Annotated in this window: 20 protein-coding genes and 6 pseudogenes; 16 read left to right on the top strand and 10 right to left on the bottom strand. The window is 48.8% G+C overall.

Annotated elements, in window-relative coordinates; genetic code table 11:
- Positions 1 to 128 precede the first annotated feature (128 nt).
- Positions 129 to 763: pseudogene (locus tag AACQ83_RS18685) on the top strand (IS630 family transposase); the annotation flags it as partial.
- Between the two features lie 329 nt (positions 764 to 1,092).
- On the opposite strand, the gene AACQ83_RS18680 reads toward AACQ83_RS18685, so the two are convergent.
- Positions 1,093 to 1,368 (bottom strand): hypothetical protein, encoded by a 276-nt coding sequence (locus AACQ83_RS18680; protein WP_112879116.1) that lies wholly within the window; start codon positions 1,366 to 1,368, stop codon positions 1,093 to 1,095.
- A gap of 343 nt (positions 1,369 to 1,711) precedes the next feature.
- Between AACQ83_RS18680 and AACQ83_RS18675 the strand changes: the two genes are divergently transcribed.
- The 7 genes from AACQ83_RS18675 to AACQ83_RS18645 all read left to right on the top strand — a co-directional run bounded on the left by AACQ83_RS18675 (position 1,712) and on the right by AACQ83_RS18645 (position 15,902).
- Complete coding sequence (locus AACQ83_RS18675) at positions 1,712 to 3,853, top strand: peptidase domain-containing ABC transporter (protein WP_112879115.1); 2,142 nt, start codon at positions 1,712 to 1,714, stop codon at positions 3,851 to 3,853.
- Positions 3,832 to 5,220: an HlyD family type I secretion periplasmic adaptor subunit gene (locus tag AACQ83_RS18670; RefSeq protein WP_112879114.1), complete on the top strand. Its 1,389-nt coding sequence runs from the start codon at positions 3,832 to 3,834 to the stop codon at positions 5,218 to 5,220. Before AACQ83_RS18675 ends, AACQ83_RS18670 begins: the two co-directional genes overlap by 22 nt.
- Positions 5,220 to 7,379 (top strand): type I secretion system permease/ATPase, encoded by a 2,160-nt coding sequence (locus tag AACQ83_RS18665; protein ID WP_112879113.1) that lies wholly within the window; start codon positions 5,220 to 5,222, stop codon positions 7,377 to 7,379. The genes AACQ83_RS18670 and AACQ83_RS18665 overlap by 1 nt, the downstream gene beginning before the upstream one ends.
- Before the next feature lie 95 nt (positions 7,380 to 7,474).
- Entirely contained in the window at positions 7,475 to 14,626 is a 7,152-nt protein-coding gene (locus AACQ83_RS18660) for a TcdA/TcdB pore-forming domain-containing protein (protein WP_112879112.1), read from the top strand.
- Between the two features lie 258 nt (positions 14,627 to 14,884).
- Positions 14,885 to 15,205 (top strand): type II toxin-antitoxin system RelE/ParE family toxin, encoded by a 321-nt coding sequence (locus AACQ83_RS18655; RefSeq protein ID WP_112879111.1) that lies wholly within the window; start codon positions 14,885 to 14,887, stop codon positions 15,203 to 15,205.
- Positions 15,195 to 15,479, top strand: a complete 285-nt coding sequence (locus AACQ83_RS18650) for a helix-turn-helix domain-containing protein (protein WP_112879110.1) — start codon at positions 15,195 to 15,197, stop codon at positions 15,477 to 15,479. Before AACQ83_RS18655 ends, AACQ83_RS18650 begins: the two co-directional genes overlap by 11 nt.
- Before the next feature lie 252 nt (positions 15,480 to 15,731).
- Positions 15,732 to 15,902, top strand: coding sequence for a hypothetical protein (locus AACQ83_RS18645; RefSeq protein WP_158537798.1), 171 nt, complete (start codon positions 15,732 to 15,734; stop codon positions 15,900 to 15,902).
- A 279-nt stretch (positions 15,903 to 16,181) separates the two neighbouring features.
- Here AACQ83_RS18645 and AACQ83_RS18640 read toward each other — a convergent pair whose 3' ends face one another.
- From AACQ83_RS18640 to AACQ83_RS18625, 4 genes and pseudogenes are all read right to left on the bottom strand, one after another.
- The gene (locus tag AACQ83_RS18640) at positions 16,182 to 26,102 is read right to left on the bottom strand and encodes a non-ribosomal peptide synthetase (protein ID WP_112879109.1); all 9,921 of its coding nucleotides are present in this window, start codon (positions 26,100 to 26,102) and stop codon (positions 16,182 to 16,184) included.
- Positions 26,103 to 27,233: 1,131 nt separating this feature from the next.
- Entirely contained in the window at positions 27,234 to 28,562 is a 1,329-nt protein-coding gene (locus AACQ83_RS18635; RefSeq protein ID WP_112879108.1) for an MFS transporter, read from the bottom strand.
- A gap of 234 nt (positions 28,563 to 28,796) precedes the next feature.
- Positions 28,797 to 29,018: pseudogene (locus tag AACQ83_RS18630) on the bottom strand (aminotransferase class III-fold pyridoxal phosphate-dependent enzyme); the annotation flags it as partial.
- A pseudogene (locus tag AACQ83_RS18625) lies at positions 28,995 to 29,199 on the bottom strand (transposase); the annotation flags it as partial. The pseudogenes AACQ83_RS18625 and AACQ83_RS18630, both read right to left, overlap by 24 nt.
- 142 nt (positions 29,200 to 29,341) lie before the next feature.
- Between AACQ83_RS18625 and AACQ83_RS18620 the strand changes: the two are divergent.
- A pseudogene (locus tag AACQ83_RS18620) lies at positions 29,342 to 29,617 on the top strand (ABC transporter substrate-binding protein); the annotation flags it as partial.
- Positions 29,618 to 29,700: 83 nt separating this feature from the next.
- Positions 29,701 to 30,651, top strand: a pseudogene (locus AACQ83_RS18615) (Rpn family recombination-promoting nuclease/putative transposase).
- Between the two features lie 456 nt (positions 30,652 to 31,107).
- Here AACQ83_RS18615 and AACQ83_RS18610 read toward each other — a convergent pair.
- The 3 genes from AACQ83_RS18610 to lsrR form a co-directional block, all read right to left on the bottom strand.
- Complete coding sequence (locus AACQ83_RS18610; protein ID WP_112879106.1) at positions 31,108 to 32,574, bottom strand: nucleotidyltransferase domain-containing protein; 1,467 nt, start codon at positions 32,572 to 32,574, stop codon at positions 31,108 to 31,110.
- A 611-nt stretch (positions 32,575 to 33,185) separates the two neighbouring features.
- A complete protein-coding gene (gene lsrK, locus AACQ83_RS18605; protein WP_112879105.1) occupies positions 33,186 to 34,778 on the bottom strand; it encodes an autoinducer-2 kinase in 1,593 nt (530 codons plus the stop codon).
- Positions 34,779 to 34,868: 90 nt separating this feature from the next.
- Entirely contained in the window at positions 34,869 to 35,870 is a 1,002-nt protein-coding gene (gene lsrR, locus AACQ83_RS18600; RefSeq protein ID WP_112879104.1) for a transcriptional regulator LsrR, read from the bottom strand.
- A 231-nt stretch (positions 35,871 to 36,101) separates the two neighbouring features.
- Between lsrR and lsrA the strand changes: the two genes are divergently transcribed.
- The 6 genes from lsrA (at position 36,102) to lsrG (ending at position 41,971) form a co-directional block, all read left to right on the top strand.
- On the top strand, positions 36,102 to 37,637 hold the full coding sequence (gene lsrA, locus AACQ83_RS18595) for an autoinducer 2 ABC transporter ATP-binding protein LsrA (RefSeq protein ID WP_112879103.1): 1,536 nt from the start codon (positions 36,102 to 36,104) through the stop codon (positions 37,635 to 37,637).
- On the top strand, positions 37,631 to 38,632 hold the full coding sequence (gene lsrC / locus AACQ83_RS18590) for an autoinducer 2 ABC transporter permease LsrC (protein ID WP_112879102.1): 1,002 nt from the start codon (positions 37,631 to 37,633) through the stop codon (positions 38,630 to 38,632). Before lsrA ends, lsrC begins: the two co-directional genes overlap by 7 nt.
- Positions 38,632 to 39,633, top strand: coding sequence for an autoinducer 2 ABC transporter permease LsrD (lsrD, locus tag AACQ83_RS18585; protein WP_112879101.1), 1,002 nt, complete (start codon positions 38,632 to 38,634; stop codon positions 39,631 to 39,633). Before lsrC ends, lsrD begins: the two co-directional genes overlap by 1 nt.
- 62 nt (positions 39,634 to 39,695) lie before the next feature.
- On the top strand, positions 39,696 to 40,715 hold the full coding sequence (gene lsrB / locus AACQ83_RS18580; protein WP_112879117.1) for an autoinducer 2 ABC transporter substrate-binding protein LsrB: 1,020 nt from the start codon (positions 39,696 to 39,698) through the stop codon (positions 40,713 to 40,715).
- Positions 40,716 to 40,783: 68 nt separating this feature from the next.
- Positions 40,784 to 41,659 (top strand): 3-hydroxy-5-phosphonooxypentane-2,4-dione thiolase, encoded by an 876-nt coding sequence (gene lsrF, locus AACQ83_RS18575; protein ID WP_011147358.1) that lies wholly within the window; start codon positions 40,784 to 40,786, stop codon positions 41,657 to 41,659.
- Between the two features lie 12 nt (positions 41,660 to 41,671).
- Positions 41,672 to 41,971, top strand: coding sequence for a (4S)-4-hydroxy-5-phosphonooxypentane-2,3-dione isomerase (lsrG, locus tag AACQ83_RS18570; RefSeq protein ID WP_112879100.1), 300 nt, complete (start codon positions 41,672 to 41,674; stop codon positions 41,969 to 41,971).
- Between the two features lie 162 nt (positions 41,972 to 42,133).
- On the opposite strand, the gene AACQ83_RS18565 is transcribed toward lsrG, so the two are convergent.
- Positions 42,134 to 42,304 carry a hypothetical protein gene (locus AACQ83_RS18565; RefSeq protein WP_158537797.1) on the bottom strand — a complete coding sequence of 57 codons (171 nt, stop codon included), beginning with the start codon at positions 42,302 to 42,304 and terminating at the stop codon, positions 42,134 to 42,136.
- A pseudogene (locus AACQ83_RS24705) lies at positions 42,276 to 42,397 on the bottom strand (IS982 family transposase); the annotation flags it as partial. The pseudogene AACQ83_RS24705 and the gene AACQ83_RS18565, both read right to left, overlap by 29 nt.

The raw sequence follows: 42,397 nt of genomic DNA, 5'->3' as shown, positions 1-42,397 counted from the left end.
CTTCATCTCCTTTGTTACCGCCGGAAATGCAAGACTCGCTAAGTAGTGGTCTGGTTTATCTTCTACGACGGGACTTTCACCCGCAAGAAACAGGACAGCTTTGCCCAGCGCACTGTCCATTTCATTAACCGACCGGCGTGCCACACAAGTTCAACGCGGAGCAGCAACGGGCCTTTATGGAAACCTATGGGAAACTGAAACAGGAAGCCGGAGACCATGAGCCCATCCTGTTCATTGATGGCGTTCATCCCACGCAGGGGACAAAACTCGCTGATGGCTGGATACGCAAAGGCCAGAAAACCGCAGTGAAAACAACGGGAAGCCGTACCCGTCTGAACCTGATGGGGCCCTTAATCTGGCCGATATCAGTAAAACAGTGGTACGCGAATATGACCGTATCGACAGTTATCACATCGCCGAGTTCTTCATTGCCCTGCGTGAAACCTATCCGGTCAGTCAGAAGGTTCATATTATCCTTGACGGAGCCGGTTACCACCGGAGTAAACTGGTGAAAGACTGGGCTTATGTGATGAATATCGACCTTCATTACTTACCGCCCTACAGCCCGAATCTGAACCCGATAGAAAGGTTGTGGAAGGTGATGAATGAACAGGTCAGAAATAACCATTATTTCGCCTCGACAACCTTGTTCAGGCAGGCAATACATCGCTTTTTTACGGAAATATTACCGGAACTTTCCGGGAACCTGTCGTGCCGTATTAATGACAACTTCCAGGTTCTGAATCCTGCATCTTCAAGTTAAGCGGGTATATAGACATTATATTTGTCAATATTAACAATGGAAAATATATGGCTATTTATAAACTTTACATTGATTATTCTTAATAATTCATGAGAATAATAATGAAACATATTTATATATATAGCAAAGAAAATTCATAAAAAAATAAAACCAGATTAGATTAAATTTCATATGTGACCGGGGTGAGTGAGTGCAGCCAACAAAGAGGCAACTTGAAAGATGACGGGTATATATACCGGATTGTCATATCAACGTTAAATCATTAATATATTAGTACTATACCACCTCCCCTTCACAACTGATTGCCAGCGCCCTATTCAAAACCTGAGCTAAAGCCGTTTTATTCTCATTATCCTCCAATAAACTAACGGAATAGCGATTAACTTAAACAAAGTATCAGATATTACCTGTGCCCAACCTAGCGATGGATCGATATGTAAAAACGCTGGCTTTTCATCCGGCACAAAAGAAATAGCGGGAGAAGATTCTGATACAAAGTCACTGGAGGTAAATGTCTGGAGAATGCTCTTTACATTCTGAGTTGGTGGTAAAGGGCCATTCACGATCTCAATGAATTTGTTAAAAATTTGAAAAATATCATTCATGACAATTATATCCCATATTTTTCTCCTAACTTCTTGCTCTCCAAAAAAATAAAAACGGATATATCTGACATCAATTCAATATATTCATAAACTGAATGCCATGCCCCGATTAATAACAACAAATTAGCAACGTCCAATTAACATTTTTAGGATAATATTGATTAATTGACCACAATTTTTATTAGCTTTAGCTTGCGCCCACTTATCGAAATGACATATATTCAAATTAAAGCCTATGCTCTTAATACAGATTATTATTAATTGACTCTGCAATACATCATCTTGCGGAAAGGCTTTTCTATGTTAACAACGTGAGAACGGAATCACGTAAGGGAAAATCACAATGAATAGGGAAAATATATCCGCCGATGCAGATACATTGTCATCTGCTCTTAACTGTTGCCGATTATTGTTGCAATTAGCTAAAAGTGAGGCTCAGGAACCACAGCCTCTGCTCCCCCATAACAAACTGAAACCTGCGATAAAAGAGTACGGCAAGGCACATGATGTTGATCTGGCATTATGCCGTTTAAAATTCCCCAAACTGACTCCCAAGCTGCTACCCCTAGCCTTTCGCGACAAACAGGGGGGATTTATTGTATTAGCGCGCCTTTCCACTGATCAGGCCCTAATCCAATCTCCTTATGCCGTTTCACCCGAAATACTCTCCATCAACGAGCTAGAAGCCAGATGGAGCGGGGAGGTGATCCGGTTAGGGGAAGCTTCCCTCAGATTCGATGTCTCTTGGTTTATACCCGCGTTTATCCACCATCGCCACCTCCTCGGCGAGGTACTGCTTTTTTCCCTGATGCTTCAGCTACTTGCCCTAATCACCCCTCTGTTTTTCCAAGTGGTGATGGACAAAGTGTTGGTGCACAAGGCGTTGTCGACCCTAGACGTATTGGTGATAGTGCTGGCAGTGGTTGGGCTGTTCGAGGTGGTGCTCCGGGGGCTACGCGAATACCTCTTTGCCCACACCGCCAACCGCATCGATATCACCCTAGGGATCAAGCTGTTCCGGCACCTACTCGGCCTGCCCCTGCTTTACTTCAAACACCGTCAGGTAGGCGCTATCATCACCCGGGTGCAGGAGCTTGATAGCATTCGTGACTTCCTGACCGGCTCCATGCTAACCCTGTGCGTGGACCTAGCCTCCGCCTTTGTCTTTTTCGGGGTAATGGTCTGGCTGTCGCCGTCCCTAACCTGTATGGTACTGGCGGTATTGCCCCTCTATTTTCTGCTAGCTTGGCTAAGCGCCAAACCACTGCAACAGCGCATCGAACAACAGTTCCAAACGGCTGCCCTCAATACCTCATTCCTGAACGAATCCGTCAGCGGCGCTGAAACCATCAAGAGCCTGGCGGTAGAACCCAGGATGCAACGGCGCTGGGAATCCCAAACCGCGAGCATGGTCGAAGCCGGTTTCCGCACTCAGACCCTCAACAGCTTCATCAGCCACGGGGTTATGCTACTACAGAAGACGACCGGCGTCGGGATCATCTGGCTGGGTGCCAACATGGTGATCTCTCTGGAGCTCACCATAGGCCAACTGATCGCTTTCAACATGATGGTGTCCCACGTCAACCAACCCATCGCCAAACTAATCGACCTGTGGCAACAGTTTGTCCAAACCCGGGTCGCCGTCGACAAGCTCGGTGACATACTCAACCTGCCCGTCGAGCAGGAGCAGGGAAACATCCATCCTCAGCAACCACTCTCCGGCGATCTGCAAATACGCAACCTGGTGTTCCGCTACCAGCCCCATCAAGCCCCAGTGTTGCAGGGGGTTACCCTGCATATCAGGTCCGGCGAGAACCTGGGCATAGTCGGTCCCTCCGGTTCGGGTAAGAGTACGCTGGCCCGCTTATTACAGAAGCTCTACGTTCCGGACGAGGGGGAGATCTTGATCGACGGCACCCCCCTACACCAACTGGACCCCGGCTACCTGCGTAGCCAGATTGGGGTGGTACTACAGGAGAACTACCTGTTCAACCGTAGCGTGCGCCACAACATAGCATTTAAGGACCCCTCCGCCTCGCTGGAGAAAGTGATGGCCGTCGCCAAGCTGGCAGGCGCGCATGACTTTATCCTGCAATTACCGCTGGGCTATGACACGGTACTGGCCGAGGCCGGCAGTTCCCTATCGGGAGGACAGCGCCAGCGCATTGCCATCGCCCGCGCACTGATGGCTAACCCCAAGATTTTAATCTTCGACGAGGCGACCAGTGCCCTCGATGACGAATCCCAAGCGCTGATCCAGGCCAACATGGCCGAGATCGCGCTAGGGCGCACCGTCATCATCATTGCCCACCGCCTGTCCACGGTGCGTCACTGCGATCGCATTATCACTTTGGAGCAGGGTCTTATCACCGAATCAGGCAACCATCACCAACTACTGGTCAAGGGCGGCCGCTACGCCAAGCTGTGGCAGATGCAACAGGAATTACGAAAGGAGACGGAGCCATGTCATTCAAGAAACACCTAAAAACCGTCCTCCGGGCTTGGCAGCGGGAGCGTAACGCTCCCAAAGCGACGAAGCGCACCCGCGACGAGTACGAGTTTCAGCCCGGCTACCTGGAGATCGTTGAACGACCTCCCGCGCCTTGGGCAAGGTGCACGGCAATGGCGCTGACCCTGTTTCTGTTGGTGGTTCTACTCTGGTCCATCATCGGTCACCTAGACATCCATGCCAACGCAACAGGCAGGCTGCTGGTGTCCAGCCACTCTAAGGTGATCCAATCCCTTGAAGCCGGCGAGATTGTGGCGATTCACGTGCGTGACGGACAAAAAGTGAAGACTGGGGATGTGCTGATCAAACTCAACCCCATAGGAGTCGAGGCCGAGCTAAAGGAGCTACAGGAGAAACTTAACTTCAAGCGGCTGGAGATGGCTAGACTACAGGCCCTGCTAACCGATACCCCCATTGAGCATTTCGCCGTACAGGAAAGTATGCCACAGGCACAGGTCAAGCTAGCCAGAGAGCACCTGGTCAGTATCTGGAAAGAGGTTGTCGCCAATCTAGAAAGCCTGGACAGCGAGATGAACGTCAACCAAGCGAGCCAAAGTGCACGTAGCGCCGATATCACCGCGCTAGAAAAGCTGATGACCAATATCAAAGTGCGCCTTGAAGCCCGTCGTACCTTGGCCGCCAGCAAGCTATTGCCCAAAGTCGAGCTACTGGAGCAAGAGAAGGAGAAGCTGGAAATCGAACGCACCCTTTCTCAACAGCATGCCGAGCTGACCGTCCTCAAGGAGCAATATCAGGTACTGAAAGAGAGCCGGGACCGCTACCTGGCCAAGACCCGCCGGGAATATTACGACCAGATAAACGAAACTCAGACCGCTATCGCGGTCATGACACAACAGTTGATAAAGGCCGGCGAGAGGCGGCGGCTGCAAAGCCTGCGGGCACCTGTCGACGGCGTAGTGCAACAGCTAGCGATCCACACCTTGGGAGGTGTAGTGCAATCGGCCCAGCAACTAATGGTGATCGTGCCCGATGATACCTCTCTGGAAGCCGAAGTGATGGTGTTGAACAAAGATGTGGGGTTCGTGCACGCCGGTCAGCCGGTGGAAATTAAGGTCGACTCCTTTCCCTATACCCGCTATGGAACTATACGGGGTAAGGTCGCCCACGTCTCCAAGGATGCTGTCAAGGATGAGCAGCTAGGCCTGGTATTCCCCGCACAGATCCAGATGGAACGCTCCTCTATCGCAGTGGACCAGCATGAGGTACCGCTACAGGCAGGCATGAGTGTCACCGCGGAAATCCGCACCGGTGATCGGCGGGTGATCGACTACCTACTCAGCCCACTACAACAGTACCAGTCCGAAGCATTGAGGGAACGATAATGTCAACCATCGAATCTATTCTGTCGGAACCGATCATCGCCGACGCGTCCAAGGCGGTAGCGGATGGCGGCCTCCTGGCCCTGACCCATGCCGCCCGCCATTTCAACTTGGCGGTGGAACCGGAACAACTAAGCCACCGTCTCGGACGCCCCCAAGGGGTCTCAGATAGCCAGGACTTATGCCGCTGCGCCCAGTGGATCGGCTTGAAGGCACGCTACATCTCCACAGATATGAGCCGTCTTGATACCCTGCCCCTTCCTATCCTGCTGGATACGGAACAGGGCTGGCAGGTGCTAGAGAGAGTCGAAGGCGAATTCATTACCTTGTATCAGCCAAGCGCGGGTAAGATATGTCGCTATCCCCGAACCCTCTTCGCTAGCCATTGGCAAGGCAGCGCCGTGCTGCTGGCGGAGGCGACCGAACCGCCGAAACGGCAGCGGTTTGGCTTCGGCTGGTTCGTGCCTTCCATCCGCAAACATGTCAGCCAGTTTAGGAACGTAATCCTAGTGTCTCTGATGCTACAGGTGATCGCCCTGGTGACCCCCATACTGTTCGAGAACGTGATCGATCGGGTGCTGGTCAGCCGCAGCCTATCGAGCCTGCAGGTGCTAGGAATCGCCATGTTGGCTCTGGCTTTGTTCGAGCCCGTCTATGGTTTCCTTCGTTCCTGGCTATTCACCAACCTGGCCAGCAAGGTCAACTCCGAGCTCTCCGGCCGCCTCTATCAGCACCTAATGGCCTTGCCTATGAGCTATTTCCAACAGCGTCAGACCGGTGAGATCATCGCCCGGGTGCGCGAGATGAACCAGATCCGCCAATTTCTCACCGGTTCAGCGCTAACTATGGTGCTGGATTTGGCCTTCGTCGGCCTGTTTATCGCCGTGATGTTCTCCTACGCCACCGAGCTAACTTGGCTGGTGCTCGGTTCTCTCGTGCTCTACTTCCTGTTCTGGCTAAGTGTCGGGCCTGTACTGCGTGCCCGGGTATTGCGAGAGTACGAGCTAGGGGCCAACAACACCGCCTTCCTTACCGAGTCAATCACCGGCATTGAAACCATCAAAACCAACGCCACTGAATCCGGCTTCCTACACCGCTGGGAGCGGCAGCTATCTGCCTTCGTCCGCGCCTCATTCCACGCCAAAGTGGTGGGGATCTTGGCTGGTCAGGGAATCGACCTCATCCAGAAGCTAACCTCCGCCCTACTATTGCTGTGGGGCGTTACTCTAGTCATGGAGGGCAAACTCAGCCCAGGGGAGCTGGTCGCTTTCAACATGCTCTCGGAACACGTGACCCAGCCGATTCTGCGTCTGGCCCAAGTCTGTCAGGATTTCCAGCATACCCTGATCTCGATGCGCAGGATTGGCGACATTCTTGATGAGGAGGGGGAAAGTGGCAATGGCGGCCTAGCCTCCGTACCCAAGCTACAGGGAGGGGTGAGTTTCAGAGGCGTGCGTTTTCGTTACAACGAGGATGGTCGGGAGGTGTTACGCAACCTCAATATCGAGATTCATCCCGGCGAATTCATCGGTATCACAGGGCCGTCCGGCTCGGGCAAATCCACCTTGGCTCGGCTGTTGCAGCGCCTCTATGTACCTCAGCACGGCCAGGTGTTGGTGGATGGGATAGATTTGGCAATCGCGGATCCGGTGGCACTGCGCCGCAACATGAGCGTCGTGCTGCAAGAAAGCGTGCTGTTTGCTGGCAGCATCGCCGAGAACATTCGTTTATGTCGGCCCCAGGCCAGCGATGCGGAAATGTATGAAGCAGCGACTTTGGCCGGTGCCGATGGTTTTATCAAGGCGCTGGACCGAGGCTATGAGACCCAAGTCGGCGAGCGTGGCGGCCAACTCTCCGGGGGGCAACGCCAACGCATCGCCCTAGCCCGAGCACTACTGACCAATCCGGGAATATTGCTACTGGATGAAGCCACTAGCGCCCTGGACTACGAGTCGGAAGCGGCAGTAATGACCAACCTACAACGCATTGCACAAGGCCGCACAGTGATAAGCGTCGCCCATCGCCTTAATACCCTGCGCCATGCCCATCGAATTCTGGTGATCGACCAAGGTCAAGTGATCGAACAGGGCAGCCATGAGCAACTGCTCGCCTTGAACGGGCTTTATGCCCGACTGTGGACCTTGCAGATGAAGGATTCTTAGATCACAGGCGGCCAACCGTGTCCGCCATAACCAGCCATTCTTAAAGCGTTGTAATCCGTAAATATCAAAGTAGGATTTTCCTAAGGAGAACCATTATGCCCAATAACAGCTATCAATCGCTGCTCGCGTCTGCGCAAGCGACCTTTAGAGAGATGAGGAGCAAACCGAAAATCCAAATGCTGGTCCAAGAGATCAAGCAGGGGTTCCGTGAAAATGGTCACAAATGGACCCTTAAGCTGATCCAGCAGCAGAGAATGCTGGAACAGACGCTGGAGAAAAACGCTTATTGGCACTACAGTAATGACAGACCGGTCGGCATCAGTAGCCTCGACAAAAACGAGCAACAGGCATTTGTCAGTTATATCAAAACACTGACAACACGCATCACGACAGTCGACATCTTAGTACAAGGCAATGAGAAAACAGCGCTATCTTCGCAAACGGATGACACCCTAGGCAATGCCGAAGCTTTCCGGATGCTGCCCAAGGATTTTGCGCAACGTTATGGCGCCCGCGGCAAGCTTGGTGCGCGACTGACCATCAACGTTAGCAAGGCGCATTTCAACTTGCTTGCCCGGGCGTTGCCCCAGTTGTTCAATGATGACAATCGCGGCTGGCTGGAACAGGCCAAGATCATGGGGCCGAAAAATCTGGGCAGCCGTACCGACCAAGCCGTGATCTACCTTTCCAGAGCCGGGGTCGAGCATGCTCAAACCATCAGCGCAAAGCTTAGCGAACTGTTACCGGCAACAGCCTTTGTCGAACACACCCCGACTGGTATGTATCGCGTGGGCAAAGGCATTTCCTACTCTGAAACAGCCGAGGGTGGATCGAGCAGTCACGGTCAGTCCCGAGCACAACTGATTGCCGCAGCGGGTACACAGTCCTTACTTACCGATATTCCAATCGAGAAAGCCCTGACGTATACCTTGCAGACGCGCGGGTACGATGTACACATTCCAGCGTTGCTCTCACAAACACTACGGGATAGCGAGCTCAAGGGGAAGCTGGTGCCCATGAGTGGCGGTTCCGAGCCTCGTCAGAGCAGCGCCGACATCCATCAGTTCACCGCCGATCCTGTGTTGTTCGCCAAATCCAACACCATCAGTGCCGAGACATTAATCAGGTCGGGGAGTCTCCCGGCGGAAGGGAACGCCCAGCTAGTGAAAATCCGATCAGGCTTGTACGAGCTCGAATACACCGATCGAAGCGCTAATGATGATGTAGCAACAAGCGTTAACAGCATACCAGCGTATTTTCTCAACTACGACAGCGCCGACCAGGCCAATGCATCACCAGCCTACGTAGACATTCCTAAGCATGAGATCGCGGAGAGCTTTCTATTTACCGGAACGCTATCGGGCAGTTCGGTGGTGGTGACCAGCCTCGATGCCAACACCTACCGGGTCTACCACGACGGCCGAGTCAACAGTTCGCTGCTATACGATAACGTGGTGATGGCAGTGGACTACAAAGATTACCGGGTAGCTGCCACCACCAAAAGCCTCGCTGTGGCGTACATGCAGTATGTCAATGGTGAATGGCAATTGGTGTTCCAGCGCCAGGAGTATCAGCAAGACGGCCAGATGAGCTGGACAAAGCGGCGCGGCGGTGAAGAACCGCTCTCGATCCAGATCGCGGACAGCCAAGTGGTTAAACGCAACCAAGCTCAATTCGCCACTTACCGTGAGCAAGTTCACCAACGACTAAAGAAAGTCGCTGCCCAGTTCGGGGTGTCAGTCGAAGGGATCACCGATGGTGTATACACAGAGGGTGAATTTTCTCCTGATCATCCAGCAATTGCCGAGTGGACTCAGTTACATGCCGAGGTTGACAACAGGATCAACGCGGATATCAAGCAGCTAGTAGACAAACGAAGCAAACTCTATGAGGAGCAACACAATACCTCTCAGCACGCCCTGATTGACCAACAGATAAAGCAGATAGATATCACTCTGGAGTTCTACAAAGCGCAATACGATACGATCCTGCGTGAAGCGAGCTTCGTCGAACAAAGCTGGTTATGGCAGCAGATCAAGTCCAAGAACGGCGTGGCCGCTGTGGTACGGATTGACGATATGTCCATCCAGAACGGTGGGCAGGAGAACATCAACAACGTGGGCGAGCGTTATGCGATCGCCGAGGCTTACCAGCATAGTGTGCAAGATGCCGCGTTTGCTGATGGTCTGCGCAACTTCCGCGATATCAGTATCCCGGAGGTGTACGACAGAATGTCAGCCCTGGAGATGAAGCGCCTGTTTCTCAAAGGTCAGCTTACCCCCGAGCAACTGGGTGCCTTGAGCGCTCGCATTACCGAAACTAGCCAGGCTGAATACATCAATAAGGTATTGAAGTGGACTGCTGTGTACAGCGAGGACTTTCATCGCGCCGGTAGCAGCTTCGACCGTCTGATGCCGCAAGACTTCTATCTGTCGCTGACTGGCGATAAGTCCGGCGGCCGTTGCTACCCCTTGGTCAGGGCGATGGCTGTAGCGCTGGCTAGCAGCGGCGAAGCGGGTATCAACAGTCTGGTGGAAAAACTTTTTCTGGCCGCCGCCGATCCCCAAGCGGGCAGTTCCACGCTACTGAAAAACAGTCTACTCAGGCTACACTCCAATATTGAGGCCACGCAAGCGTCAACAGCGCGGGGGCAGGTCAGATTGTCCGAGATGGTTTCCTTACTGAGAAAAGCAACCGGGACCTCGACATTTGCGCTCAATACCCCGAATCATTCAATGATGGTGGGGAGTACGGTCGGAGCCAAAGGGCGTCGTTACTATTTCTATGACCCGAATGTCGGGATTTTTGCCTTCGACAACGCCGCCAACTTCTCCCAAGCCATGAAGCAACACTTGGTAGAGCACAAACTGGCCGTTCACTACGGTTCGCTTAGCAGCCAGTCGGCCCCTGTCTTCAATCTGGTGGAGATCGATGCCAGCAAAATGGCCAAGGTGCCGGTAGGTAACGGCCTGGATGTGGCCGACTTAACCCGCCCCGGTGAGCTGGCTACGGTCATAGAGCAACGGCGGCAGGTTGAGCAGACACTCAACGCCCAGACACGGATTACCGAGGATACCCAATTGCATACCGCGTTGGTGACCCTCGATGCCGAACAGTGGGGAGCAAGGTTCGTCGAGGCCAATACAAGGCTCGCCCAAGAAAACAATCTTGACCAGCGCTGGATGCCGGTGATTGGCAATACCGAGGATCAAGGTGAAGGCCGCTATCGGGTCCAGTTCATCAATCGCGACCAGCCCGAGGAGACCCGTTGGGTGAGCAGCAGCGATGCCACCTTTATCGAATTCCGCCGCTTTGTCGATGAACATGTGCTCACCCTAGGCCAACATTTCACCCTCGAACACAGCCAGATACAGCCCAAAGGCGGTATCGGCGAAGCAGCTCTAGTTGATGGGCTAAACGCCGGGTTTGCGATACAGACATTGATCCAATGGTTTGCCGACAAGAACCGCAACGATGCGGCACGTGGTATCGCTTCGCCTGATCTGTCCACCGCGCTCAAGGTCCACAGCTATCTCAATCTTGTCCAGATGGCTCACGGTGGCGTACAGGACGTGACTAAGGTCACCGAACTGGTGCGTACGGCGTTGCGCAGCGAAGTGGTGGCCGCCGAAACTTCACTCAAGGACTTTACCTCCATCCTGGGGCACACCGTCAATGAAGGCGCAGGCGTGCTGTTTGGCGGCGCTATGGTCGGCCTGGATGCTTATGAGCTGGCCCACGCTGAGAACGATGTGCAGAAGGCGGTGTTCGGTACCCAGCTTGCGTTCGACTCGGCTAGCTTCGTCACTGGTACAGCCGGAGTGGGAGCTGGTTTGGTCGGTGCCTCAACAGCGGGCGCTGTGCTCGGTTCTGGAGGAGTGATCCTTGGCGGGCTCGCAGTGGGCTTTACGGCACTGGCGCAAGCCTTTGGTGCGGTTGCCGAGGATGCCAAGGCGGTAGGCCGTTACTTCAACACGCTCGACAATGCCTATAAAGGCAATGGATATCGGTATGACAACGAAAAGAAAGTGCTGGTGCCCCTGGCTGGGGCTGTGATCAAAACCCTGGATTTGCGCCAGAATCAGATCGACTTCGACAGCCAGTACATTTACCGTACCCATTCCGGCTCTACCGGTTCGGGAAGAATCAATTATTTCTTCTGGATAGGCGACTTTCCAAAGATGGTCCATGACCGCAACCAAGCGATCGAGGTTCGTAGTGGGATCGGTTACAAGGACGTTTCCCACAGGCTCGACCACAGCGACAGCAACGTGCTGATCCTGCCGGGTACCCCAAAGTCCTTCATCAGTTACGAATACATGCAGCTCCCCGGCGCAACTACGCGTCATGATGCCGGTTTTGATGTGATTCGCAGGCTTGAAGAGGATAAGCGGTTCGACTATGACTTCTACATCTTTCCGGGGGAGGTTACGATCCGTAGGATTCATCAGGAGTATGTGGCGACACCAATCGAAGTGGTGCTCGACCAGCGCAACCGGCAACTGATAGCACCCGAGCTGCCCAAGGAATTGCATGGCTACCTGCACTACGAGATCAAGGGCGCAGGTGGTGAATACCTGATTGGGCTGAACGAAGGCACCAGCGTGAAGCTCATGAACGATGGTGGCAGCGCCCCATCGCGCTGGATTATCGACAGCAGCCAACTCGCCAGTGACAGTATCAGTGTGTTGAAGAACCGACTGATAGTTGGTGGAGTGGTGGTCGAACTCGATTCAGACCAGAAAGGGCAGGTGCTGGTGGTCAACCGCAAGGGCGAGGTGCGAAAAGTCGACTTCTCCGACCTGACAACTCAGGTAATAAGCGAAGATGCAAGCAAGTGGCAGGTGCCGGGCCATAGCATTGAGCAGCACCTGAGTGATCTAGCCAAGGCGCATAAGTTACACGGGCAGTATGTGGTGGTGGAGAACTACAACCACAACGGGCGTGATGTTGGTCGGGCGTTCTACGACATAACCAACGAGCGGATGCTGTTCACCGACACCACCCACGAACAGGCCGGGCATGCCCAACTGGGAGCAGTGATGGACAACCATGCTTATTTCTACGACGCCAACAATGCGGCGGCGTGGCGGGTAGACATCGCCACTGGACAGATCGACGCACAATTTGAGCCTTGGTTCAACCAGAATGCGGGCCAGATTAGTCGGCTATGGCAAGAGAGGGATGCGGTCTATCTGGCGCGCCGTTATCAGCTAAAGGGAAGAGAAGCTGAACTGAGTTATCGGATCTTTGGTGACCGAATGGAGTTGGTCAGCGCGGTGGGTGATGATGCGCTACTCCAGCTTTCGGCACGTACCGGCCAGCATAGTGATGAGCTCAAGACTATACTCCAGAGCTACGAGCACAATAGCATTCAACGTGAGACTCCGACGTATACGTTGGGCGCACGGCTGATCCAGCCGACCAGTGCGGTGCTGGTCACAATGTTCAGCGTGGATGCGGCTGGCGTGGCACACCGCTACTGGATACGCACCAGCGACGGGACGCTGATCAAGCCGAATCTGGCACCCCCGGCGGATCAGACCTTGCACTTTGAAGCACACGAACAGGCCCGCAGCGCCTGGCCGATCCCGGCCGATCTGGTGTTGGCAGGCAGCATTCCCCACCCTGCGGGCACAGAAGTGTTCTTCTTTTACAGCAAGGAACAGAAAGCTCTGTTCCGTCAGGAAGGTCCCGGCCAGACTGTTCTCGATGCCAACCATCCCAGTGCATTGCGCATCAACACGCCAGCGTTGGCTAATCTGGTCAACCTGAACGGTAACCTGCTCGCCATCACCGAAGACGGTCGTGTGGCCCGGCTTGATGCACTGGGTCAGCTTAATTACGAAGCGGTCAACGAGCATTGGCTCAAGGGGCGTACTCACTGGTGGCAGGATCTGGACAACGTCACCGACGGCAAAGCCACTCTAGCGGTGTTCGGGATCAAGGGCTCCGACGATAAAAACCTACTGCCGGTGTGGTACCACAACGGTCAGGTGGTGGTGGCTTCGGCGGCACTGTCAGGCAAATCGTTGCAATTTCTGGGATTCGAACCAGATGGTACCTCCGCGCGTCTCTTCGAGACCGAAAGCGGCAAACTATATCGTCAACCAGCCATGACCGCGAATACATTAGCCACGGCTTTTGGTAGCACCGGCCAGATGCTTAGCGCCTCGACGCAACTTCCCGCTGCCAGTGAGTTGACGCCAGAATTACATCTCAAGGCGGCGCAACAGGTCGATACCGGCATGCGCCTGATCACGGTCAAGGGCGAGATCTTGCTGCGAACCAACAACGGCGAGTTGCAGCTAGTTGGCGTTGACAAAGGCTGGCAACAAAACAACTTGGCCCAACTACCACAGGCGCTCACCAAACTCGCCAACCAGTGGCAAGCCAAAGGGGTTCTGACTTTACAGGACAATCAGGCGCCAGGCTGGTTCGATATCGGCAGCAGTCAGATGTTTTCGGGGAATGGAATCCCTGTCTCGAACAATCTGCGCCTTGTGGGGATCGCCGCAGGCGAAAAGGCGGCATATGTGTACAGCCCGACGGCCCAAACACTGTATCAGATCAAGGACGGCGGTGCGCAAATGCTCAACAAGTTTACGGGCGTGGAACGTGTCGGTTCGTCCCTTCTGCTTCAAGGCGGAGGAGTTGGCGGCAGCAAAGATGATCTGACGCCACCAATCATTGCCGGTGTCGACAGTCTGGTGCTGCATGGCGGAGCCGATAGCGATACCTACCGCCTCAGCAAGGCGATGTGGTCCCATTACCGTACAGTGGTCATCGACAACAATGACTCGGGACTGGCTCCAGACCGCCTGATCCTGCCGTTGGCTGATCCGAAGAGCATTCTGGTGAGCCGCCGGGATGACGACTTGATGTTAACCGATTCCAGTAACGAAACAGCTCTGGTGGTGCGTCAGGTATTTGGCAGTCAGGCTATGGCCCATCGGCATCTACAAATCGAGCTGGAAGGCTCCTCGTCGGTGATCAACGTGGACCACCTGATCGAGGGCTTTACCCAACGGAGTTACACCAAGGAAGGTCTGATGGAACTGTCTTGGGCCAGCCAACAACCCGTCATCACAGCCCATGCCGTTGCCACTGCCCCAGACATAGAGGGGTCGAGCCTGGCGAAGTTGAGCGGAGCTATGGCTTCGTTCCCTGATACCGGCGGTGCCCGCGAGCACCTGCCGCAAAACCGTCAAGCCATGCAGACAGTGCTGGTGCCATCGCTGCTTTAAGGTAGCACGAGAAATAACAGAAGGGGCGAAATGCCCTTTGTAATTCGCCGCGTGTGTCTTTCCGTCTGTCGATTCTGGCCGCGTATAAGCAATGCCATTGAGATAACGCAAATCAGGATAATTATAAGACCTTGTTTTGTCTCTTAATTGTTCCAAAACTGATTGTGTTGGCGCTGATTGATGTCGTTCACTGATGAGTTAAATTAACCCTTGATTTAAATATACCTATAGGTTAATTTTGTTGTCAAAGGAGTCTGTATGTTTGAACTGATATTTCATGAAGAAGCTGACAACGAGATCCAATCACTAGATGAGGTTATGCGAGGTAAAACGTCACTGGCGTTTGATAAGCTTGAAGCAAAGGGGAATATGTTGCGGTACCCGGCAACGGAACCGTTGCGTGATGGATTATTTCAGCTTAGAGTTGGCAATAAAGACATTACACGAACAATCTTTGCTTATGCCACTGGCCGACGAATTTACATACTCCGCACGTTTATCAAAAAAACACCGAAAACACCGGCATCTGAAATTAAGCTTGCATTACAAAGATTAGAGGAGATGAAAAATGAAAGCTAAAGGCATTCCGTGGTCAGAAGTCAGGGCGCGGGCTCTTGCTTCTCCTGAAGCCCAAGCCGCTTATGAAGCAGCTAAACAGGAAGAGGAACTTTACGAACTAATCCAAAGTATGAAACAGAAAGCGGGTATTAATAGTTCACAGTTAGCCGAGAGACTAGGGATCACACCACCCGCCGTTGCTAAAGTTGAAAAAAACCCGATGAAAGCCAGTATTGCGACACTTGAGCGCTATGCGGCTGCGTGTGGCGTCAACCTCAAAATTAGTATCGCTTAACTCTATATCCGCCTCTTGGATATTAATTAAAAAGACCGGACATCATTCAAATTAGTATAGCTTAAGGCTATGCCCATCTCGGAACTCCAAGGGGCGGCGTTGCCGCCAGAAAAAGACAACCCCACTGAGGCAGTGGCCCCTGCTGACGAATGTAGGAGAGGAAATCGGTCCTGATGAAGTGGCGCAATGGTATTACTGGCGTGGCGCTGACAGAGAGGAAATGATGAAGAAAATATCAGGGCCAGGCGATTATTGTGTTGTTTATCGGGACGTCAACACAAACGGAGGCGACGAGAAAGCGCACCAGCCATTCTGGCGGGCTTATCACTGCTGCTCAACACGTTACAGTTGTTGTCGGAATACTCGGTAGAGGAATTAACCCGGCTAGCCGCCAGTGTGTTGGGTCAGTTCGGCGATATGTAGATACCTATGTCGCATTGAGTGAGGGTTTAGGGCGGATTTTGCTAAATAACTCATATTGGAATTATCATTTCCTTTATTTTAAGATAAAAATAATCCGGTATAAACAATATATACCCAATGGATTTCAAGATGCATCGCGACGGCAAGGGAGAGAATCCCCGGGAGCATAGCAAACTATGTGACCGGGGTGAGCGAGTGCAGCCAACAAAGAGGCAACTTGAAAGATAACGGGTATATACCGGATTATCATATCAAGATTACATTATTAATATATTAGTACTATACCGTCTCCTTATCACAATTGATTGCCAACGCCATATTCAAAGCCTGAGCTAAAACAGTTTTATTCTCATTATTTTCCAATAAACTAAAATGATCACCCGGAATAGCAATGAGTTTAAGTGAAGTATCAGCTATTATCTGCGCCCAACCTAACGACGGATCGATATTTAAAGACTCTGGTTCTTCATCCGTCACAAAAGAAATAGACGAGTAAGATTCCGTCGCATAAAATTGATGCAACGTTACCGCTATTACTTGTGGCTTATAATCTCTGACTATTTGCTCATAATGCTCTATCTGTTCCCAACGTTTAGCTATTAAGTCAGCACTCAAATTAACGGGATATAACGCCAGCTCCTGAGCCGCTGCAATAAACTGTACCAAATTCAACTCATCGATTCGCTGGTATAATGCCGCAATCTCTTCTTTACACGCCTCCCCTGACTGCCGGGCCAGTTCAATAAAGAAATGATGTTTGGGGGGCATGGCCTCTTTCTCAAAATAATGAGGCGCAGGCGTATCAATCAAGCCCAGGAAATTAACCCGCTCGCCAGCACTCAAAAGCTGTTGGGCAATGGCATAAGCCAATATTCCACCAGAAGAGTAACCCCCTATCCGATATGGGCCTACCGGTTGAACGATTTTCATCAGGGTGATCATTCTGGCAGCTTGCTCTTCCATCGTTGACATCAGTTCTTCACTGATGGAAGGCCAAGGCAGCGCATAAATCGGGTAGCCCGACGAAATATGCTCAGCCAGCCCGAAAGCATAGGAGTAGTCACCCATGCCACTGGGAACAAAGAACAGCGGCAACCCTGTTCCATCAGGTCGTACCGATATAGCGCTGTTTTGCGGTTGAGACAGTAAATCCGAGGTGATTTTTGCGGCCAGTTCAGCCAGCACCGGGAATTGGAACAAGATATTCAATGTGCAAACCATCCCTCGACCAGCGGCAATATTCGTCATTCGCATAGCGAGCAGTGAATGGCCTCCCAATGCGAAGAAATTGTCATGGCGGCTGACCTGCTCAATACCCAATAACTCACACCAAATCGCCGCCAGAGCTGCCTCAGTTTCCCCTTGCGGCGCTTCATAGACCTGACGGGAAAAATCTTCCTCCCGCGGTGCCGGTAATGCCCGGCGATCTAGCTTGGCGTTCGGGGTTTGCGGGAAGGTATCCAGACGCACAAAAGCTGACGGCACCATATAATCCGGCAAAATAGCACTCAGATGCGCACGCAAACTGGCTGTCAGACCTTCGTTCGCTTCCGCTACCACATAGGCGACCAAATGCTTGTCCCGGCCATCCTCCCACACCAACACCGCCGCCTCTTGCACCGCCGGGTGTTCCAACAATCGGATTTCAATCTCCCCCAGTTCAATCCGGAAGCCCCGAATTTTAACCTGCTCGTCGTTACGACCCAAGAATTCCAGATTGCCGTCTGGCAAGTAACGGGCCAAATCCCCGGTGCGATACATCCGCGCACCAGCTACCGGACTAAAGGGATCAGCTATAAAACGTTCCGCGCTCAATTCCGGCTGGTTAAGATAGCCCCGTGCAACCCCAACGCCACCAATATACATTTCCCCAACGCAGCCTAATGGGACAGGTTGACCGTCTCTGTCCAATAGGTAGACGCAGGTATTTTTAAGCGGCTGGCCGATAGAACTATCATCAGCCGGGGATAATATCTCCTTACAGGTCGCCGTCACGGTATTTTCCGTCGGGCCATAAGCGTTCAACAGTCGAGGTCGGTGGGTTTCCCGCGCAAACCAATCCTGAATAGCGCTCTTTTTAACGGCTTCACCACCAATAATGATGAACCTGAGGCAATCCGGTAGTGGGAGTGTATTGTCTCTGGCAATCAGTTCAGACCAAAATAACGCCGGCAGAGACATCACTGTGATACGGTTCTGCCAAGCTAAGGCAATAAATTCCTGCATAGAAGTTAACCAACGCTCATCACGCATCACTAACGTGGCGCCATTACACAATGACAAACAGCATTCCTCTACTGAAACATCAAACGCAAAAGAGGCAAATTGTAATAACCGGTCTTGCGCAGTGACTGCATAAGTCTCATTAAAACCCAGATGACGTTGATACACCGCCTGATGTTCTATCATCACCCCTTTCGGCTGCCCGGTTGAACCGGAAGTGTAAATCACATAGGCCAGATGCTGTGGTGTCAATGTAGTCACCAATGGATTGCTGTCCGGTTGGTTTAGCAGGGTATTCAGCGTAAGTACGGTCAATCCGGTCAGCACTTCTTCGCCAAGCGTCGCCCGGCCAGCTTCATCAACCAGTACCACTGACGGAACCGTATCATCCAGAATATACGCCAGACGTTCTCCCGGATAAGTCGGGTCCAGCGGCACATAAGCCCCACCGGCTTTTAGCACCGCCAACAAAGCCACCACTATCGCCGGTGAACGTGCCATGCAAATCGCCACTCGCTGATCCGGTATGACGCCCAATGCAATCAGTTGATGGGCAAGGCGGTTGGCGCGAGCATTTAATTCGGCATAACTGAGAGTCTGCTCTTCATAGACTAATGCGGTCGCTTCCGGGGTTTTCTTTACCTGCTGCTCAAACAGTTGGTGAATACATAATGGATCAGGATAAGGGGTCTCAGTAGCATTCAAGGTTTCCAGTAGCAGTGTCCGTTCCGTTTCAGGCAGGACGTTCAGCATACGTACCGGCGTCTCCGGGGCCTGTTCAAGCGCTTCCACCAGACTTTCCAGCGCCTGCTGCATATAACCGCATAGTCGCTCTGGCTCAAACGGCTGCACCACCAGAGCGGTCAGCCCTAATGTGAAACCCCCATCCTCCACCGACAGCCCAAATGGATAGTTAGTCCGCTCCTGCCCTTCCAAAAATTCAACGCCTGTGATGATATCATCCGACATGGCCGATAAGGTATTATGTCGATAGTTGAACAGAGCACTAAAGAGCGGCGTACCGCTGGCAATACCACTGCACCGCTGGGCCAGCGCCAGTGAGGCATGCTCATGTTCCAGCAACCCGGCCAGTCGCAGATGCACCGCACGCACGCTCTCCTGTACCGAGGTATCATCGATATCCAGTCGCAACGGCAAGGTATTCATAAACAACCCCATGCCATTGTCTGCTCCATCTCCCGCCTCCATGCGCCCAAACAGGACGGTGCCAAACACCACTTTCTCTTGCCCGCTGGTATGCGATAGTACCTGTGCCCAAGCCAGATGACACAACGCCGCCAGACTGACCCCCAAATGCCGGGCCTGACTACGCAGACGATCATTCAGCTCAGGCGTCAACATCCGGTGAGATTCTCTCATCTGAGAGCCGTCCCGATGCACCTCCGCCAGTCCGAATGGGAATGTTGGCTCATCCACCTCCGCCAACATGTCGGTAAAGAAACGGGTATGTGCTGCCTGATCCCCCTTCAACCGGGTCTGAGCCACCAGATTGCGGAAAGGCACCGGCGCTGGCAAGCGATCCCCCTGCCCGGCAAAATGCGCCAGCATTTCACGATGCATCACTTCCAGCGTTTCATGGTCGCCAATCAAGTGATGCTGCAATTCCAGTAAGAACCAGCGGCCATCGGTTTCCTGAGCGATGATAAAATCTAGTAGCGGTGCCTGACTCAAATTAAGACGATAATGCTCCGGATCAAAACGCTGGGTTAACTGGTCAATGACTGGGCCGTCAGCCGGGTCTAGCGTCAGTTCCGTCACAGGCAACCGAGCCTGACGCCAGACCACCTGCGCCGGAACGGATAATCCTTCCCAGATAAAAGCCGTCCGCAGGATGTCATGGCGATCAATTGCTTGTTGTACCGCCGCCAGATAACGGTCCAATAGAGAACGATTCTCAAAGATCACCGGATAGAGCAACAGATATGGGTCGCCTTTCTGCTCCAACAAGTGATGGAACAAGATACCGTCCTGCAACGGTGACAAGGCATAGATATCCTGAATATTAGCCACGCCACCCGGTACCTGTCTGACGATGCGATCAATATCAGTCTGAGTCAGATCAATCAGCGGCAACATTTCCGGCGTCAGCGCCGTAGTGGCCGAAGTGATGACGTTAGGCGGCACCACTACAGCCTGATGCTGTCCCAATGTTTGGGCCAAGTCTGACAACACCGGAAATTGGAACAGATCTCGCGCCGTCAGTGTCAACCCCAAGTGACGCAAGCGTTCAATCATGCGTACCGCGAGCAATGAATGACCGCCCAACACAAAGAAGCTGTCATGTCGGCTAATCTGCTCGATGCCCAATAATTCACTCCAGATGGCCGCCAAAGCTATCTCAGCTTCCCCTTGCGGCGCCTCATAGACCTGACGGGCAAAATCCTCTTCCCGCGGCGCCGGTAATGCCCGGCGATCTAACTTACCATTCGGGGTCTGCGGGAAGGTATCCAGACGTACAAAGGCAACCGGTACCATATAATCAGGTAAAATCGTACTCAAGTATTCACGTAAATCAGCTGCCAATCTCTCATGCGCTTGCGCTGCCACATAGGCGACCAGCCGTTTGTGCTGCCCGTCATCCAGTGCCAGCACCGCTGCCTCTTGTACCGCTGGGTGTTCCATCAACCGAGTTTCAATCTCCCCCAGTTCAATTCGGAAGCCTCGAATTTTTACCTGTTCGTCGTTACGACCCAGGAATTCCAGCTCACCACCCGGCAAGTAGCGGGCCAAATCGCCAGTGCGATACATCCGCGCACCGGATATCGGACTAAAGGGATCGGCTATAAAACGTTCCGCGCTCAATGCAGGTCGGTTCAGATAGCTCCGCGCCACACCCACGCCGCCAATATACATTTCGCCAACGCAACCGAATGGAACGGGCTGACCGTATTTGCCCAGCAGGTAAATACAGGTATTTTTAACCGGCCGCCCGATAGAATGATCATCTGTCAGGGATAATATCTCCTTACAGGTCGCCGTCACGGTATTTTCCGTCGGGCCATAGGCGTTCAATAGTCGAGGGCGGTGGACTTCCCGCGTAAACCAATCCTGAACGGCGCTCTTTTTCACTGCCTCCCCCCCAATGATGATGAGTCTGAGGCAATCTGGTAACGGTAATCTATTGTCTCTGGCAACCAGTTCGGACCAAAATAACGCCGGCAGAGACATCACTGTGATACGGTTTTGCCCGGCTAAGGCAATAAATTCCTGCATCGAAGTCAGCCAACGCTCATCACGCATCACTAACGTGGCGCCATTACACAATGATAAGCAGCATTCCTCTACCGAAACGTCGAACGCAAAAGAGGCAAATTGTAATAACCGGTCTTGCGCAGTGACGGCATAGGTCTCATTAAAACCCAGATGACGTTGATACAGCGCCTGATGTTCTATCATCACCCCTTTCGGCTGCCCGGTTGAACCGGAGGTATAGATGACATAAGCCAGATGTTGTGGCGTCAGCTCGGCTACCTGTGGGTTACTATCCGGCTGATCTGGCAAAATATGCGAGTCAAGTACCGTCAGCCCGGCCAATGCCAGTTCGCCAAGCGCCGCCCGGCCAGCTTCATCAACCAATACCACTGACGGGGCCGTATCATTCAGGATATACGTCAGACGTTCTCCCGGATAAGTCGGGTCCAGCGGCACATAAGCCCCACCCGCTTTCAGCACCGCCAACAAGGCCACCACTACCGCCGGTGAACGTGCCATGCAAATCGCCACCCGCTGTTCCGGTATGACGCCCAATGCAATTAGTTGGTGGGCAAAGCGGTTGGCGCGAGCATTTAATTCGGCATAACTGAGCGTTTGCCCTTCATAGACTAACGCGGTCGCTTCCGGGGTTTTCTCTACCTGTTGTTCAAACAGTTGGTGAATACATAATGGATCAGGATAAGGGATTTCAGTGGCATTCAAGGTTTCCAGCAACAGTGCCCGCTCCGTTTCAGGCAGGACGTTCAGCACACATACCGGCGTCTCCGGGGCCTGTTCAAGCGCTTCCACCAAACTTTCCAGCGCCTGTTGCATATAACCGCATAGTCTCTCTGGCTCAAACGGCTGTACCACCTGAGCGGTCAGCCCCAACGTGGAACTCCCATCCTCCACCGACAGGCCAAATGGATAGTTAGTCCGTTCCTGTTCGCCCAAGAATTCAATCCCGGCCATCGTCTCATCCAGCGCCGCTGGTGGCTCATTATGGCGATAGTTGAACAGGGCGCTAAAGAGTGGGGTTTCACCCTGTACCCCACTGCACCGCTGGGCCAGCGCCAGTGAAGCATGCTCATGCTCCAGCAATTCAGCCAATCGTAGATGCACCGCCCGTACGCTATCCTCTACCGGGGTCTCGTCAATATCCAGTCGCAACGGCAAGGTATTCATAAACAATCCCATGCCATTGTCTGCCCCTTCCCCCGCCGCCATACGCCCAAACAGGACGGTGCCAAACACCACTTTCTCTTGCCCGCTGGTATGCGACAACACTTGCGCCCAAGCCAAATGACACAACGCCGCCAGACTGACACCCAAACGCCGGGCCTGACTGCGCAGGCGATCATTTAACGTAGCGGTCAGCATCCGGTGGGATTCTGTCATGCGAGATCCGTCACGATGCACCTCCGCCAGCCCGAATGGCAACGTCGGCTCATCCACCGCCGCCAACATGTCGGTAAAGAAACGGGTATGCGCTGCCTGACTCACCCCCAACCGGGACTGAGCCACCAGATTGCGGAAAGGGGCCGGCGCTGGCAGGCGCTCTTCCTGCCCGGCAAAATACGCCTGAACTTCACGGTGCATCAATTCCATCGTTTCATGGTCGCCGATCAAGTGATGCTCCAATTCCAGTAAAAACCAGCGGCCATCAGTTTCCTGAGCAATAACAAAATGCAGTAACGGGGCCTGACTCAGGTCAAGACGATACTGTCCCGGATCAAAACGCCGGGTTAACTGGTCAATGACTGGGCCGTCAGCCGGGTCTAGCGTCAGTTCCGTCACCGGCAACTGTGCCCGGCGCCAAACCACTTGTGCCGGGGCTGATAAACCTTGCCAAATAAAAGCCGTCCGCAAAATGTCATGACGATCAATCGCCTGTTGTACCGCCGCCAGATAACGGTCCAGCAGAGATCGGTTAGCAAAGACCACCGGATAGAGTAACAGATACGGGTCGCCTTCCTGTTCCAACAGGTGGTGGAACAGGATACCGTCCTGCAACGGCGACAACGCATAGATATCCTGAATATTGGTCATCCCGCCCGGTACCAGCTCAACGATGCGATCAATATCAGTCTGAGTCAGATCAATCAGTGGCAACATCTCCGGCGTCAGCGCCGTGGTGGTGGGAGTGATGACGTTAGGCGGTATTATCACGGCCTGATGTTGTCCCAATGCTTGGGCCAGCGCTGACAACACCGGCGACTGAAACAGATCACGCGCAGTTAATGTCAGCCCCTGGTGACGCAGGCGTTCAATCATGCGTACAGCAAGCAATGAATGGCCGCCCAATGCAAAGAAACTGTCATGTCGGCTTATCTGCTCAATGCCCAATAATTCACGCCAGATAGCCGCCAAGGCGATCTCAGCCTGCCCTTGTGGCGCTTCATAAATCTGACGGGCAAAATCTTCCTCTCCTGGTGCCGGTAATGCCCGGCGATCCAATTTGCCGCTCGGGGTCTGCGGGAAGGTATCCAAACACACAAAAGCGACCGGAACCATATAGTCAGGTAAACTCGCACTCAAGTATTCACGTAAATCAGCAGCTAATTTCTCATGCACTTGTGCCGCCACATAGGCGACCAGCCGTTTGTGCTGCCCATCATCCAGTGCCAGCACCGCCGCCTCTTGTACCGCCGGGTGTTCCACCAAACGGGTTTCAATTTCCCCCAACTCAACCCGGAAGCCGCGGATTTTAACCTGCTCATCGTTACGGCCCAGGAATTCCAGCTCACCGTCCGGCAGGAAGCGGGCCAAATCCCCAGAGCGATACATCCGCGCACCAGATACCGAGCTAAAGGGGTCCGGCAGAAAACGTTCCGCGCTCAATGTAGGCCGGTTCAGATAACCCCGTGCCACACCCACACCACCAATGTACATTTCGCCAATGCCACCCAATGGAACCGGTTGCCCCTCTCTGTCCAACAGATAGATGCGGGAATTTTTAACCGGCCGACCGATAGAACGGGCATCTTCCGGGGATAATATCTCCTTATAGGTCACCGTCACGGTATTTTCCGTCGGGCCATAACCATTCAACAACCGGGGCCGGGAGCCTTCCTGCATAAACCAATCCTGAACGGCGTTCTTTTTTACCGCCTCACCACCAATCATGACGAGCCGGAGGCAATCCGGCAGCGGTAACCCGGGATCTCTGGCCGCCAGTTCGGACCAGAATAAAGTCGGCAGAGAAATGATCGTAATACGATGTTGCCGGGTTAAAGCAATAAATTCCCGTACCGAAGCTAGCCAGCTATCATCCCGGATAACCAGTGTGGCCCCGTTACACAATACCGAGAAAAATTCCTCTACTGAAACATCAAACGCAAAAGCGGCAAATTGCAACACCCGATCTTGCGCAGTGACGGTATAAGTATCATTAAAGCCCAGGTAACGCTGATAAATCGCCTGATGTTCTATCATCACCCCTTTCGGCTGCCCGGTTGAACCGGAGGTGTAAATCACATAGGCCAGATGCTGTGGTGTCAATGCAGTCACTAAGGGATTGCTGTCCGGTTGGTCAGGTAGGATATTCGGGTCAAGCACTGTCAACCCGGCTAGCACGACATCACCCAACGCTGCCCGCCCGGTCGCATCAGCCAATACCACTGATGGGGCAGTATCATTTAGGATATACGCCAGACGTTCCGCCGGGTAGGTTGAATCCAGCGGCACATAGGCCCCACCCGCTTTCAGCACCGCCAGCAGCGCCACCACCATCGCCGGGGAGCGTGCCACACAAATCGCTACCCGCTGGTCCGGTACGACACCCAATGCAATCAATTGGTGCGCCAGCCGGTTAGCGCCAGCATTTAATTCGGCATAACTGAGGCGCTGCCCTTGATACTCTAACGCTGTGACCTCTGGGGCTTGCTCTACCTGTTGCTCAAATAACTGATGAATACATAACGGATCAGGATAGGGGGTTTCTGTCGCGTTCCAAGTTTCCAGTAGCAATGTACGTTCAGCCTCTGGCAACAAATTAAGCTGCCCTATAGGCATTTCATCCCCCGTCCTTTTCGATGCTGCCAGCACCTGTAAGTGCTCGCTCATCCGCAAAACGACTTCCGTGCTCAGGCGGTTTTCATCGTAGATCCAACGAAAACCCCCTTGTGCATTTATCTGGAGGGTCAACAATTCGCCGGATACTTTTTGATCACGTGGCCTATCACCCTTTATCAACGAGACAGCGATTCGCCACGGCCGACTTGTTGCCAACGCCGGGATAGCATGCAATGAAGGAGAGCAAGAGAAGAGATCGCAACTAAATGTGCCGTGCTGCGCCAACCGAGACAACTCATCATCAACCCAGCCAGCTACCTCACGCCAAGGCTTATCAAACGCGACCTCAACAGCCATAGGCACCACCGGTGCCAGATTTACCGATTCATCTTTTACCTTATCCACGCTCCAACCGATTTGGAATACGGTCTGCTGAGTCAAACGCGCAAGGTAAATGACAAAAGTCTGCAACAACATTCGCAATGGCTCCTCTTCACCATTTTTTGGCAAAGGGGGCTGCCAAGCGCTCATTGCCCATATGGGTTCTGTTTGTTCTCCGGCGGTTTCGAAAGGTAACTGGAGGGGTTGCAAAGCAGCAAGACGCTCATACCAGAATAATTCACTGGATGTGAGTCTCTGAAGGATATTCTTTGTATTTCGAGTTTGTTGTGAAACGTCATTTGCATCGGTTATATTTTTTGACGTCTGAGTTTTAAACGCACTTCCCACTTTAGCAATATTATTTTTCATCTACTACTACCTCAACGAATCTGTTAGAAATTTGAGAACCGTCATTTCCGACAGTCATCACTAATGTTTCTCTCCTACTTCTTGCCCAAAAATAAAAATGGACACATCTGCTATCCATCCAAGAGACTCAGATATCGGATGCCACAGCCTGATTAATAACGGCCACTTAGCCCATCTTCAATACCAATTATCCTGACAACAGAATGAGACATTCCATTTTTGTTCCTATTTTTCAGATAAGCTCAATTAATTCACTGCAATTTTTGTTGACTGTTCCTAAATTCCATAATTAAAAACTTAACCATTACTTACATTTATTATTCATAATTACCAAATAACCTTTAACTTTATCTGACTGCAATTAATACCTGATTAAAATAATTTCAAAAACAAATTAAGCATTTTAAAGATAAAACAGACCAATTTATATTTAATTATCAAAATATTATAATCATCTGTGAAATAACCCTTCGCCACAATAATAAAAGTATATACTAATTCCAAATACACTTATTCAAGAGGCATAAAATTACCCTGTGCATTCAATTATATCAAAATATAACGCCAAGCTAAAAATAATTCATAAAAAATTATTTTTCAACAATAAGACAATACCGCTAACGAATATACCACAAATAGATAAATACAAATTACATTTAACTTAATTACATATTGTTTTGTAATAATTATAACATGAAAAAAATATAAATGTTATTATATCCATAATCACCAAGAAACAATGAAAAATTAAAATAACTTAATTTTTCATTGTTTCATAATAATACACAGTGCAATCTATATCCTATTCAATAATATTTACTATCGCATAAATTAGATACCCTCCAATTTAAATAATTTAATTTTAAGATACCCTATATCTAATTCAAATTTTAAATATAAAAAATAACTTTTTCACTATGTATATTTATAACTAAATACCTACATTAAATTATTTATTAAAATCACAACAAACCAATAACAACATTAATTTAAACTTTATGATTGATATTATTTTAAAAATAACATGGATATTAACACTTATGATCCAACATAATATAAGACATTCTCCACCAAGTAATTAACAGCAAAGTATCCTCCTCATATTTTTATATTTAAATTGTTCAAGGTTAGCTATTTATGCCTTCTATAACTCACATCCTTAAATGTTAATGATAAAGCCGCTAAAATAGCTGGAATGGATAAAATGGCAAAAATAGTGCTATAACTTAATTCAAGCCTGATCAATTCTGCGCCAAATAAAGTACCGAAAATCCCACCAAATCTTCCAAATCCTAACATCCAGGCAACCCCCGTTGCCCTACAATGAGTCGGATAAAATTGTGCAGAGATTGATCCCATAGACGCCTGAGCGCCATTCATCGTTATCCCGGCAAGAAATATAAGAATACTCAATAATAATACATTTTCTTCCTGACCAATAAAAAAGACCAAAATACCAGCTAGGGCATAATTAGTTGCAACTACTTTATGAGGATTAATTCGATCCATTAACCAACCGGAAAAAACCGTGCTTATTACACCTCCCAAAGGAAATAATGCTGTCAATGTTGCAGCCATGCTAATACTGAAACCAACATCGTTCATTAAAAATGGCATCCAACTTGTCAGAACATAAAAAACCAATGCTCCCATGCAATAGGTTATCCATAACATTGTCGTCCCAACTAAGAATCGATTGGATAAAACCGTTTTAATTGACGACTTATGTATAATTTCTTCTTCATCAAAGGTAAACTTGTTTATATCATTTAAAGCACTACCGGTCATTTTAGACAAAATTCGTCTTATATTATTGTTATCCTCGGAACCACCTTGCAAAACCAAATACCTAAGTGACTCAGGTAATAGAGAAAAGAGAAATAGAGATAGAAATAACGGCAGAATACCCCCTAAAATCAAAACTCCCTGCCAACCAAAATGGGGAATAATCCATGCAGAAATTATCCCACCCACCGCTGCACCAAGAGGAAAACCACAAAAAACGATATTTATTAACAAAGATCGCCGATTCTCTGGTGCATATTCAGATATTAAAGTTATTGCATTTGACATTGCCGCACCAAGACCTAACCCAGTCAAAAAACGCAAAATAGTTAATGTCTGTATTGAATCTGCAACAGCGGTAGCAAGACTAAGCAGGCCAAAAACAGTAACCGATATTGTCAGCACTGACTTTCGACCAAACCGATCTGCAAGTGGACCAGAAAAAATCGAGCCCAACGATAACCCAAAAAGAGCGGCGCTCATAGTCGGCCCAAGAATAGCCCCTTCTACTTTAAAATCGTTGACCACTGCTGGTGCAATATACCCCATTAATACCGTGTCAAAACCATCAATAACAACAATTAAGAAACATAGAATTAATACCTGCCATTGAACTTTCGAAAATTTTTGATTATTAATAATATGTTGAATACTGACTGTTTTAGTGCTATTCACCTTGAACCACCAATGCCCAAAAATTCACTACTCTTAATTATAAAGATAAATTATCCGTTTAATAACAGATGTAAAGAAAATTTATTTTTAATGTTTTCTGTATTACTTTTATTTACATTCACATTATCACAATAAAAAAACATAATTGACGTTATTATTTTCAATTTATAACATTCCCATGAAATATTTCTATTGACTGACAGTCATGTCTTTAATTTAAAATCTCTGTCCTCTGGTGTGGGTAAACTGTTCCAGTTGTTCTCTGGCTGCCGCGATGACGCGCGGATGGCGGTGACCGATATTCACCACGGCAATACCGGCGGCAAAATTGATATAACGTTGCCTCTGAACGTCCCAAATTTCAGCGTCTTCCGCACGCTCCGCATAGATTTGTGTGGTCACGCCCACGCCTCTTAAAACAGCCGCACTGCGTTTATAGGGAATTATCACTTTTATTCCCTGACGTTTTAACCGGTTGTGTAATGAGTAATGAGTGGCTGGCGTAACCTTTATCAGCAATCACCGCTTTTGAACGCCGTTTCATAAAACCGTTTTTACGCTGAATACCCAGACCATCCAGCAGGCGTATTGCATATTGACTTTCGTGACATTGACCGGCACTGAGTACCACATTTACACAACTGGCAACTATACCCAATGGATTTCAAGATGCATCGCGACGGCAAGGGAGAGAATCTCCGGGAGCATAGCAAACTATGTGACCGGGGTGAGCGAGTGCAGCCAACAAATGAGGCAACTTGAAAGATAACGGGTATAACCAGAATACTGTTCGTCATAATAATAGTTCAGAGTCTGCATCTCTTGATGTCCATAAAGTTAAAAGTGATGTTGAATTTGATAGTATTCACGACTTCTTTAATGGATTAATTGACACAGCTATTGATGATAAGTTAAATCCCGATTTAACAGTCAATTGAGAAACCAAAGATAATAAAGTGTGGTTATTTCATTTAAGAGAAGGGATAAAGTGGTCTGATGGTTCTTCTATTACGGCCCATGATATGGTTTTTAGTTGGCAACGTTTAATTGATCCCGGGGTTTGAGGTGAATAGCCCCCTATATGAACATCTGTAGGGTGTGTTAAAGTTAAACTTGGAGTTTTAGGATATGATGAACGATGAAGAACACCACCACGCCTACATTGCATGATGCTATTTTTAAGCAGTTCTTGACACATCCAGATACCGCCAGGGACTTTCTGCAATTTCATCTGCCGCCGATGTTACTTAAAGTATGTGATCTGGAAACGCTGCAACTGGCGTCAGGGAGTTTTATCGAAGACGATCTTCGACCGTACTACAGCGACGTGTTGTATTCGTTGAAAGCAGGTAAAGGTGACGGCTACGTGTATTGTCTGATTGAGCATCAGAGTTCCCCGGATAAGCATATGGCGTTTCGGTTGCTACGTTATGCGATCGCTGCAATGTAACGTCATCTTGATGCTGGTCATAAAACGTTACCTCTGGTGATACCAGTATTGTTCTACCAAGGAAAAGTCAGTCCATATCCGTATTCAATGAGCTGGTTGCAGGAATTTGATGACCCTAAGCTAGCCAGCGAACTCTACAGTAAAGATTTCCCATTGGCGGATATCACCGTCATTGCCGACGACGAAATCATGAAGCACCGACGAATGGCCGGGCTTGAGCTGCTGCAAAAACACATTCGGCAGCGCGACCTGGCTGATTTGCTTGAGCAATTGGTCACATTATTGCTTGAAGGATACACCACTCAGGAACAACTGGTTTCTGTGATAAACTACATGTTGCAGGCGGGAGAATCCCACGACCCGACTGCTTTGTTGAATACTCTGGCATTACGCATGCCACAGCATGAGGAAGCTCTGATGACTATCGCAGAAAAACTCCGCCTTGAAGGCGAACAACGCGGGATTCAGAAAGGTATACAGTTGGGTGAACAGAAAGGTATACAGCTGGGCGAACAAAAAGGCCGTAAAGAGGAAGCGATTAAGATTGCCCGCACTATGTTGGCTAATGGTCTTGATCGCACGACCGTTATGAAAATGACTGGCCTTTCCGAAGACGAACTGGCGCAAATTCGCCACTAATTCTGGCACCAGTAAGAATCCCATTAAGGGCATTGGCTATATAATCATAATACGAGATCCCAATATCGGGATCTCAGGAATTCCTAATCAATTGTCTTAATTGCTCTTTTATGATTTTTCCACTTGCGTTTCTGGGTAAAGTTAAAAAAGTATATCCCTTAGGACGCTTATACCGCGCCATTACCGTACAAATATAATTTATTGCACTAAATAACTTTCCAAAATAGTGCTCCCTTCGTACAACTCCTTGTGTAGCAAGAGTTGTAAGCTACACATAGTTGAGTTATGAGTTAGTACGGTTTATCAGGCATCAGATTTGCACTGTTCGGATATTAATCGAATAGACCAACTGTATCGGTATTATGAAATTCTATTTAGCTAATGACTATGTTTAGATACGAATTAATAATTTACCCATCGTAATATTCTTAGCTGAAATAACTAGAATCATCCCGTCTATGAAATTGACTTCTCGACCTGTACCATATGTAATCTCTCTGCCACTATTTCACATGCGTCAAGTAATGAATAAAATAAGTTTTCTAATTCAGTTCGACTTCCAATAAGCAATTTTTGCTTTAGCGTGTTCTCACATTCTTTTAGGTTTTGCGTATATTTAATAATGTCGGTGAGAATTTCGTTGTCTCTGTAGTATTCCAAAACCTGAGTTTTCTTAGTTGGGTAGAAACCACCTTTCAGGATTTGCAAAGGTCTTAAGCAGCCGTGATCAGTGAGTTTCATCATCAATCCAAGCATATAATGTGCCCGATGTCCATATGTACCAGAAATCAGATAAGAACGAGCTATTTGCCTTATAGTAAATAGATTGTTGATAATGCCATATACATCACCTTTCAATGACGGTTTCATTTCTAAAGCAAGATTACCATAGACACGCTTAGTTCCATTGATGAGCGCATATGTTCTGAAACCAGGATATTGATGAACATTCGATGCACTATATACGGAGATGGATAAATCCTTGAACCTAGATTGTGTTGAGCGGATTGCTTCAAGAATAACAGTATCGACTTTATCCACGATAACAATAGAGTCTATATCTGAACCACTTCGCATATCACCTCGGGCAGCACTGCCGTGGAGATAAAAGGCTAATAATCTATCTCCAATAAACTGCTTTAAGAGAATAATCACTTGATCGATGAGGGGTTGTAATGAAAGAAGATTGTCTACTTTATCATGTGCCGGCACAATACGTGTCTCTGGGTACAAATGCTGCAATAATGTCGAATAGTACTCCGCGATTCCACTTAACCGTGCCGCAGCATCACGAAAAACATTAATATCAGACAAAAGTTCTTCTTCGAACTTTTGCCAAGATATATTGCAAGTGATCAACCAATTAAGGTCTTCTATTGGTGCTTTCAAAACATACGCGCTATCTTTGTGAATACAGGATAGCTCCGTTGATTCGAGCAGACGATATAGCCCCAATTCGGCATAGCGCATTGCCCAACCAAGCTGGCGTACTCCCCAAACGTGGGTCTTTGGCGTCAAGTTTCTGAGGTAGTAGAGACGCGCAATATGGGCAACGCTAAAGACTGCTTGTCTATATATATCAATATTCCCTTTGATATCAGGGAATACCACATCACCGATTTTTTCCGACCGTAAGAGCCAAGGATTCTTAGTAAACTGCCACATACAATGAGGCGGATAATACGATAACTCACTAATAGTAAGATAATTTAGGGTAAACTCAAAAAACTCCGCCTGAAGGTATCTTAGTGATGTAATACAACCTGTGACGAAATTATCAGCTACAATCACGTAAAAATGCCTCACACACCGAGAAGAATAATCAGGTTGGCGGAGATATGAATCAGTTTCCACAATACCAAGAAGATTCTCTCCAAAAACTTCTAATGCGGACTGAATAAAATAGTCAGTTCTTGCATCCATATAAATTTACTCTTTGACATCAGGGCATGTCGCAAAAGGCCGGGGTATTACAGCACACGAGATAATAATTGTGATAACTGCTAAGTTGATTTTTTTGAATTAGCTTATACAAGGTAGCTATTAAAAAGTAGTTTAATTACTTATATCAGTCAAGAAAACTAATTCGATTACTGTCACAATAGGAAATAGCAATAAGGTAATTTTTCAAAATAGTAGATAGTTTAAAAAGAACCTAATCCAACTTTTACAACCTGATTAATAAGCAAGAATCGAGACTGAACTCTTTGTTCCTGTATACCTATTTCACCACCAGTGGAATAAAATCGAACAATTGAGCAGTCTCTGCATGAAATTCTACGGATAAATTAATTAACAATAACAACTATACCCTATGGATTTCAAGATGCATCGCGACGGCAAGGGAGTGAATCCCCGGGAACATAGCAAACTATGTGACTGGGGTGAGCGAATGCAGCCAACAAAGAGGCAACTTGAAAGATAACGGGTATATCTTTAATGATTATGATTCAGACATAAGAATATTTGGTGCACAAGGCGTATATCAGCGCAAGCACACCCAACAAACCATCAGCAAATCAACCGGTTGAAAGTTATAATCCCGGCGCCTTCCATAATGACGTAGTCAAACCATGATCGACCAACGTTAATTGATCGGCATATATCGCCTGCCAGTTCTGTTTAGCCTTTTGATACACTTCATAATGTTCAGGATTTGGCTGATATTCATGTTGCCAACGCACCAGTTTCTCCCCTGTGTTCTCCATTGCATCATAAAGCCCAACCCCCACTCCGGCAGCAATTGCACAGCCTAAAGCGGTCGATTCTTTAACCATCGGCACCCGAACCGGCAGCCCTGTCACGTCAGATAAAATCTGGCTCCATAATTTTCCTTTTGAACCCCCACCAGCGAATACCAGTGAATCCGGTTTCACTGCCGAAAAGGCAGAAATCAGATCCAGATTACAGGCCGAGACAATCGCTGCGTTCTCTTCCAACGCACGAAATAGGGTCGCTTTATTGCATTTCTCAGGATCAATGGAAAGGTTAATAAAGGAAGGCGCAGCGTGATACCAGGCTTTAAACCGCATCACATCAGAGAAAATTGGCATGATACCGTAAGCGCCTGCCGGGACTCTGGCCGCCATGTCTTCCAGTAAGCTATAAGTATCAACGCCAAGACGCTCCGCCAACAGCTTTTCTTCCGCGCAAAATGCATCTCTAAACCAGCGCATGGTTAAGCCAGTAAAGAAACTAATGGACTCCGCTTGAACCATGCCGGGAATAACATGAGGGTTTATCCGTGTATTCATATTTGGGTCAGTGACCGGTGCCGGCAAATTGACAACCTGCTGCCAGAAAGTACCGCCGATAACGGCGGTCTGGGCAGGTTTTACAACACCTAAACCAAGACAACCAAGTTGTACATCACCACCACCCATAATGACCGGTGTACCAACATTCAGTCCACATTGAACAGCGGCTTTCTCAGTGATGTAACCTAACAAGGTTCCAGTCTCTTTTACCGGCGAGAGAATATCAGAGCGCAATCCTGCCATCTCAAGTAGATCGGGACGCCAATCACGGCTCACCAGATCCAGCATACCTGTCGTACCCGCATTGGAGGGATCAACAGCCAATTCACCACTGAGCATATTTGCCAGCCAGTCGCTGATCATGGTTAAAGCGGCCGCCTGACGATAGATATCCGGGCGATGATGAGCAAGCCATAACAGACGAGGCATTGCACCCAACGCTAATGTTTGCCCTGAACACTGATACACATCATATTCAAAAGTGCTGTCATACAACGCCTTCAATTCACTCACTTCTTGGCTGGAACGCGCATCCACATTAGCACAAGCCCAGATCGGCTCACCATCGCGGTTATAAAGCACGATCCCTTCCCGCATAGAACAAGAAGCCACCCCCTGAATAGCACTGGCGGGCAATTGCGCGGTTTTTAGCGCCTGGCGAATACATTGGCAAGCAAGCTGCCAGTTCGTCGCTAAATCAAACTCCATTGAACCCGGTACATCAGGTACAGGCTGATGTATCCATTCAGCCTGCCCTGCGGCGATCTGATTCCCTTCAAGATCAAATATCACTGCACGAACACTCCCTGTTCCTGCATCAAGCGCCATCAGATATTTTCCCGATGGATTAGCACTACGGCGTTGATTCATGATGCTATCCTCAGTTTAATTACTTTTTGAACTTATAGCCTTACCTCAAATTTTTTCTGCTTACTTTCACGGATAGAGTAAATATAGGGTTCAGCGCAGCAAATTCAGCATAGCTTTGGCAGTCTGTTCTTCCGTCACCAATCCATTGATATATTGACCATTCAGCGCAGCAATAATGGCTTCCGCTTTCTCTTCCCCTCCCGCAACGCCAATCACTGTCGGGATAGTTTTCAGCTCCGGCATGGAAATACCTATCAGCTCCTGATGAATCTGCATATCCTCCACCAGCTCACCATCAGCGCACATAAAATAGCCAAGGATATCGCCCACAGCGCCTTTCCGACCAAACATTAGCTGTTCACCACCACTGATATAACCAGAACGCATAATTGTCGCCTGCTGTTTCTGATTAACTGCGCCAATACCAACGATAGCAATATCAGCCGCACAAGCCGCTAGCAAAACATCTCGGACACTGCTCTCCTGACGAAATGTTTCAGCAACCTGAGCAGTGGAAGCTCGTAATGGGGCGGGGATAATATTGATTGAACAGGCTGCATCCAGTTGACCAATACCGGTCATATAAGGACCGACGCCACCGGATAATGTGACAAGCCTAATTTGTTGTGATGAGATAAAACCACTTAAATGTTGCAATGTGCACATGGTGGTCTCGCCAAACCCCACGGCCAATAATTGCTGCGGTTCAATCAATGCCATCAACAAATGTGCCGCACCAACCCCCAATCTGGCACTAAGATTCATATTCGCCAGCGCAGGCAAAACGCGTACCTGTTTCAAAGAGAAATGTTTTTGCAGGGTATCTTCCAGCGCCAAACACCCCTCGTAACGAGAGTTAATTTGTACCCGAATGACGCCTGATTGCCGCCCTTTTTCCAGTAATCTGGAAACTTTTAACCGGCTTAAACCAAGCAAATCGCCGATGTCACCTTGTGTCAGGCCATCGTGATAGTAAAACCATGCAATACGCGCAAGCAGCTCTTCTTCACTCATGCTATTACCCGGATAGGTGTCCTCAGACAATACATTTTTCTCTTTAGCTGATTTTTCTTTCACTGATTTTATCGACATAACCACTTTCTTTTATCCGCACTCAACAGATAACCATTAAAACGTATAACACGCCAGAGTTTTACCGCAAAAATTTGAACACAATTCAATGAATATATAAATTTTTCACAAAGTGTGATTTAAATATTGCCAAGTTCACAATTTAACAGCTACCATGTTGAACAATTGTTTTTTAAATATATAAATGTTCATTTTGTTTGCCTCCGCACCTGCATGTAAGAGGATGCCGCGATGTTACATAACAACACCGCAGTACCACCGCTATTAGAAGTCAGTGGCGCCAGTAAGCAATTTTCCGGCGTAATGGTACTGAAACATATTGATTTTACGCTGTTTCCAGGGCAGATACATGCTCTGTTAGGAGGTAATGGCGCGGGCAAATCAACACTGATGAAGATTATTGCCGGTATCGAACAGCCGGATAAAGGCACGCTCAAGATTAGCGGTAATCATGTTAGCCATCTTAATCCCACTAAAGCCCATCAACTCGGTATTTATCTGATACCACAAGAACCATTGCTATTTCCGAATTTGTCTGTACAGGAAAACATCCTGTTTCGTCTGCCAAAGCATCAGGTAGATAAGTCTAAAATGAAACAGCTATTGGCATTACTTGGCTGTCAATTAGATCTACATGTCAGTGCTAGCAGCCTTAATGTTGCCGATCAACAACTAGTCGAAATTATGCGTGGCCTGATGCGTAATTCGAAAATCTTAATCCTTGATGAACCTACCGCCTCCCTAACACCAGTAGAAACCGAACGCCTATTTGCCCAACTCCGCGGGTTACAACAGCAAAGTGTCGGCATCATTTTTATTTCCCACAAAATCCCTGAAATTTACCAATTAGCGGATCAAGTCAGTGTCATGCGTGACGGCAGTATTGCTTTAAGTGGCAAAATCCACGATTACACAACCGATGATATTATTCAGGCCATTACACCAATCACAAAAAATCAGCCATTAAATGGCACCCCAAAATTGGGCCTGGATCTTAACAATAACCAGCACCAGACAGTACCTGATCGACCAATACTGACAGTCACCAAACTGAGCGGCGAGGGTTTCTGCAATATCACCTTCTCAGTGAAACCTGGTGAAATTCTTGGCTTGGCCGGAGTTGTTGGTGCAGGCCGTACAGAACTGGCTGAAACACTTTATGGTCTGCGCCCTGCGATATCCGGGGAAATCAAGTTAAAACAACATCCTATTAATGGGCTAAAAACTGCTCAACGTCTGGCTCAGGGTTTGGTTTATTTGCCGGAAGATCGACAGTCATCAGGATTATTTCTGAATTCATCACTCGGCTGGAATATCTGCTCACTAACCCACAACCGCAATACATTCTGGATACGTCCTGCCTATGACACAGCGGTACTTGAACGCTATTGCCAAATCCTAAATATCAAATTCAGCCATATTAACCAACCGATCAAAACGCTGTCCGGCGGTAATCAACAAAAAATTCTGATTGCTAAATGTCTGGAAGCTCACCCCGCAGTCCTTATTATTGATGAACCTACACGTGGTGTGGATGTCGCGGCACGCAATGATATTTACCAACTGATTCGTCATATCGCCCAACAGCAAGTGGCGATTATTTTTATTTCATCGGATCTGGATGAAGTGGTTCGAATAGCTGATCGGGTATTAGTCATGCATCAGGGAGAAATCAATGGCGAGTTAACTAAGCAACAAATGGATGTTGACACCATTATGCATATCGCCTTCGGCGAACATAAACCACAACAGGCGGCATCATGTTGAAACTTATCCAGAATAACCGAGAAATTACCGCATTGATTGCCATTCTCTGCCTGTTTGGCTTACTCAGTGTTATCGACCACCAGTACTTTAGCTTACAAACTGTTACCCTCGTTTTTAGCAGTGCGCAGATCCTTATCTTGCTTGCAATGGGGGCAACACTGGTCATGCTGACTCGCAATATTGATGTCTCTGTCGGCTCCATTGCCGGCTTATGCGCGGTCATTATGGGAATGTCACTGAATGCCGGCTTTAGCCTGCCCGTTTCCTGCCTGTTGACTCTTCTGCTCGGCATGTGTGCCGGATTCTTCAATGGCGCGCTGGTCACCTGGCTGAAAATTCCCGCGATCGTTACCACCCTCGGCACGTTGGGGCTTTACCGTGGGCTGATGTTATTGCTTACTGACGGTAAATGGATTGAAGGCTTACCAAGCGAATTAAAGCGCCTTTCCGCACCTTTATGGCTCAATATCTCACCTATCGGTTGGCTGTTAATGATCCTGATATTAGCAATGGCGTGGATACTAGCAAAAACCCCATTTGGCCGGAGCTTTTACGCCACAGGAGACAACCTGCAAGGCGCTCGTCAACTGGGCGTTCGTACAGATAGCATTCAAATTATCGCCTTCTCCGTGAATGGTGTCATGGCAGCGCTGGCCGGAATTGTTTTTGCTTCCCAAATTGGTTTTATCCCAAATCAGACTGGCAGTGGGCTGGAAATGAGAGCTATCGCAGCTTGCGTGCTAGGCGGTATCAGTCTGCTTGGCGGCACCGGTACAGTGATCGGCGCTATTTTAGGCGCATTTTTCCTGACGCAGATAAACAGCGGATTAGTATTACTAAAACTCCCTGCCTGGTGGAATGATTTTATTGCCGGATTTGTTCTGCTGGCGGTGTTGATTTTTGATGGACGCCTTCGTTGTGCCATCGAAAAAAATATCCGCCAACAAAAATATGCCCGTTTCCTCAAAAATGACAAAAGTAATCAGGTGACATAATGAATATCGGTCAACGTTATGGCTGGGAATTGGCCTTAGCCGCATTACTGATTATTGAAATTCTGCTATTTGGCATAGCAAACTCGCGTATGCTGGACATTAATATATTGTTGCTGAGTACCAGTGATTTTATCTGTATCGGGATTGTGGCCTTGCCACTGACTATGGTTATTGTGAGTGGGGGTATTGATATTTCATTTGGCTCAATCATTGGTCTGTGCGCGATATCACTCGGAGTAATGAATCAGGCCGGTATTCCAATGGCCGCCGCTATTCCACTGACGCTATTAGTCGGTGCAATATGTGGAATAATCAATGCAGCACTCATTTTATATACCGGCATTAACCCACTGGTTATCACACTCGGTACCCTATATCTGTTCGGTGGCAGTGCCCTGCTGCTTTCCGGCATCTCCGGTGCAACCGGTTACGAAGGTATTGGTGGCTTTCCACAAGCATTGACTGATTTTGCCAATTTGACTGTGTTTGGCCTACCCATGCCATTGATGCTATTTCTACTCTGTCTCCTTATTTTCTGGCTGTTCATGCATCGTACCCACAGTGGACGCAATATTTTTCTGATTGGACAAAGCAGTAAAGTTGCCCGTTACGCGGCAATTCCCATTGCCCGAACCCTATATCTTCTCTATACCCTGACCGGCATAGCTTCTGCTATCGCCGCTATTGTATTAGTTTCCTATTTTGGATCAGCGCGTTCTGACCTTGGCGCATCCTTTCTGATGCCGGCAATCACTGCGGTAGTATTGGGCGGAGCCAATATTTACGGTGGTTCAGGTTCAATCATCGGCACCGCGCTGGCTATATTATTAATTGGTTATTTACAACAGGGGTTACAGATGGCCGGCGTCCCCAATCAGGTATCCAGTGCCCTTGCCGGCGCCCTGTTGATCATTGCCGTGGTAGGACGTTCCATCAGCCAGCACCACCACCAAATCCGTGACTGGATACAGCGATGGAGAAATCAGAGATTGTCTTCATAAACCTACAGATTGAATTTTATGACATTACAGTCCCTCTGAAACCCAACAATATGGAGAGAGTAATGAAAACACTAATCCTGAAAAAACTGGCTCTAATTAGCCTATTAAGTCTGGCTTGCGCCTCTTGGGTCCACGCCGCCGAAAGAATCGCTTTCATCCCTAAACTGGTCGGTGTCGGCTTTTTTACCAGTGGCGGTCAAGGTGCGGTAGCCGCCGGGAAAGCTTTGGGTGTCAATGTGACCTATGATGGGCCAACAGAACCCAGTGTTGCCGGGCAAGTCCAGCTTATCAACAACTTCGTGAACCAAGGCTATGACGCTATTGTGGTCTCTGCGGTTTCACCGGATGGTCTGTGCCCTGCGTTGAAACGAGCCATACAACGGGGAGTAAAAATTCTAACCTGGGATTCAGATACTTCGCCGGAATGCCGTTCAATTTATATTAACCAAGGAACGCCAAACCAACTAGGCGGAATGCTGGTGGATATGGCCGCCAATCAGGTGCAAAAAGAGCAAGCCAAGGTCGCGTTTTTCTACTCCAGCCCAACGGTAACTGACCAAAACCAATGGGTAAAAGAAGCTAAAGATAAAATTGCCGCAGAACACCCAGGTTGGGAAATTGTCACGACTCAGTTTGGTTATAACGATGCAACCAAATCCTTACAAACCGCAGAAGGGATTTTAAAAGCCTGGAGTGACCTGGACGCCATTATTGCCCCGGATGCCAATGCCCTGCCAGCCGCGGCACAGGCAGCAGAAAATCTGAAACGACAAGATGTTGCGATTGTGGGTTTCAGCACCCCCAATGTCATGCGCCCTTATGTTGAACGCGGAACCGTCAAGCAATTCGGGCTATGGGATGTTGTTAATCAAGGCAAAATTTCAATCCATGTCGCTAATGAATTACTCAAGAAAGGTGATTTAAATGTCGGTGATAAACTAGATATTCCCGATATTGGCATTGTTGAAGTTGTACCAAACCGCGTTCAGGGTTACCGCTATGAAGCCAAAGGAAACGGTATTGTTGTTCTGCCTGAACGGGTCATTTTCACCAAAGACAATATCAATCAATACGATTTCTAATACTACTGTCCAGCAATCTCTGCCATGCAGGGTTGCTGGACCAATGTAAGTGAGTTAGGAGAAGAAAAATGGCAGATTTAGATGATATTAAAGATGGCAAAGATTTTGGTATTGATATCCCACAGAAGAACAGCCTGTTTGAACTGAAAGGTTGCGGCGCACTGGATTGGGGAATGCAATCACGACTTTCACGCATTTTTAATCCCAAAACCAATCGAACGGTGATGTTGGCTTTCGACCACGGTTATTTTCAGGGGCCAACAACCGGGCTTGAACGCATCGATATCAATATTGCTCCACTATTTCCCCATACCGATGTCTTAATGTGCACCCGTGGTATTTTGCGTAGCCAAGTTCCACCCGCGACCAACAAACCTGTGGTCTTGCGTGCTTCCGGCGCCAACTCGATTCTGACGGAGCTGTCCAATGAGGCGGTCGCGGTTGCGATGGAAGATGCTTTACGCCTGAATGTCTGTGCAGTAGCTGCTCAGGTCTATATCGGCTCTGAATATGAGCATCAATCAATTAAGAACATTATCAAATTAGTCGATCAGGGAATGCGTTACGGTATGCCAACGATGGCAGTTACCGGCGTTGGGAAAGATATGGTTCGGGATCAGCGCTATTTTTCTCTGGCAACGCGAATTGCGGCCGAAATGGGCGCGCAAATTATTAAAACTTACTATGTCGATACTGGCTTTGAACGTATTGCCAGTGGATGTCCAGTTCCTATTGTGATTGCTGGTGGTAAAAAGCTACCAGAAAAAGAAGCATTGGAGATGTGTTATCAAGCCATTGATCAAGGGGCTGCCGGTGTTGATATGGGCCGTAATATATTCCAATCCGAAGCACCGGTTGCCATGCTAAAAGCGGTTCAAGCCGTTGTACATCAGAATGAGAATGCCAGCAAAGCTTACGAGTTATTTTTAAGTGAAAAACAATAAGGAGAAATTGAGATGCACGTAACTTTGGTTGAAATTAATGTTAAGCAGGACAAATTAGACGAATTTATTGAAATTTTTCGCCTTAATCATCTGGGATCAATTAAAGAAGCAGGCAATTTACGTTTTGATGTATTACGGGACGAAAATATCCCTACCCGCTTTTATATTTATGAAGCCTATGTTGATGAAAAAGCGGCTAATGCACACAAGCAAACCCCTCATTATCTGAAATGTGTTGAACAACTTGACTTTCTGATGTCTGAACCAAGGAAGAAGAGATCGTTTATTGGTGTGATGCCAGAAATAAAATAAATATACCCGTCATCTTTCAAGCTGCCTCTTTGTTGGCTGCACTCACTCACCCCGGTCACATAGTTATCTATGCTCCCGGGGATTCGTTCCCTTGCCGTCGCGATGCAGCTTGAAATCCATAGGGTATAGATAAATTTCATTCTGTAATCCATTGAATAAATATCAATACTTCTCTTTTTCTTTTTCTTTTTCTTTTTCTTTTTCTTTTTCTTCACTATAAGGTTTACCCATAGTAAGAAGACAAGAATATGCAATTGCAAAAAATAAAGCACCAAACCGGATTGAGCTATAATCATAAATAACCTCAGCTTCGTTTAAAAATAGCGATATCACAATCCCGTAAATTCAAGCTCGGTTTTTTAGGTTGGAATGTATAAGCAATTAAGCCCGCGACGATTTCCAATAAAAAACCGAGCTGACTGCGGT

It is taken from the genome of Photorhabdus sp. S10-54, assembly GCF_963878145.1.
Classification (GTDB): domain Bacteria; phylum Pseudomonadota; class Gammaproteobacteria; order Enterobacterales; family Enterobacteriaceae; genus Photorhabdus; species Photorhabdus kayaii.
Note: the sequence above shows the minus strand (reverse complement) of the source record. Positions and strands in the feature narration are given on the sequence as shown.

Excerpts from the sequence above, each read along its gene's own strand:
- AACQ83_RS18670 (WP_112879114.1), top strand. The coding sequence starts at position 3,832 with ATGTCATTCAAGAAACACCTAAAAACCGTCCTCCGGGCTTGGCAGCGG.
- AACQ83_RS18655 (WP_112879111.1), top strand. The coding sequence starts at position 14,885 with ATGTTTGAACTGATATTTCATGAAGAAGCTGACAACGAGATCCAATCA.
- AACQ83_RS18650 (WP_112879110.1), top strand. The coding sequence starts at position 15,195 with ATGAAAGCTAAAGGCATTCCGTGGTCAGAAGTCAGGGCGCGGGCTCTT.
- lsrD (WP_112879101.1), top strand. The coding sequence starts at position 38,632 with ATGAATATCGGTCAACGTTATGGCTGGGAATTGGCCTTAGCCGCATTA.
- lsrC (WP_112879102.1), top strand. The coding sequence starts at position 37,631 with ATGTTGAAACTTATCCAGAATAACCGAGAAATTACCGCATTGATTGCC.
- lsrB (WP_112879117.1), top strand. The coding sequence starts at position 39,696 with ATGAAAACACTAATCCTGAAAAAACTGGCTCTAATTAGCCTATTAAGT.
- lsrA (WP_112879103.1), top strand. The coding sequence starts at position 36,102 with ATGTTACATAACAACACCGCAGTACCACCGCTATTAGAAGTCAGTGGC.
- lsrF (WP_011147358.1), top strand. The coding sequence starts at position 40,784 with ATGGCAGATTTAGATGATATTAAAGATGGCAAAGATTTTGGTATTGAT.
- lsrR (WP_112879104.1), bottom strand. The coding sequence starts at position 35,870 with ATGTCGATAAAATCAGTGAAAGAAAAATCAGCTAAAGAGAAAAATGTA.
- lsrG (WP_112879100.1), top strand. The coding sequence starts at position 41,672 with ATGCACGTAACTTTGGTTGAAATTAATGTTAAGCAGGACAAATTAGAC.
- AACQ83_RS18610 (WP_112879106.1), bottom strand. The coding sequence starts at position 32,574 with ATGGATGCAAGAACTGACTATTTTATTCAGTCCGCATTAGAAGTTTTT.
- AACQ83_RS18660 (WP_112879112.1), top strand. The coding sequence starts at position 7,475 with ATGCCCAATAACAGCTATCAATCGCTGCTCGCGTCTGCGCAAGCGACC.
- AACQ83_RS18680 (WP_112879116.1), bottom strand. The coding sequence starts at position 1,368 with ATGAATGATATTTTTCAAATTTTTAACAAATTCATTGAGATCGTGAAT.
- AACQ83_RS18675 (WP_112879115.1), top strand. The coding sequence starts at position 1,712 with ATGAATAGGGAAAATATATCCGCCGATGCAGATACATTGTCATCTGCT.
- lsrK (WP_112879105.1), bottom strand. The coding sequence starts at position 34,778 with ATGAATCAACGCCGTAGTGCTAATCCATCGGGAAAATATCTGATGGCG.
- AACQ83_RS18665 (WP_112879113.1), top strand. The coding sequence starts at position 5,220 with ATGTCAACCATCGAATCTATTCTGTCGGAACCGATCATCGCCGACGCG.
- AACQ83_RS18640 (WP_112879109.1), bottom strand. The coding sequence starts at position 26,102 with ATGAAAAATAATATTGCTAAAGTGGGAAGTGCGTTTAAAACTCAGACG.